38 protein-coding genes and 1 pseudogene (1 of these 39 running past the window's edge) are annotated in these 42,699 nt (G+C 67.7%); 22 read left to right on the forward strand and 17 right to left on the reverse strand.

The features are described 5' to 3' along the window. A protein-coding gene (locus tag ACYVI5_RS18655) for an ABC transporter substrate-binding protein (RefSeq protein WP_460581554.1) crosses the window boundary here: on the reverse strand, positions 1-1,197 show its 5' portion. The gene continues 459 nt to the left of window position 1, outside the view; 1,197 of the gene's 1,656 nt are visible here — the first part of the coding sequence; its start codon is at positions 1,195-1,197; its stop codon lies beyond the left edge, outside the window. Between the two features lie 112 nt (positions 1,198-1,309). Between ACYVI5_RS18655 and ACYVI5_RS18660 the strand changes: the two genes are divergently transcribed. The 7 genes from ACYVI5_RS18660 to ACYVI5_RS18690 all read left to right on the forward strand — a co-directional run bounded on the left by ACYVI5_RS18660 (position 1,310) and on the right by ACYVI5_RS18690 (position 9,934). Next, entirely contained in the window at positions 1,310-3,313 is a 2,004-nt protein-coding gene (locus ACYVI5_RS18660) for a M13 family metallopeptidase (protein ID WP_460581555.1), read from the forward strand. 112 nt (positions 3,314-3,425) lie between these two features. Then, positions 3,426-4,334, forward strand: coding sequence for a serine hydrolase (locus tag ACYVI5_RS18665; protein WP_460581556.1), 909 nt, complete (start codon positions 3,426-3,428; stop codon positions 4,332-4,334). A 210-nt stretch (positions 4,335-4,544) separates the two neighbouring features. After that, complete coding sequence (locus tag ACYVI5_RS18670; protein WP_460535280.1) at positions 4,545-5,765, forward strand: branched-chain amino acid ABC transporter substrate-binding protein; 1,221 nt, start codon at positions 4,545-4,547, stop codon at positions 5,763-5,765. 129 nt (positions 5,766-5,894) lie between these two features. Beyond that, positions 5,895-6,923: a branched-chain amino acid ABC transporter permease gene (locus tag ACYVI5_RS18675; protein WP_460535282.1), complete on the forward strand. Its 1,029-nt coding sequence runs from the start codon at positions 5,895-5,897 to the stop codon at positions 6,921-6,923. Continuing rightward, positions 6,920-8,194 carry a branched-chain amino acid ABC transporter permease gene (locus ACYVI5_RS18680; RefSeq protein ID WP_460581557.1) on the forward strand — a complete coding sequence of 425 codons (1,275 nt, stop codon included), beginning with the start codon at positions 6,920-6,922 and terminating at the stop codon, positions 8,192-8,194. Before ACYVI5_RS18675 ends, ACYVI5_RS18680 begins: the two co-directional genes overlap by 4 nt. After that, a complete protein-coding gene (locus tag ACYVI5_RS18685; RefSeq protein ID WP_460581558.1) occupies positions 8,191-9,234 on the forward strand; it encodes an ABC transporter ATP-binding protein in 1,044 nt (347 codons plus the stop codon). Before ACYVI5_RS18680 ends, ACYVI5_RS18685 begins: the two co-directional genes overlap by 4 nt. Continuing rightward, on the forward strand, positions 9,218-9,934 hold the full coding sequence (locus ACYVI5_RS18690) for an ABC transporter ATP-binding protein (RefSeq protein ID WP_460581559.1): 717 nt from the start codon (positions 9,218-9,220) through the stop codon (positions 9,932-9,934). The genes ACYVI5_RS18685 and ACYVI5_RS18690 overlap by 17 nt, the downstream gene beginning before the upstream one ends. A gap of 121 nt (positions 9,935-10,055) precedes the next feature. On the opposite strand, the gene ACYVI5_RS18695 is transcribed toward ACYVI5_RS18690, so the two are convergent. From ACYVI5_RS18695 to ACYVI5_RS18705, 3 genes are all read right to left on the reverse strand, one after another. After that, a complete protein-coding gene (locus ACYVI5_RS18695) occupies positions 10,056-10,754 on the reverse strand; it encodes a DUF4232 domain-containing protein (protein ID WP_460581560.1) in 699 nt (232 codons plus the stop codon). A gap of 71 nt (positions 10,755-10,825) precedes the next feature. Beyond that, a complete protein-coding gene (locus tag ACYVI5_RS18700; protein WP_460581561.1) occupies positions 10,826-11,455 on the reverse strand; it encodes a GNAT family N-acetyltransferase in 630 nt (209 codons plus the stop codon). Between the two features lie 50 nt (positions 11,456-11,505). Further along, complete coding sequence (locus ACYVI5_RS18705; protein ID WP_460535292.1) at positions 11,506-12,801, reverse strand: glutamyl-tRNA reductase; 1,296 nt, start codon at positions 12,799-12,801, stop codon at positions 11,506-11,508. A 123-nt stretch (positions 12,802-12,924) separates the two neighbouring features. Between ACYVI5_RS18705 and hemE the strand changes: the two genes are divergently transcribed. From hemE to ACYVI5_RS18730, 5 genes are all read left to right on the forward strand, one after another. Further along, positions 12,925-14,082: a uroporphyrinogen decarboxylase gene (hemE, locus tag ACYVI5_RS18710; RefSeq protein WP_460581592.1), complete on the forward strand. Its 1,158-nt coding sequence runs from the start codon at positions 12,925-12,927 to the stop codon at positions 14,080-14,082. Continuing rightward, complete coding sequence (hemG, locus tag ACYVI5_RS18715) at positions 14,079-15,770, forward strand: protoporphyrinogen/coproporphyrinogen oxidase (protein ID WP_460581562.1); 1,692 nt, start codon at positions 14,079-14,081, stop codon at positions 15,768-15,770. Before hemE ends, hemG begins: the two co-directional genes overlap by 4 nt. A 64-nt stretch (positions 15,771-15,834) precedes the next feature. Beyond that, complete coding sequence (locus ACYVI5_RS18720; RefSeq protein ID WP_460581563.1) at positions 15,835-16,197, forward strand: hypothetical protein; 363 nt, start codon at positions 15,835-15,837, stop codon at positions 16,195-16,197. Further along, on the forward strand, positions 16,197-16,673 hold the full coding sequence (locus ACYVI5_RS18725; protein ID WP_460535299.1) for a phage holin family protein: 477 nt from the start codon (positions 16,197-16,199) through the stop codon (positions 16,671-16,673). The genes ACYVI5_RS18720 and ACYVI5_RS18725 overlap by 1 nt, the downstream gene beginning before the upstream one ends. After that, entirely contained in the window at positions 16,663-16,935 is a 273-nt protein-coding gene (locus ACYVI5_RS18730) for a DUF3618 domain-containing protein (protein WP_460581564.1), read from the forward strand. Before ACYVI5_RS18725 ends, ACYVI5_RS18730 begins: the two co-directional genes overlap by 11 nt. Positions 16,936-17,002: 67 nt before the next feature. On the opposite strand, the gene ACYVI5_RS18735 is transcribed toward ACYVI5_RS18730, so the two are convergent. From ACYVI5_RS18735 to ACYVI5_RS18755, 5 genes and pseudogenes are all read right to left on the reverse strand, one after another. After that, a complete protein-coding gene (locus ACYVI5_RS18735; protein WP_460581565.1) occupies positions 17,003-18,388 on the reverse strand; it encodes a sialidase family protein in 1,386 nt (461 codons plus the stop codon). A 171-nt stretch (positions 18,389-18,559) separates the two neighbouring features. Then, on the reverse strand, positions 18,560-19,726 hold the full coding sequence (hpaD, locus tag ACYVI5_RS18740) for a 3,4-dihydroxyphenylacetate 2,3-dioxygenase (RefSeq protein ID WP_460535305.1): 1,167 nt from the start codon (positions 19,724-19,726) through the stop codon (positions 18,560-18,562). A 111-nt stretch (positions 19,727-19,837) separates the two neighbouring features. Then, the gene (gene hpaE, locus ACYVI5_RS18745) at positions 19,838-21,355 is read right to left on the reverse strand and encodes an aldehyde dehydrogenase (protein ID WP_460581566.1); all 1,518 of its coding nucleotides are present in this window, start codon (positions 21,353-21,355) and stop codon (positions 19,838-19,840) included. Further along, positions 21,352-22,098 carry a GntR family transcriptional regulator gene (locus ACYVI5_RS18750; protein ID WP_460581567.1) on the reverse strand — a complete coding sequence of 249 codons (747 nt, stop codon included), beginning with the start codon at positions 22,096-22,098 and terminating at the stop codon, positions 21,352-21,354. Before ACYVI5_RS18750 ends, hpaE begins: the two co-directional genes overlap by 4 nt. Before the next feature lie 44 nt (positions 22,099-22,142). Beyond that, positions 22,143-22,964 (reverse strand): annotated as a pseudogene (locus ACYVI5_RS18755) (fumarylacetoacetate hydrolase family protein); the annotation flags it as partial. 201 nt (positions 22,965-23,165) lie between these two features. Between ACYVI5_RS18755 and ACYVI5_RS18760 the strand changes: the two are divergent. After that, positions 23,166-24,548 carry an MFS transporter gene (locus tag ACYVI5_RS18760; protein WP_460581568.1) on the forward strand — a complete coding sequence of 461 codons (1,383 nt, stop codon included), beginning with the start codon at positions 23,166-23,168 and terminating at the stop codon, positions 24,546-24,548. Positions 24,549-24,585: 37 nt separating this feature from the next. On the opposite strand, the gene ACYVI5_RS18765 is transcribed toward ACYVI5_RS18760, so the two are convergent. Continuing rightward, a complete protein-coding gene (locus ACYVI5_RS18765) occupies positions 24,586-25,335 on the reverse strand; it encodes an IclR family transcriptional regulator (protein WP_460581569.1) in 750 nt (249 codons plus the stop codon). 140 nt (positions 25,336-25,475) lie between these two features. On the opposite strand from ACYVI5_RS18765, the gene ACYVI5_RS18770 reads away from it, so the two are divergent. After that, the gene (locus ACYVI5_RS18770) at positions 25,476-27,449 is read left to right on the forward strand and encodes an FAD-binding monooxygenase (protein WP_460581570.1); all 1,974 of its coding nucleotides are present in this window, start codon (positions 25,476-25,478) and stop codon (positions 27,447-27,449) included. Positions 27,450-27,710: 261 nt separating this feature from the next. On the opposite strand, the gene ACYVI5_RS18775 is transcribed toward ACYVI5_RS18770, so the two are convergent. The 3 genes from ACYVI5_RS18775 to ACYVI5_RS18785 all read right to left on the reverse strand — a co-directional run bounded on the left by ACYVI5_RS18775 (position 27,711) and on the right by ACYVI5_RS18785 (position 30,203). Continuing rightward, a complete protein-coding gene (locus ACYVI5_RS18775; RefSeq protein ID WP_460581571.1) occupies positions 27,711-29,342 on the reverse strand; it encodes an HNH endonuclease signature motif containing protein in 1,632 nt (543 codons plus the stop codon). Between the two features lie 416 nt (positions 29,343-29,758). Next, positions 29,759-30,031, reverse strand: a complete 273-nt coding sequence (locus ACYVI5_RS18780; RefSeq protein ID WP_460581572.1) for a hypothetical protein — start codon at positions 30,029-30,031, stop codon at positions 29,759-29,761. Beyond that, the gene (locus ACYVI5_RS18785) at positions 30,024-30,203 is read right to left on the reverse strand and encodes a hypothetical protein (RefSeq protein ID WP_460581573.1); all 180 of its coding nucleotides are present in this window, start codon (positions 30,201-30,203) and stop codon (positions 30,024-30,026) included. The genes ACYVI5_RS18780 and ACYVI5_RS18785 overlap by 8 nt, the downstream gene beginning before the upstream one ends. An 18-nt stretch (positions 30,204-30,221) precedes the next feature. On the opposite strand from ACYVI5_RS18785, the gene hemQ reads away from it, so the two are divergent. The 5 genes from hemQ to idi all read left to right on the forward strand — a co-directional run bounded on the left by hemQ (position 30,222) and on the right by idi (position 34,639). Then, positions 30,222-31,019 (forward strand): chlorite dismutase family protein, encoded by a 798-nt coding sequence (gene hemQ / locus ACYVI5_RS18790; protein ID WP_460581574.1) that lies wholly within the window; start codon positions 30,222-30,224, stop codon positions 31,017-31,019. Next, on the forward strand, positions 31,016-32,218 hold the full coding sequence (locus tag ACYVI5_RS18795; protein ID WP_460581575.1) for a ferrochelatase: 1,203 nt from the start codon (positions 31,016-31,018) through the stop codon (positions 32,216-32,218). The genes hemQ and ACYVI5_RS18795 overlap by 4 nt, the downstream gene beginning before the upstream one ends. Beyond that, positions 32,215-33,243: a hydroxymethylbilane synthase gene (gene hemC, locus ACYVI5_RS18800; protein ID WP_460581576.1), complete on the forward strand. Its 1,029-nt coding sequence runs from the start codon at positions 32,215-32,217 to the stop codon at positions 33,241-33,243. Before ACYVI5_RS18795 ends, hemC begins: the two co-directional genes overlap by 4 nt. Then, on the forward strand, positions 33,240-34,046 hold the full coding sequence (locus ACYVI5_RS18805; RefSeq protein WP_460581577.1) for a uroporphyrinogen-III synthase: 807 nt from the start codon (positions 33,240-33,242) through the stop codon (positions 34,044-34,046). The genes hemC and ACYVI5_RS18805 overlap by 4 nt, the downstream gene beginning before the upstream one ends. A gap of 65 nt (positions 34,047-34,111) precedes the next feature. Beyond that, the gene (gene idi / locus ACYVI5_RS18810) at positions 34,112-34,639 is read left to right on the forward strand and encodes an isopentenyl-diphosphate Delta-isomerase (protein WP_460581593.1); all 528 of its coding nucleotides are present in this window, start codon (positions 34,112-34,114) and stop codon (positions 34,637-34,639) included. Positions 34,640-34,665: 26 nt separating this feature from the next. Here the strand turns inward: idi and ACYVI5_RS18815 are convergent, their stop codons facing one another. Both ACYVI5_RS18815 and ACYVI5_RS18820 read right to left on the reverse strand, forming a co-directional pair. Next, positions 34,666-35,703, reverse strand: coding sequence for a DUF4037 domain-containing protein (locus tag ACYVI5_RS18815; RefSeq protein WP_460581578.1), 1,038 nt, complete (start codon positions 35,701-35,703; stop codon positions 34,666-34,668). A 53-nt stretch (positions 35,704-35,756) separates the two neighbouring features. Further along, positions 35,757-36,950 (reverse strand): RimK family alpha-L-glutamate ligase, encoded by a 1,194-nt coding sequence (locus tag ACYVI5_RS18820; protein WP_460581579.1) that lies wholly within the window; start codon positions 36,948-36,950, stop codon positions 35,757-35,759. A gap of 63 nt (positions 36,951-37,013) precedes the next feature. Between ACYVI5_RS18820 and ACYVI5_RS18825 the strand changes: the two genes are divergently transcribed. Then, the gene (locus ACYVI5_RS18825) at positions 37,014-37,511 is read left to right on the forward strand and encodes an ATP-dependent zinc protease family protein (RefSeq protein WP_460581594.1); all 498 of its coding nucleotides are present in this window, start codon (positions 37,014-37,016) and stop codon (positions 37,509-37,511) included. Here ACYVI5_RS18825 and ACYVI5_RS18830 read toward each other — a convergent pair. Further along, positions 37,508-38,932, reverse strand: a complete 1,425-nt coding sequence (locus ACYVI5_RS18830) for an MFS transporter (RefSeq protein ID WP_460581580.1) — start codon at positions 38,930-38,932, stop codon at positions 37,508-37,510. The genes ACYVI5_RS18825 and ACYVI5_RS18830 overlap by 4 nt on opposite strands. Before the next feature lie 308 nt (positions 38,933-39,240). On the opposite strand from ACYVI5_RS18830, the gene hemB reads away from it, so the two are divergent. Together hemB and hemL are read left to right on the forward strand one after the other, a co-directional pair. Then, complete coding sequence (gene hemB / locus ACYVI5_RS18835) at positions 39,241-40,215, forward strand: porphobilinogen synthase (RefSeq protein ID WP_460581595.1); 975 nt, start codon at positions 39,241-39,243, stop codon at positions 40,213-40,215. Next, on the forward strand, positions 40,212-41,672 hold the full coding sequence (hemL, locus tag ACYVI5_RS18840) for a glutamate-1-semialdehyde 2,1-aminomutase (RefSeq protein ID WP_460581581.1): 1,461 nt from the start codon (positions 40,212-40,214) through the stop codon (positions 41,670-41,672). The genes hemB and hemL overlap by 4 nt, the downstream gene beginning before the upstream one ends. A gap of 86 nt (positions 41,673-41,758) precedes the next feature. Here the strand turns inward: hemL and ACYVI5_RS18845 are convergent, their stop codons facing one another. After that, a complete protein-coding gene (locus ACYVI5_RS18845; protein WP_460581582.1) occupies positions 41,759-42,508 on the reverse strand; it encodes a helix-turn-helix transcriptional regulator in 750 nt (249 codons plus the stop codon). Positions 42,509-42,699: the final 191 nt, after the last annotated feature.

A 42,699-nucleotide genomic window follows, 5' to 3' on the forward strand; every position in this document is an offset into this window, starting at 1 on the left:
GCTCGACGAGTCGTTCGCCGCCCACAGGGTGAGGTTCAGCCCCGTCGAGTGTCCGGCCTCCTTCAGCAGCTCCTTGGCCTTGGCGACGTTGCCGTCGTCACCCGACGGGTACAGGTTGTAGCTGACGCGCCCGGGGATGCCTGGCGTGATCAGCGTCGTCGCCCGGATGGCGGCCTGGCTGCCGCCCTGCGCGATGATGAAGGCCTTCGGGTCGACCGAGTACTCGATCGCCTGCCGCACCTTGAGGTCGGTGAGCGCCCCGCGCTGCGTGTTCATCGCCAGATAGTTGATCGGGCCGGCCTGCGAGGTGACCAGCCGCTTCTTGGCATCCGGATTCTTGTTCACCAGCGAAAGCTGCGCTGCGCCGAGGTAGTCGGACATGAATGACGTCTTGGCGCTGCCCACGTCGGAGATCAGGCTCTGCGCGCTGGTCGCGAGGTCCTGGCTCTCCTTGAACACGATCTCGTCCGGGCCGCCGGAGCGCACCGGGTCGGTCTTCGCGCTCCAGTACTTGTTGCGCACGAGCGTGAGCTGCGTGCCGTTCTTGTTCGACTGCACCTCGTACGGGCCGGACGCGACGGGCTTCTCGCCGTAGGTCTTCGGGTCGTCCTTCGCCTTCGGCACGGGGGCGAACGCCGGCATCGAGGCGATCCACGGCCAGTCGCCGTATGAGGAGTTGAGGTGGAAGACGATGGTCTTGGAGTCGGGAGTCTGGATCGACGCGAGGTCGCCGCCGGTGTACGGGCCCTTGTAGTCCGCGCCGCCGACGAGGAGCGACTTGTGGTAACTCAAGCCGCCGGAGAGTTCAGGGGCGAACGAGCGCTCGACGCCGTACTTGATGTCCTGAGAGGTGATGGGCGTGCCGTCGGAGAACTTCAGGCCGCTCTTCAGGGTGTACGTCCAGGTCTTGCCGCCGTCGCTGGCGACGCCGGTGTTCGTGGCGAGGTCGGGAACCACCTTCGCCGGTTTGCCCGGCTCGATGTCCCACGTGGTGAGCCGGCGTTCGATGAGCCCGAGAGTCGTGATCGCGAGGTTCTGGCTTTTCGCCGGATCGAGGTTGATCTGCGTCTGCTGCGTGAGGATGGTCAGTGTTCCGCCGGAGCTCGATGCACTGCCCGTGGAACCGGATGCCGTGCATCCGGTGAGCAGGAGCGCTGCGGCGGCCGCGACCGCGACCGCGCCCTTCAGGTGTTTCATTCTTCAACTCTCGTTCTCTAACCGCCTGGCTGTCGAATCGTGTGAACGTGTGTAGCACCCGGTAACTTCCCGTCGGCGCTGAACCCGTCGTTGCTCGCCTAATCTGGAAGACATGAGTGACGCGGCGCAGAAGCCGGCGCAGACGCCGGACGACGGGGCATCCGTTCTTGCCTCCGGCATCCTGATCGATGAGCTGGATGCTGGCATCCGGCCCCAGGACGACCTGTTCCGGCACGTGAACGGCAAGTGGACGACACGCACCGACATTCCCTCTGACAAGGCCAGGTGGGGATCGTTCATGATCCTCGCCGAGCAGTCGGAGAAGGCCGTAAGGGAGATCATCGACGACGCCCAGCACGCCGAGGAGGGCACAGAGGCGCGCAAGTTCGGCGACCTGTTCGCCAGCTTCATGGACACCGAGCGCATCGAGAAGCTCGGTATCTCGCCCGTGGAGTCGCGCCTGGCGCTGGCCGGAAACATCCGCTCCATTCCGCATCTGCTCGAAGCCATCGGACGCCTGGAGAAGAGCGGGCTCAGCGGTTTCTACCAGCTGTTCGTCGACAACGACCCCGGCGATCCGGAGCGCTACCTCGTGTTCGTCGAGCAGGGCGGCATCTCGCTGCCCGACGAGAGCTACTACCGCGAGCCGAAGTTCGCGTCGGTGCGTGCCGCCTTCCTCGCGCACGTGCAGCGCATGTTCGAGCTGGCGGGCGTGCCGGAGGCGCCGCGTCGCGCGCAGAACGTGTTCGACCTCGAGACCGACATCGCCAAGGCGCACTGGGACAACGTCGCCAGCCGCGACAGCGAGAAGACGTACAACCTCTACAACTGGAAGGATGCCGCCTCCCTGGCCAGCGGCGTCGATCTCGGCTCCTGGCTGAAAGCCCTCGGCGCTCCGGACGGCGCCTTCGACGAGGTGGTGCTGCGCCAGCCGAGCTTCACCGCCGGCCTCGGATCGTTGCTGCGCGAGCAGCGCCTGGCGCAGTGGCGAGACTGGCTGCGCTGGCGGGTGCTTCACGATGCGGCTCCGTACCTGAGCGGCGATTTCGTGAACCAGAACTTCGACTTCTACGGGCGCACCCTCACCGGTACGCCGAAGATCCGCGAGCGGTGGAAGCGCGGTGTGTCGCTGGTGGAGGGCGCGATGGGCGAGGCCGTCGGCCGCGTCTACGTCGAGCGCCACTTCCCGCCGGAGTCGAAGCGTCGCATGGACATCCTCGTCGGCAACCTGGTCGATGCGTACCGGCAGTCGATCCGCACGCTGGACTGGATGGGCGAGAAGACCCGAAACCGCGCGCTCGAGAAGCTGTCGAAGTTCACGCCGAAGATCGGCTACCCGGTCAAGTGGCGCGACTACTCCGGCCTGATGATCGATCCCACCGACCTGATGGGCAATGTGCGGCGCGCTGCGGAGTTCGAGTTCCGGCGCGAGCTCGACAAGATCGGCAAGCCGATCGACCGCGACGAGTGGTTCATGACGCCGCAGACGATCAACGCCTACTACAACCCGGGGTTCAACGAGATCGTGTTCCCTGCCGCGATGCTGCAGTACCCGTTCTTCGATCCGAACCGGGATGACGCTGCCAACTACGGAGCGATCGGCGCGGTGATCGGTCACGAGATCGGGCACGGATTCGATGACCAGGGTTCGAAGTTCGACGGCAACGGCAAGCTCGCCGACTGGTGGACGACGGATGACCGCCGTGCGTTCGAGAAGCGCACGCGGGCGCTGATCGCCCAGTACAACGCGCTCGCTCCCGCGCAGGTGCCGCAGTATCACGTGAACGGCGCGCTCACGATCGGCGAGAACATCGGCGATCTCGGCGGCCTCGGCATCGCCTGGAAGGCGTACCTGCTGTCGCTGAACGGTGCCGAACCCCCGGTGATCGACGGGCTGTCGGGCGCTGAGCGGTTCTTCCTCTCCTGGGCGCAGGCCTGGCAGCAGAAGAGCCGTGACGAGGAGGTCATCCGCCTGCTCGCGATCGACCCGCACTCGCCGAACGAGTTCCGGTGCAACCAGATCGTGCGCAACATCGACGCGTTCTACGACGCATTCGATGTGCAGCCGACGGATGCACTATGGCTATCCCCTGAGCACCGCGTGCACATCTGGTGACTCACGGCCCGGGGGGCTCGCGGCGTGGTTTGATGTAAGCACGCCAGGATGCCGCGACGGGGGACGCGGCATCCATTCCAGCAGCACGAAGCTTCGAGGACCGAACAAGACCGTGAGCGCCCCCGTCCAAGGCTCAGAACGCCGATCCAGGCATGGGGGCGGGCGACGTGGCAAACACCGCGGGCGCGAGCCAGGAGACAGCTTCGCCAGGGGCTTCGCGGCTCTCGGGGAGCTTGCGCTCGCCGGAGTGCAGGTATCCGCAAGGGCCATCGATCTCACGACCGGTGCCGTGCTGTTCTCGGTCGACGACCACGTCGTCATGCCTACCGCGTCGATCGGCAAGGTGCTGCTGCTCATCGAGGTGGCCGCGAGGCTCGAGGCGCGCGACACGAGCGCGCTGAGCCTCGTCGACCGGTTGGAGACGGATGCCGTCGGCGACTCCGGAATCTGGCAGCACCTTGTCGCTCCCTCGCTTCCGCTGGCCGATCTGGCGGCACTCGTCGGCGCGGCCAGCGACAACCTCGCCACGAATGTGCTGCTGCGCCGGGTGGGGCTCGAATCGGTGAGCGCGCGCACCGAACAGCTGGGTCTGCGTCAGACCGCGATGCTCGATCTGGTGCGCGACCATCGGGGACCGGATGACGCACCGCAGCTCTCCGTGGGAAGCGCCAAGGAGCTCACCTGGCTGTTCGCGTCGCTCGCCAGGGGCGAGGTCGTGGATGCCGGAACGAGCAAGCGCGTGGTGGGGTGGCTCTCGCTGAACCACGACCTCTCGATGGTGGCGAGCGCTTTCGGGCTCGACCCGCTGGCGCATCGCGGTCCGGACCACGGACTGCTGCTGATGAACAAAACGGGTGCCGACGCCGGTGTGCGCAGCGAGGTCGGCGTGCTGCGTGGTCCGAGGGCGGGCGTCGCGTACGTGGTGTCGACATCCTTCGACGACCGGGAACTGTCTGCACGGCTCGGAGTGCTCGACGGGATGCGCGCCGTCGGCCGCGACCTGCTCGAATACGTCCACTGAATCCTGGGGCGCTCTGGTGAGCGCTGCGATGCCGCTGGCAGGGCCCGACGTGGGAGCAAGGTCGCCTTATGTGTTCACTTTGTAAAGATTTGGCACAACACTGGCCCAATGCGTTGCGGGGGGTCTGAAGACTCGTCTACGGTTCAGGACATTGCAACCGTGCAAAGGGGCACAACCCGCCCCTGGCACAGGACCTGAAAGGCAACCTCCATGGCAACCAAGAGGATCATCGGAGCGCTGGCCGCGGCAGCGGCGGTCGCGCTCCTGACGGCCGGCTGTGTGAACCAGTCGTCGACCGGGGGATCCACCTCCAGCACCAGCAAAGTCGACCTGCCGGTCCAGACGTCGATCGACGTCTCGAAGAACGCCGTGCTTCCCGCGGGCGACGGCAAGGCGAAGTGCGACAGCAACCTGACGATCGGCTACATCGGCGCGGAGACCGGCCCGAACGCGCAGCTCGGCATCAACATCTTCAATGGCGTTCAGCTGGCGATCGACCAGCACAACAAGGCGAACCCGGGCTGCCAGGTGCAGTTCAAGAAGTTCGACACCGAGGGTGATCCCGGCAAGGCTCCCGGCGTCGTGACCCAGGCGGTGAATGAGTCCGACATCATCGGTGTCGTCGGCCTTCCGTTCTCCGGCGAGTCGAAGGCGACCGGCGGAATCTTCGAGCAGGCCGGCCTCGTGCACATCACGCCGTCTGCCACGAACCCGACGCTGACGCAGAACGGCTGGAAGACGTTCTTCCGTGCCCTGGGCAACGACAACGTGCAGGGTCCGGCGGCGGCGACCTTCGCGACCGACAAGCTGAAGGCCAAGAAGGTCTACGTGGTGCAGGATGACTCCGACTACGGCATCGGGCTCTCCACGGCCATCCAGAAGGCGCTCGGCTCCTCGGTCGCCGGAACCGACAAGGTGACCACCGGTCAGAAGGACTTCTCGGCCACGGTCAGCAAGATCATCAACGCGAAGCCCGACGCGGTGTTCTACTCCGGCTACTACGCCGAAGGTGCGCCGTTCGACCAGCAGCTGGTGAACAAGGGATACAAGGGCGTCTTCATCGGCCCCGACGGCGTGAAGGACGACCAGTTCATCAAGCTCGCAGGCAACGCGTCCGAGAACGCCTACTTCACCTGCCCCTGCATCCCGGGCGAGCTCATCAAGAGCTTCTCGGATGCCTACCAGTCGGCGTTCAACATGGCACCGGGAACGTACTCCGTAGAGGGCTACGACTCGGCGACCGTGCTGCTCTCCGGTATCGACAAGGGCAACACCGACCGTTCGAAGCTGCTCAACTGGGTGACGAACTACGACGCGGACGGCCTGAGCAAGCACCTCAAGTGGGACTCCACGGGTGAGCTCGCGAAGTCCGCGGTGTTCGGGTACAAGGTCGACAACGGCAAGATCGTGTCGGTCGGAGCGATCGGCTAGTCGCGCCGTTCACGTGAAGGCCGCGTCGTGGGGCGTTTCCAATCCGCTCCACGACGCGGCCATGCTTGACCCGAAACAGCCGGACCCCCACGACGTGGTCGGGGTTCGACACGGCACCGGAAGAACCACATGCTCGCCACCCTCCTCGCCCTGCCGGCGGCTCTGCCGGCATCCGTCCACGCCGATAACAGCTGGATCAACTTCGACGTCGGCTCCCTCGTTCAGAATTTCTGGCCAGCGACCTTCGACGGTCTCACCTTCGGCGCCATCTACGCGCTGGTGGCTCTCGGCTACACGCTCGTCTACGGCGTTCTGAACCTCATCAACTTCGCGCACTCCGAGGTGTTCATCATGGGGTGCTACGGCGTCGTCGCGACGCTGACCACGCTCGGTTTCGGGCCGAACCCGCCGAACCTCTCGATCTGGGCGATCATCGCGAACCTCCTGCTGGCGATGATCGTCGGCATGGTGTTCTCGGTCGTGACCGCGTTCATCATCGAGCGGGTCGCCTACCGGCCGCTACGGCGGCGCGGCGCGTCGAGGCTGGCGTTCCTGATCACCGCGATCGGCGCATCCTTCTCGATCCAATACATCATCTTCCTGGTGCGCGGGTCGAACGCGGAGCCGGCCGTGACGATGTTCATCCCGACGCCGGTGTTCCAGGTGTTCGGTGCGATCATCGACAGCCAGCAGCTGACGATCATCATCGCCGCCATCGTGATGATGGTCGCGACGGACCAGTACATCCGGCGCTCCCGGGTGGGTCGCGGCATTCGTGCCGTGGCACAGGATCCCGACACGGCGACGCTGATGGGCGTCAACAAGGACCGCATCATCGTCACCACGTTCGTGATCGGCGGCATCCTCGCCGGAGCGGCGGCGCTGTTCTACGTGATGAAGGTGCCGAGCGGCGTCATCTACAACGGCGGTTTCGTGCTCGGCATCAAGGCGTTCGCCGCCGCAGTGCTCGGCGGAATCGGCAACGTGCGGGGCGCCCTGCTGGGCGGACTGCTGATCGGCGTGATCGGCAACTACGGTCAGCTGTTGCTCGGCGACTCGCAGTGGACCGACGTCGTCGCGTTCATCGTGCTGGTGCTCGTGCTGCTGGTGCGTCCGTCCGGCTTGCTCGGGCAGTCCCTTGGAAGGAGCCGCGCATGAGCGCCATCGGAGGCGGCACGCCCATGCCGACCGCTCGCAAGTCGCAGCAGCTGGTTGCGGAGGAGTCGTTCGGCGGCCGCCGGCAGTTCCTCGGCGGCTGGCGTCGCCGGTGGAACCGCATGGCGCGCTGGCAGCAGTGGCTGTTCCTCGCCATCGTGCTGGCCGCGGTCTACTACCTTCCGGTCGCCAACCCGTGGCTGATCACGACGGAGCCCGGGAACGACTTCCCGATCTCGTGCTTCCAGATGGCGGTGTACGCGCTGGTGGCGGTGGGCCTGAACGTCGTGATCGGATTCGCCGGCCTGCTCGACCTCGGATACATCGCGTTCTTCGCGATCGGGTCGTATACGGCGGCGTTCTTCACCTCGCCAGACTCGACGGCGATCCACATCCCGTACCTGTGGACGCTCCCGCTCGCCATCGGCATCGCCATGGTGTTCGGCGTGGCACTCGGCCTGCCCACACTGCGGCTGCGCGGTGACTACCTGGCCATCGTGACGCTGGGGTTCGGTGAGATCATCCGCATTCTGGCCACGATCATCCCCGCCGCTCGCGGGCAGGTCGGGTTCCAGGAGGTCGGGCATCCGCCGGGAACGGATGCCCAGGGTCACGCCGTCTTCTCGGCATCGAACGGCACCCCCTGGTACTGGCTGGCGGTGACGGTCATCGTGATCATCCTCATGTTCGTCGGCAACCTCGAGCGCAGCCGGGTGGGCCGCGCCTGGATCGCCATCCGCGAAGACGAGGACGCCGCCGAGATCATGGGCGTTCCGACGTTCAAGTTCAAGCTGTGGGCGTTCGCGATCGGCGCAGGCATCGGCGGTCTCTCAGGAGCGCTCTTCGCCGGGCAGGTGAGCTTCGTGAACAACCAGAAGTTCGACGTGGCCACCTCGATCCTGTTCGTCGCGGCCGTCGTGCTCGGCGGCTCCGGCAACAAGGTCGGCGCCATCCTGGGCGGCGCGATCGTTGCGTACATCCCGCTGCGGTTCACCGCCATCGCGGACTGGAAGTACCTCATCTTCGGCGTGCTGCTGATCGTCATGATGATCTTCCGTCCGCAAGGCCTGATCGCGGCCAAGTCCCACCTGCTCACCTACTCGCGCCTGGTGGCAGACAAGGTGCGAGAGCTGAAGGAGGCACGCACGAAACCCGGCGGCCGCGCGAACCCCGGCGACGATGGGGAGGCGACAGCCGTGTGGCGTGCTCGCCCCGAGGGTGCTCCCGTCACGGGTGTCGTTCCGACCGACACCAGGGACGGAGGTGCCGAATGAGCGAGAAGAACGACGCGACACGCGACGAGCGGCCGGAACGCGTCCCCGTCGAGCACGATCCGAATCTCGGGGCGCTGCCGGAGCCCGTGCCGAACGCAGGCCCGGACGATGCCGACCTGACCGACGTCGGGCCCGACCCGACGCCGGAGGCCGACGCGGATATTCCAGCCGAGGAGGAGAACGCGGCGACGCTCGCCGAGGCCGGGGTTGATGCGGAGCTCGCCGAAGCAGCGGCGCCGGACCGGGAGATCACCGTCGGGGTCGGTGAGAAGCTCGTAGAGGTCAAGGCGGTCACGGTGAAGTTCGGTGGCCTGACGGCTCTCGACGACGTGACGTTCCACATCAACCGCGGTGAGATCCTCGGGCTGATCGGGCCGAATGGAGCGGGCAAGACGACGGCGTTCAACGCCATGACCGGCGTCTACCGTCCGACCAGCGGCGACGTGCTCATGGAGGGCGCATCGATCAAGGGCAAGAAGCAGCACAAGATCACCAGGGCGGGCCTCGCGCGCACGTTCCAGAACATCCGCCTGTTCGGCGAGATGACGGCACTGGAGAACGTCGTGGTGGGCCTGGATGCCCGCCACCGCACGAGCGTGCCAGGTGCCCTGGTGCGCAGCCCGCGCCACTACCGCGAGGAGAAGTCGTCGGTGGAGCGTGGTCTCGCCCTGCTCGAATTCGTCGGCATCGCGGATTCCGCTGACACCCTGTCGCGTCACCTGCCTTACGGCAGCCAGCGCAGGCTGGAGATCGCGCGGGCGCTGGCGACGGACCCGAAGGTGCTCTGCCTGGACGAGCCGGCCGCCGGCTTCAACCCGGCGGAGAAGGAGCAGCTGATGGAGCTCATCCGCACCATCCGCGCCGACGGCTACACCGTGCTGCTCATCGAGCACGACATGAAACTCGTGATGGGAGTCTGCGACCGCATCGTGGTGCTGGAGTTCGGAAAGAAGATCGCGGACGGATCGCCCGCCGAGGTGCGCAACGACCCTCGCGTGATCTCCGCCTACCTGGGAGAGCCCGATGACGACGCTGCTTGAACTGAACGATGTCGTGGTCTCCTATGGCCGCATCGAGGCGCTGCACGGTCTGTCGTTCACCGTCGAGGAGGGCGAGATCGTCTCGCTCATCGGTGCGAACGGCGCGGGCAAGACCACGACGATGAAGGCGATCTCCGGCCTGCTGAACCTGACCAAGGGGTCCATCCGGTTCGACGGTCAGGACATCACGAGGACGAAGGCGCACATCCGGGTCGCGAACGGCATCTCGCAATCGCCAGAGGGTCGCGGGATCTTTCCCGGGATGACCGTGCTCGAGAACCTGGACATGGGCACGTACGCCCGCAAGGACCGGACGGGTGTCAAGGCCGACTTGGAACGGGTGTTCGCGCTCTTCCCCCGGCTGGAGGAACGCAAGACGCAGACCGGAGGCACCATGTCGGGCGGCGAGCAGCAGATGCTCGCGATCGGACGGGCGCTGATGGGCCGGCCACGGCTCCTGCTGCTCGACGAGCCGTCAATGGGTCTCGCCCCGCAGTTCATCAAGCAGATCTTCCGCATCATCACCGAGATCAACGAGCAGGGCACCACGATCCTGCTCGTCGAGCAGAACGCGAATCAGGCTCTCGCGCGCGCCCACCGCGCGTTCGTGCTGGAGACCGGAACGATCACGCACAGCGGAACGGGCAGGGAGCTGCTGACGAACTCGGCCATCAAGGAGGCCTACCTCGGCGTGGCCTGATACCCGCACCGCCGGTTGGTTTCGTCCAAGTCGCTCAGATGGCCCTGAAGATCCGCCCAAAAGGGGCCATCTGCGCGACTTGAACCGTGGAGTGCGGCGTCTGAGAAGATATCGGCGACTCCTAGTGCGGGGAGACGGGGGAGACCACCGTGAGCAGATGCACCTTGTCGTTCTGACACGCGGTGAGGCTGGCATCTTTCACGAAGACCGACTTCGTGGAGTGCGGTGGGTAGACGCGAAAGCCGTCGGCGGCAAGCGGCTGGCATTGGCTCGAGCTGTAGTTGCCCGCCTGCACGATGCGCAGGTTCGCGGCGACGGCGGAGCCCGGCTGCAGAGTGTTCTGCACGATCGGCTTGGACTGGTCCCAGTCGGCCGCAGCGCCGAGTTGTGTTCCGTTCCCCTTGCCCACGAACGAGACACCGGGGAAGCCATGCAGCTCGCACGGCTTCGACGACGTGTTCGTGAAGACGATCGGCACGTAGTCGCTTCCGGCCGCGCCGCTGAACGAGCCGAGCGTCACGGAGAGGTCGCTCACTGAGCACGTCGCCACCGCACCGGATGTCTGCGTCGGCGTCGGTGTGCTGCTGTGCGTCGGAGTCGGGCTGGATGTCGTCACAGTCGGGCTCGACGTCGGCGTGACCTTGCCGCTCTGGGCGTAGACGAGCGAGGCGACCACGATGATGAGCACCACGACCACGATGGCCAGCACGATGATGGCAACCGTGCGCCCGCGGATGCCCCGGTTCGGTCCATCGGGACCGCCGGACCCACCGCCATCCGCGTCGCCGAACGGCTCGGGGAATCCCTGCTGATCGCTCATCCACCCATGGTGCACGGATGCCGGTCACGACCGGGGCAGGCGCGCGCGAATGTCCCTTCGAGAGCCCGGAGTCAGGCGGTAATGGCCTGCGTTGCCGCGAACTCGCGATCCAGCAGGCCGAAGATGGCGACGTCGCGCCACTCGCCGTCCACATGGTCGCGGTCGCGCAGCAGTGCCTCGCGGGTCATCCCGAGAATCTCGCACAGCCGAGCGGATGCCTCGTTCGCGGCATCCAGCTCCGCGTACACGCGGTGCGCGCCAAGCTCGTCGAACGCCACCTTCAGCAGCGCCGTGGCCGCCTCCGTGGCGAAGCCGCGCCCGTGCACTGCCGGATGGAACACCCAGCCGATCTCGACCTGGGCATCCTTCGCGCTCTTCACGAACAGGCTGACGTCCCCGATCACACGGTGCTCATCGGAGCCATCCGTCGCGCACAACTCGACCGCGAAGATGAGGCCGTCGCCGTCGTGCGCCAGTCGCTGAAGTGCGATGCGCTTCTCGAGGTTCTTCGCCGGCTCGTCGTGGTCGTGTACCTCCCAGCGCAGGTAGCGCACGACATCGGTGCGCTTCTGGTAGTTCGCGCTGCGGCTCTCCAGATCGCTCTTCGTCAGCGGTCGCAGTCGCAACCGCTCGGTGGAGATCTCCCGCGTCTCGAAGGGCAGAGCCAGCAGACCGGCGTCGTTCGTCGTCTCGGAAGTCATGTGTTGTTGAAGTCCCCTCGTCGTCTCTGACGGCATCCGAGTCGCTCGGATCAGGATGCCTGGCCCTCGTCCGCAACGATACGCAGGGTCGGCCGCGCTTCCGAATCGAGCCCGAAGACGGCGTTCACGCCCTCGATGAAAGCGTCCGCGTCGCCGTCGCGCGACAGCTCGCGGGCTCGTACGGACGGCGTGTGCAGCAGAACCCCGACCAGGTGCCGCAGCGCTGCCTCGGTCTGCTCCGCCTGCTCCGGTGAGCCGCTGCGCCGCCTGGCACGTTCGATCTCCGCCTCGAGCAGGCCGAACACGTGCGTGCGCAGGGCGACCACGGCGGGCTCGGCTTCGCGCTCGTCGCCCTTGGCCGCGAACTCCGCCGCGGCGTCACCGACTATCGTTCGGGCGCGGTCGGTCGCGGTGAAGTCCTCGAGCGGCGCGTGCAGACCGATCGTCTCGAGGTCGAGCAGTTCGGTGCCGGTCACCCACGCCACGTCGCGGTCGACATTGCGAGGCAGCCCGAGATCGATCACGAGACGGTGCACCACGGCATCCGGCCGATGACTGGCCTGCTCGACGAGTTCGCGGTCGAGCAGCACGGTCGGGGCGACGCTGCACGTCACCACGAGCTCGGCCGCAGCCACCGCCTCGACGAGTCCGTCGCGCTCCACCGCTTCGATGTCGTGCTTCACGGCGAACGCCTGTGCGCGTCCGGTACGCGACCACACCCGAACGTTCTCGGCGCCGCGGTCGCGGAGCGCTTTCAGGGTCGTGGCCGCGTAGTTGCCTGTGCCGACCAGCAGGATGTTCGCGCTCGCCCAGTCCGCGATCCGGCTCGCGGCGAGCTCCAGGGCGAGTCGCACGATCGACCTACCGGCCGAGCCGACCTTCGTGCCGTTCTTCACCTCGCGCGAGACCCGCGACGCGTTTTGGAACAGCCGCTCCAGGTCGCTCGTCGCGCTGCCGTGCCTGCGCGCCTTCTCGAGCGCCCGGCGCACCTGGCCCGCAATCTCGCCCTCGCCCACGACGAGCGACTCGAGGCCGCTGGCCACGGAGAACAGGTGGTCGGCGACGCCATGGTCGCGGACCACCGTGGTGGATGCCCTCAGCTCTTCGGGCGCGACGCCGGTGGCGTCGCCGATGGTGGCGAGCGCGAGGCGCGCGGCATCGGCAGCGGCGGCATCCGTCACGTCGAGGTAGGCCTCGAACCGGTTGCAGGTGGCCAGCACGACGGACCCCGCGAAGGCATCCGTGCGCGCTCGCAGTGCCGCGTCGACGTCACCCGCGTGCCGTTCGAGCCGCTCGAGCAATTCGAAGTCGGCCGTGCGATGGCTCGCGGTGAAGCAGAGAAGCACGCGTTCGATGGTACGCCGGTGTCTCTGTGTATTCGGACGGCGGGACATCCAGCGACGGATGGGACAATCGAGCGTGTGACGTCACCCGAACCGGCCGCGCCATCCGAGCCGACCGCGCAGCACATGCAGAGCAGGCAGACGACCGAGGATTCGCAGGCACTTGCGGCGGAGCATCCGCTCGTCGCAGGGCTCACGTCCAGGTCGCCGCTCATCACCGCCTACTCGGGCCGTCGTCCCGCCGTGCTGCCCGTGTGGTTCATGCGTCAAGCCGGCCGCTCCCTGCCCGAGTACCGTGAGCTGCGCATCGGGACGAGCATGCTGGATGCCTGCCTCGACCCCGCGCTCGCCAGCGAGATCACGCTGCAGCCGGTGCGCAGGCACCGGGTCGACGCCGGCATCTTCTTCAGCGACATCGTCGTGCCGCTCAAGGCGGCCGGGGTCGACATCGACATTGTGCCTGGCAAGGGGCCGGTGCTCGGCGCCCCCGTGCGGACGGCGGCAGACATCGCTGCGCTGCCGACCCTCGACCCGGATGCTCTCGCCCCCGTGGCGGAGGGCGTGCGGCAGACGGTCAGCGGTCTCGCCGAGCTCGGACACACTCCGCTGATCGGATTCGCCGGCGCACCATTCACGCTCGCTGCATACCTTGTCGAGGGCGGTCCGTCGAAGGATCACATTCGCGCGCGCACGCTCATGCACGCGGATCCGGATGCCTGGCACGCCCTGATGGCCTGGGCCGCCGACGTGACGGGCACGTTCCTCCGCACCCAGGTGCTGGCCGGGGCCAGCGCGGCGCAGCTCTTCGACTCGTGGGCCGGTGCGCTGTCGCTGGAGGATTACACGCGGCATGTCGCACCGGCATCCGCTCGGGCGCTTTCGTACGTGCGCGACCTCTCGTATCCCGATCCGGACGAGCCATCCGACCCGGTGACCGGGATGCTCGTCAGGCGCAACGTGCCGATCGTGCACTTCGGCGTCGGCACCAGCGAGCTGCTGAGGGCCATGCACGACATCGGCACCGACGTCGTCGGCGTCGACTACCGGGTGCCGCTCGACGAGGCGAGCAGGCGGCTGGGCAACATCGTTCCGCTGCAGGGCAACATCGACCCCGCCTACCTGGACGCCCCGTGGCCGATCATCGAGGCGCACGTGCGCGACGTGGTCGAGCGCGGGCGCAGCGCTCCGTCGCATGTCGTCAACCTCGGACACGGTGTGCCGCCCGAGACGGACCCGGCCGTTCTCACCCGCATCGTCGAACTCGTGCACAGGTTGCCGGCATGAGCCCACGGAGCACCCGACGCGCGGGCGGATCCGACCTGGCGTCGCTTTCGCCGGAGCAGGAGCGCAGGGTTCGCGAGGCGCTCGAGCACGCGATCAGCGACGAGCCGACCCGCGTCGTCGTCATCGGCGGAGGCGCAGCGGGGCTGGTGGCCGCACGGGAGACCGCGCGGCCCGGCTTCGAGGTGACCGTGCTGGAGGAACGTCAGGAACTCGGCGGGAGCGTCGCGCGGCACGAGGTCGCAGGCGTCCAGCTGGATGCCGGCGCCGAGAGCTTCGCCACCCGCGGCGGTCACGTGGCCGAGCTGCTCGAGGAGCTCGGGCTCACCGACGACGTGGTGTCCCCGCTGGCCGCGGGTGCCTGGCTTCAACTACCTGGACGAGCAGTGCCGATGCCGAAGGCAGGGCTGCTCGGCATCCCGAGCTCGCCGCTGGCGAGCGACGTTATCGCCGCGATCGGCTGGGGCGGCGCGTTCCGTGCGTACCTCGACCGGCTGATGCCCGTGCTCAAGATCGGCGAGGAGCGCAACCTCGGGGTGCTCGTGCGACGCCGCATGGGGGAGTCCGTGCTGCAGAACCTGGTCGCTCCGGTCACCACGGGCGTGTACTCGGCGTCGCCCGACGAACTCGACGTGGCCGTCGCCGCGCCCGGCCTCAACGCGGCCATCACCCGCACCGGCTCGCTCTCCGGCGGCGTCTCGATTCTGCGGGAGAATGCGAAGGCCGGCTCCGCGGTCGGCGGACTCGTCGGCGGCATGGCCAGGCTCATCGACGTGCTGGCGGCGGATGCCCGTGCCCGCGGCGCCGTGTTGCGCACCGGGTCGAAGGTGGTCGGGTTGCGTCCCGGCGGGGAGGACGAAGCCGACCGATCTGCGGATGCCGGCGGGACGCAGGAGCATGCGTCCCGCGCGGACACCGAGGCGCTCGCCGCATCCGTCGATGCGGCCTTCGGAGACGCACGTGGGGAATCGGTGAGCACCGCGGCGCCAGCACAACCGCCGCCACGGCCGGGCCGGTGGCTGGTACAGCTCGCCGACGGGGAGACGCTCGACGCCGACGTCGTGCTGGTGGCGGCACCAGCGGAGGCGGCGCTGTCGCTGCTGGCACGGGCATCCGATTCGCTGACGTCACTCGCCGAGCTGAATTGGCCGAACCCGTCGACGGTCGACATCGTGACGCTCGTGGTGGACGATTCGCGCCTCGACTCAGCGCCCCGCGGCACCGGGATGCTCGTGGCAGAGACCGTGTCGCAGAGCCAGGTAGCCGCGAAGGCGCTGACGCACGTCACCGCGAAGTGGCAGTGGGTCGCGCAGCAGCTCCCCGCCGGCCGCCATGTGCTCCGGCTGTCGTACGGACGGGCCGGATCGCCCAGCCCGCTGGCGGGAATGGACGAGCAGGGCATCCGCTTGCGCGCTATCGCCGACGCGTCAACCCTCTTGAATATTCCGCTAGCGGAATCTAGTGTCGTCGGATCGGACGCAGTGCGCTGGACGAACGCTCCTCCCGTTGCCGCGCAAGGGCAGCGAGAGCGAATCGACCGGGTGCGCAGCGCGGTAGAAGGGGTGGAAGGACTCGAGGTGACGGGCTCTTGGCTGACGGGAACCGGGCTCGCATCGGTGGTTCCGGATGCCCGCAAGGCCGCCGAACGCATCCGCGCACTACGCTGGAAGACGCTGACCGGCAACGGCTGATCGGGCGATCGGTCGGTGTGAACATCGAGCGTCGTAAGACGAACACTGCAGGGGCGGGGGCACCATGAAAGGCAAGGTTCTCTTCGTCGTCGGGCTGGGAGCCGGGTACGTGCTCGGCACTCGGGCCGGACGGCAGAGGTACGAGCAGATCAAGTCCGCCTGGCTCAAGGTGTGGGACTCGCCGGTCGTGCAGAAGCAGGTGCATTCCGTGCAGGACTACACGGCCGATCGCATCGGTGACCTCGGCACGGTCGTGACCGAGAACATCAAGCGGGCCGTCACGAAGTCGAACGGTTCGGGGTCCAAGTCGAACGGGTCGGCCTCGAAGACGGATGCGCCGACGGACGAGTCGGCAACGACGGCCGCCAGGTCGGGGCAGCGGCGCACGCGGTCCGGAGGCTCAGGATCGGGCGGGCGGGCATCCTGATGTCCGAGAGTGCTCGTCCGTCGGGTTCGCAGAACCCGCAGTCGCCGGGCATGCGGCCGTCCACCATCGGGGACCGTGGGCTGCGGGACAAGCGTTCGCTGATCCAGTTGCTGCGGGATCTTCCCGGCCTCGTGGTCGCGCTGCTCAAGGCGGAGCTCGCACAGCTCAAGGCCGAAATGGTCCGCAAGGCCATCAGCCTGGGGATCGGCATCGGCATGTTCGTCGTGGCCGGTGCACTGCTGTTCTTCATGCTCGGCGTGCTCGTGGCCGCGGCGGTGCTCGGCATCGCGGTCGCCCTGCCGGCCTGGCTCGCCGCACTCATCGTGGCGGCCGGCCTGCTGATCCTGGCCGGGATCTTCGGCTTCGTCGGAATGCTCTCGTTGCGACGAGGCATGCCGCCCGCGCCGACCGAGACGATCGAGAGCGTCAAGCGCGACGTCAATGCGGTGAGGGGGCTGGGCGACTATGACCATTGAGCCTGTGGAATCCGGCACCGTCTCGGAGGGCGCCCGGCGCGATGCGGAGAAGGGCAAGGGCTCCAGCCCTGCCGCCGATGTGGCCGCCGCTCGCGCGGAGCTCGCCGCGACTCTGGATGCCCTCCAAGACAAGCTGAACGTGCCCAAGCGCATCCGCGCCGCCGCTGAGGAGAACCCGCTCGGCCTCGCCGCCGTGGGTGTGGCGCTCGCCGCAGCGGCCGCCGGCGCCGTCTGGCTCGCTGTGCGGGTCTTCCGGCGCTGACGAGCAGCCCAAATGCTGCGGCGCCGGTCCAGCGGGAGGCTCACGCCCACTGGACCGGCGCCGGCGCTTACTGGCCCGAGTGTTGCGCGCGGAAGTTCGCGATCGCGTTCTGCACGAAAGCCTGACGGTTCAGGCTTGGTGAACTCGAGCTGCGGGCCTGCGGACCGCTACCGACGTTTCCGTCGGCAAGCGAGATGATCCCCGCCTCGACACCCCCAGGTTCGCCGTACTGCGCTCCCGTGATGACGAAGACGAGACCGGGGTCCTGCGAATAGAGGGGCTCGTCCAGCGGCATCGTGAACCGGCTGTATCCGGCCGGCATGGGCGAGGAGAGCCGCGTCCATTTGGTGGGGTCACCCAGGTCGCGGTTGATCAAGAAGTCCGCGTCGTCGTTGTCCGTGACGATGATCGTTCCGTTCTCGCCCCCGTATGGTGACCACGACACGACGGGGGCACCGTTGGGTGCGGTGCTCCCTTCCGGCGGAACGAGCGGCGTGTCGGTGGAGAACCGGAACGACTCCGGGTCTTTCGCGATCCGGTAGTGCACGTGGTACGTGTAGTTGTTCTGGTCCGGGTTGGCGGGGTCGTCGGGCTCACCGAACTCGTACGTCATGATCCACAGGTCGCCGCGCAGACGCGCCACGGTCGTCATACCGGGCCGTTCCGCGTACGTCGTGCCGGTGGCGTCATTGACGACCGGGCCCCATGTCTGCAGGTCCGTGCTGGTCTGGTGAGCGAGCTTCTGCCCGTAGTTCGGGTCACGCTGGTCGGAGTAGTAACAGATCAGGTTGTTGTTGTGCAGCAGCAGGAAGGGTTCCCATACCGGCGTGGCACCGTTCGTCGTATTGGGTGGCCCGCCCTGAGCGACAGTGCTCAGGAACCTCCAGCTCGTGCCGCCGTCGGTGCTCGCGTACAGCTGGATGTTGGTGCTCGTGAACCTGAACCCTTGTGAGGTATCGATCGCCCAGTAGTTGCATGCGAAAAGCAGCGTGCCCTTCGGCAGTCCAGCGAAAGCTCTTGGAAGCTCGTACAGGTAGGGCTGCACATAGATCCCGGCGGGCGCGCCGGCGCCGAGGATGCTGCCCTGCTGAGCCCAGGTGTGACCGTCGTCGTTGCTGCGGTAGAGCGGAAACGGCGTGCCGCCGAAGCTCTGGTAGGTGGCCAGCAGCGGACGGGGCTGGGCCGGGCCAGAAGTGCCGAACCGCACCGCACGGGCGTAGGACAGCCCGCCCGTCGTGCTTGGTACGACGTCCACCGGGCCGAACGGGGCCACGTTGTAGCCGTGACCAGAGTCGCTCGGCGCAGCGAACGCCGGCGCCGCCAGACCGAGCGACGACAGTCCAACGACGGAGAGTCCCGCCGCGGCTGCCCCAGCCTGGATGACGGTACGACGCGAAATCTCCGGCGGCCGACTGCCCGAATCAGCCTTGTACGAATCCCGAACCTTGCGCACAACTTCCTCCTCATCGAGAGTCGATGCCGTGGGACGGACGACGGTCCGCTGATCACACGGCGACGACTTCGCCAACATAACGCCGCATTTGTTGGAGCACAAGACAAATGCGGAGAATTTGTTGGCAAGCAGGACGAATACGCCGTCGGACACGAGATATGGAGCCTGCCGCTATACCTGGTGGCCGAGTTTGTACTCGCCCTGTTTCCACTCGGGCATGGACTGCTGGCCCTCGTCGCCGCGGGTGTACGAGAAGCCGTCGGCGCCGATGGTGACGCTCATCTCGCTGGCCTCGGTGCGGGCGAGGACCGGCTGAGGGTTGCCGTCGAGGTCGAGCACGAGTGAGGCATCCGTGTACCAGCTCGGTACGACGGGGTTGCCCCACCAGTCGCGACGCTGGTTGTCGTGCACGTCCCACGTGACGACCGGGTTGTCGGGGTCGCCGGTGTAGTAGTCCTGCGTGTAGATCTCCACGCGGTGGCCGTCGGGGTCGCGGAGGTAGAGGTAGAACGCGTTCGAGACGCCGTGGCGTCCCGGGCCGCGTTCGATGGCGTCCGAGCGGCGGAGTGCGCCGAGCTTGTCGCAGATGGCGAGGATGTTGTGCTTCTCGTGGGTGGCGAACGCGACGTGGTGCATCCGCGGTCCGTCGCCGCCGGTCATGGCGGTGTCGTGCACGGTGGGCTTGCGGCGCATCCAGGCCGCGTACACGGTGCCCTCCTCGTCCTGGATGTCTTCGGTCACCCGGAAGCCGAGGTCTTGCATGAACTTCACCGCACGCGGCACGTCGGGCGTGACCTGGTTGAAGTGATCGAGCCGCACAAGCGAACCCGGCGTGTACAGGTCGTACCGCCAGGCGAGCCGTTCGACGTGCTCGACGTCGTGGAAGAACTCGTACGGGAAGCCGAGCGGGTCGGTGACGCGCACCGAGTCGCCGATGCCCTTGACGTAACCGTCTGTGCGGCGCTCGACGCGGCATCCGAGTTCCGTGTAGAACGCGACAGCCTTGTCGAGGTCTTCAGGAGTGCGCACGCGGTACGAGAACGCGGCGACGGCCGGCACGTCGCCCTGGCGCAGCACGAGGTTGTGGTGGATGAACTCCTCGAGCGAGCGCAGGTAGACGGCGTTCTCGTCCTCCTCGGTCACCGTGAGGCCGAGCACGTCGACGTAGAAGTCGCGGGAGCGCTTCAGATCGCTCACGACGAGTTCCATGTAGGCGCAGCGCAGGATGTCCGGCGGAGTCGCCTGCGGCGTCGGCGTCGGGTCGGCGCACTCGATCGGCGCCTCCTGGGAGACGTAGAAGCCGGACGAGGTCAGCGTCATGTCGTCGCGGTGGGTCATGGTCAGCGTCCTTGCGTGTTGTCTTTCCCGTTCAGGTCGCAGTTTCTGTCGGTAAGCGCGAATGCAAGCGACAAAAAGTGCGACCTGAAGGGGTGGTGTTGAGGTGGTTGGTCAGTTCTTGCCGAAGGTGGGGTTCGGCGTCGGGCCGAGCGTGATGTGCACGGCCTGCTGGTCGGTGTAGAAGTCGATCGAGCGGTATCCGCCCTCATGGCCGAGGCCGGATGCCTTCACCCCGCCGAACGGCGTGCGCAGGTCGCGCACGTTGTTCGAGTTGAGCCACACCATGCCGGCGTCGATGGCCTGCGAGAAGTTGTGGGCGCGCTTCAGATCGTTCGTCCACACGTAGGCGGCGAGGCCGTACTTCACGCCGTTGGCGAGCTCGAGGGCTTCCTCGTCGGTGTCGAACGGCGTGATCGCCACCACCGGACCGAAGATCTCCTCCTGGAAGATGCGGGCGGCCGGCGGAACATCCGCGAACACCGTCGGTGCGATGAAGTTGCCGGTGGGGAAGCCATCCGGTCGTCCGCCGCCGGCCACAAGCCGGCCCTCCTGCTTGCCGAGCTCGACGTAGCTCATCACTTTCGCGTAGTGCTCCGGATGTACGAGAGCACCCACCTCGGTGGTCTTCTCGTGCGGGTAGCCGACGACCACGCGCTTCGCCTGCGCCGCGTAGCGCTCGACGAACTCGTCGTAGACATCCCGTTGCACGAGGATGCGCGAGCCTGCGGTGCAGCGCTCGCCGTTCAGCGAGAAGACGCCGAAGATCGTGGCATCGATGGCGGCGTCGAGGTCCGCGTCGGCGAACACCACGGCGGGGCTCTTGCCGCCGAGCTCCATCGAGAGTCCCTTGAGGAACGGTGCCGCGTTGCCGAAGATGAGCTGCCCGGTGCTCGACTCACCGGTGAACGAGATGAGCGGCACGTCCGGATGCTTGACCAGTGCGTCGCCGGCATCCTCACCGAGTCCGTTCACCAGGTTGAAAACGCCCTTCGGGAGCCCGGCCTCCTCGAAGATGCCTGCCCAGAGGGATGCCGACAGCGGCGTGAACTCCGCCGGCTTCAGCACCACGGTGTTGCCGGTCGCGAGCGCGGGGCCGAGCTTCCACGACTCGAGCATGAACGGCGTGTTCCACGGGGTGATGAGGCCTGCGACGCCGATCGGCTTGCGGTTGACGTAGTTCATCTGGCGGCCGGGAACCTTGAACGCGTCGTCCGCCTGCGCCACGATCAGGTCGGCGAAGAAGCGGAAGTTCTCCGCGGCACGACGCGCCTGGCCGAGCGCCTGGGTGATGGGCAGACCGGTGTCGTAGGTCTCGAGCTCGGCGAGGCGGGCATCCCTGGACTCCACGATGTCGGCAATGCGGTGCAGCACGCGGGACCGCTCGCGAGGGAGCATCCGCGGCCAGGGGCCATCGGTGAACGCGCGGCGGGCGGCGGCGACGGCGCGGTCGATGTCGGCCTTCTTGCCGGCGGCGGCGCGCACGTAGGTCTCGTTCGTGACCGGGTCGAGCACGTCGAACGTGTCGCCGTCGGCCGAGTCGACGAACTCGCCGTCGATGTAGTGCTGGATGTGCTCGGGCAGGTCGTGCGGGATGTGCCGGGCGTCGAGCTCGTCAGCGGTGTCGGTCATGGTTCCTCCGGTGGGTGGAGCGGGGTCGGTGGAGACTGCGTTGCGGCTTCCGGATGCCGCGCGGCGAGGAAGGCGTCGAGGGTGCGCCAGCGGTGGTAGCGGGCTGCGAGTTCGATGTCGAGGCCGTCGGCGCCCTCGCGGATGAGCCGCACGATGTCTTCGTGCTCCGTGACCGAGTGGGTGGCGCGTTGCGGCACGAACGAGAACGTGGAGTCCCGCACGCCGCGCAGCCGTCCCCAGCCTCGGTGCACGAGGTCGAGGATGTGCGGGTTCGGGCACGGCTCGAACAGCACGGAATGGAACTGCTCGTTGAGCCGGGTGAACTCGTGCGGGTCTAGTTCGCCGAGCATCCGGCGCATCCGCTCGTTGATCTCGAGCGCACGGTCGAGGTCGGCGTCGGTGAGCAACGGCGCGGAGAGGGCGGTTGCGGCGCCCTCCACGAGCCCGAGGGTCTGCATCGCGTAGGTGTATTCGCTCTCGTCGGCCAACGCGACCCGCGCGCCGACGTTGTGCTCGAACGTGACGAAGCCCTCGGCCTCCAGCCGCCGGATCGCCTCGCGCACCGGGACGACGCTCATGCCGTTCTCGTCGGCGATGCTTCCGAGCACGAGCCGATAACCGGGGCTGTACCGGTGGTCGACGATGCGCTCGCGGATGTACGCGTACGCCTGCTCCGACTTGCTGCCGGCGGCCGGCTTGCCCACAGGATGCGAGGGACCGGTCGTCACGAGTGCCTCGCTCATCGGTCGCTCTCACCGGCGCGCTCGTTTGCTGCGGCATCCGCTGAGGCGGGCGCGATCGCTGGCTCGGCACCCGCCAGCCCCGCCGCCTCGAGCGATCCCCATGCCTCCGCGCGCTGCGTGTCGTCGACGCCCGGGAGCGATCCGACCTCGGGATCGAAACCGCGCGTGCCCTGCACGACGGTCGTGACGAGGCGACCGGACGACGGATGCTCCGCCGCGCCCGGTGCATCCACCTCCACCTCGACGACGTCGCCGGGCTGCACCACGGATGATCCGGCTGGCGTGCCGGTGAGGATGACATCGCCCGCCTCGAGCGTGAAGTGCTGGGAGAGGTCGGCGACGAACTGCGCCAGCGGGAAGATCAGACCCTCGGTCGTGTCGTCTTGCACGAGGTCGCCGTTCAGCCACGTGCGGAGCCGGAGCGACTGCGGGTCGATCGTTCGCGCGTCGATCAGCCGAGTGCCGATCGGCGTGTACCCGTCGCCGCCCTTGGAGCGCACGTTGGATCCCTTGTCGTTCGCGCGAAGATCGTACAACCCGAAGTCGTTCGCGGCCGTGACCCAGCCGACGTATTGCCAGGCGTCGGCGAGCGAGACGTGCCGGGCATCCGTACCGATGACGAGTGCGATCTCGCCCTCGAAGGCGAGCAGTTCGGCGCCGGTCGGACGCACGACCTCGCCACCGGATGCCTGCACGGAGCTGGAGGGCTTGAAGAAGTAGGAGGGCGCGGCCGGGCGGCGTCCGCGCTGCTGCGCACGCGACGCGTAGCTGAGGTGGACGGCGACGATCTTGCCGGGGCGCGACGGGAGCGCGCCGAATCGTGCGTCTGCCGGAGCCGCATTCGCTGCGGTGGTTTCGCTGGTCATGACCTGCATTCTCCCGTCGGTGCTCTGGCGTTCTGCCAGGCGCGACCCCCTCGACGCGCCGTTGCATTGTATCTCAAATCGTATATGATCGGCGCAGTCTGTGAGAACCGACAGTCCGCGGGACCGCTCACGAGCGTGCTGGGTCAGGCATCCGGCGGAGCGAGTCAAGCCACCACTATCCATGACAAGGGAGTCAGTTGCATGAGCACATCAGCCGCATCGGGGTTCACCCCGACAGGCACCATCCGGGCAGCCGTCGATCGGCGCCGCGTGGTCGTCGCGACCGTCGTCGGAACGACGGTCGAGTGGTACGACTTCTTCATCTACGCGTTCGCGGCCGGAGTCGTGTTCGCGAACCTCTTCTTCGAGCCGATGGGGCCGGACTTCGCCCAGATCGTCTCGTTCTTCAGCGTCGGCGTGAGCTTTCTGTTCCGTCCGCTTGGCGCGTTCCTCGCCGGCCACTTCGGCGACAAGATCGGCCGGCGTCCCATGCTGGTCATCACGCTCCTGCTGATGGGCATCGCGACGACGCTCGTCGGGCTGCTGCCCACCCACGCGGTCATCGGCGTGTGGGCGCCCGCCCTGCTCATCCTGCTCCGCGTCGTCCAGGGCATCTCGGCAGGAGGGGAGTGGGGCGGTGCCGTGCTGATGGCGGTCGAGCACGCGCCCAGGAAGCGGCGCGGAGTCTTCGGCGCGTCTCCGCAGATCGGCGTGCCGATCGGGCTGCTGCTGGCATCCATCGTGCTGGCGCTCATGGCTCTCATCGCACCGGGCGACGCGTTCCTCGTGTGGGGCTGGCGGGTGCCGTTCCTGCTGTCGATCGTGCTGATCGGGGTCGGGTACTGGGTGCGTCGTCGTGTCGACGAGAGCCCGGTGTTCCGCGAGATCGCTGAGCGCAAGGAAGAGACGCGGATGCCCATAGCGCAGCTGTTCCGCAGGCATCTGCTGGTGGTGATCATCGCCGCGCTCGTGTTCGCGGGCAACAATGCCGTCGGATACATGACCACAGGTGGATACGTGCAGCACTACGCGACGGACCCGAAGGGCGCCATCCGGCTCGATCCCGGCCCCGTGTTCTGGGTCGTCGCCGCCTCAGGAGTGACGTGGCTGGTCGCGACGTGGGTTGCCGGATGGCTGTCGGACAAGCTCGGCCGCCGCAACACGTACATCCTGGGCTGGGTGCTTCAACTGATCGGCGTGTTTCTGCTGTTCCCGCTCACCAACCTGGGCACCGTCTGGTCGCTCTTCGTTGCACTGGCGAGTCTCACGATCGGACTAGGACTCACCTACGGACCACAAGCGGCGATGTATGCCGAGCTCTTTCCCGCCTCGATCCGGTTCTCCGGGGTCTCCATCTCCTACGCGATCGGCGCGATCGTGGGAGGTGCGTTCTCGCCGATGATCGCGCAGGCGATCTTCCAGTCCACCCACTCGACGGTCGGGATCACCTGGTACCTCGCCGGGATGACGCTCGTAGGACTCGCCGCCACGCTGCTGCTGCGCGACCGCACGGGCATCCCGCTGGGTCCCGAGCATGAGGCTGAGCAGAACGCGAGTGCGGTCTACGGGTTGTCGAAGGCCTAGCGGGCCGGCGCTGCTGCGGGCTACTCGAGCATCGGCGCTATTCGCCCAGAGCGTCGCGGATGGCGTCGGCCGCGTCGCGCAGTCGGCGGGCGATCCGCTCCGGCGCGGTCGCCTCGCCGACGTAGACCACGGCGATGGCGGCCCGCCGGCGTCCGCGAAGTCGCAACGGGACCGAGACGGACTTCAACGTCGGAATGACTTCGTCATGGCTCGTCGCCCAGCCACGCTCCCGCGCCTCGGCGACATCCTGTGCGACATGAGGGGGAACGGCGGTCGGCCACTCACTCTCCTGCATGATCGAGAGCAACGCCTTTCCCGGCGCGCCCGCCCACACCGGATGCCTGGCTCCTGGACGCTGCGCCACGGACGCCACGGCGTGCCGGGGTTCGACGCTGGCGAGTGTGACGCACTCCTCGTGATCGAGCACGGCGAGAAAGCAGGTCATGCCCAGGTCGTCGGCCGCCGCGTTCAGCTCGGGAACGCTCGCCGCCTGCAGATCCGGCACTGCCGCCATCGCGAGAGCCGCGAGACGCGCGCCGAGTGCATAGCGTCCGTCGGTCTCGCGCATGACGAGACCATGGTCATCGAGCGTGCGCAGCAATCGGTAGGCGATCGAGCGATGCACGTCGAGCCGCCGTGCGAGATCGTCGACGGTGAGCGGCACGCGGGCATCCGCGAGCTCCTCGAGAATGCGGATGCCTCGACTCAGGGTCTGCGACGCCGGTGCAGTCGTCGCGGCAGTCGCGAGAGCGGTTGCGGCGGGGGTCGGGGTCCCGGTGTCGGTCACGTGGTCGTTCCCTCCGCCCGGTTGCGTCGCAATCATCCGAATTCTATGATTTGTTCAATAGTAGAACGCGCCGTTCGAATATAGAACAAGGCCAGGTTCGCCGCAACCTCGACATCGATGTCCGAGGAAGGATCCACTCCATGCAGTTCCACCATCACGGATACGTCTCGGGCGACCCGACCGTCCTGCCAGCCGCGGGCACTGGAATCGACCGGCCCGAGGAGATCCCCGACGAGGTCGACGTTCTGATCGTCGGATCGGGCCCCGCCGGCATGCTGCTGGCTGCGCAGCTGTCGCAGTTCCCGGATGCCACGACGCGGCTCATCGAGCAGCGCCCCGGGCGGCTCGTGCTCGGACAGGCCGACGGCATCCAGCCACGCAGCGTCGAGACGTTCCAGGCGTTCGGCTTCGCTGAGCGCATCATCGCCGAGGCCTACAACATCGCCTACATGAACTTCTGGGGACCCGACCCCGAGAACCCGGCCAACATCATCCGCACGTCCCGCACAGAGGACTACGCCAAGCACATCGGCGAGTTCCCGCACCTGATCGTGAACCAGGCGCGCGTGCTCGACTACTTCGCCGAGGCTGCGGCGCACGGGCCAGGACGCATTCTGCCGGACTACGGCGTCGAGTTCCTCGGGCTCACCGTGCACGAAAGCGGCGAGTATCCGGTCGAGGTGCGCATCCGCTACGGTGCAGGCGAGCGGGAGGGCGAGGAGCGCGCCGTGCACGCGAAGTACGTCGCCGGTGGCGACGGCGCACGAAGCAGGGTGCGCGACGCGATCGGGCGCAAGCACCTCGGTGAGTTCGCGCGGCATGCGTGGGGCGTGATGGATGTCACGGTCAACACCGACTTCCCCGACTGGCGCATCAAGTGCGCGATCAATGCCGAGGCGGGCAACATCCTGCACATTCCGCGAGAAGGCGGTTACCTCTGCCGCATGTACATCGATCTCGGCGCGGTGGCCGATGACGACAACCACCAGGTTCGGAACACGCCGATCGAGGCGATCATCGCGAAGGCGAACGAGATCCTGCATCCGTATTCGATCGACGTGAAGCAGGTCGCGTGGAGCAGTGTGTACGAGGTCGGGCACCGCGTCACAGACAAGTTCGACGACGTGCCGGAGGGGTCGGATCGCACCCCGCGCGTCTTTCTGATGGGGGACGCGTGCCACACGCACAGCGCCAAGGCCGGCCAGGGCATGAACGTGTCAATGCAGGACGGCTTCAACCTGGGCTGGAAGCTCGGCAACGTGCTCTCCGGCAGCAGCCCCGAGTCGCTGCTGGCGACATACTCCGCCGAGCGGCAGCCTGTCGCGCAGGAGCTCATCGACTTCGACCGCGAGTGGTCGAGCCTGATGGCGCGCAAGCCGGAGGAGTTCGCGGATCCGCAGGAGCTTGCGGACTTCTACGTGCGCACTTCGGACTTCCCGTCCGGGTTCCTCACCCAGTACAAGCCGTCGATGATCACCGGCGAGTCGACGCACCAGGAGCTCGCCGCCGGGTTCCCGATCGGCAAGCGCTTCAAGTCGGCGGAGGTGGTGCGGGTGTGCGACGGGAACATCCAGCACCTTGGCCACCATGCTCGTGCCGATGGACGGTGGCGCATATACGCGTTCGCGGATGCCGCGGCCGCTGGGGAACCGTCGGCTCTTACCGACTGGGCGGAATGGCTGCTGGATGCCCCGGACTCGCCGCTTCGGCGGTTCACTCCGTCGGATTCCGACATTGATTCGGTATTCGATGTGAAGGCGATCTACCAGCAGAACTACGACGAGGTGGACACCGCGAAGGTGCCTGCCGTCTTCAGGCCGCAGACCGGTCCGTTCGGTCTGACCGACTGGGAGAAGGTGTACGCGGCCGGTCCGGGAGAGGACATCTTCGACTCACGTGAGCTTTCTCGAGACGGTGTCGTCGTTGTGGTGCGTCCGGACCAGTACGTCGCGCACGCTCTGCCCCTCACAGCGACCGACGAACTCGGGTCGTTCTTCGAGGGCGTGATGCTGGAACAGTCATCGGTTGTGCGCGGTTGTGGCGCCGTAGGCGTTTTGCCCGCGGCAGGTCGCGTGCGGGAGGTCGCGCGCGGGAGGTCGCGCACCGGGTCGTGACGCGGCGCTCGCGTGCGGGACGTCGCGCGCGGGAGGTCGCGCGGCGGGTCGTGACGCGGCGCTCGCGTGCGGGAGGTCGCGCCCGGCGGGTCGGGACGCGGGGATCGCCGGCGCGCGATAGATGGTTCGTTCCCGGTAGCGGCCCCGTAGGCGGCGCCTTCAGGTCGTCGCGCCACAGGTTGCGGCTGCAGTTGATCGTGCGGCAGATGCTTGCACCGCCAGCGGTTGGCGGCTACTTCACGCTGCCGGTAAGGCCGGCGGCTACTTCACGCCACCCGTAAGGACGCCTCGCGCGAACGTTGTCGCTCGTTCGCCTGGCGGCCGCCGCTTCGCGAGCCTTCGATGATGAGCCCAGCCAGATGACTTGGTGCTGAGTGCGATCGGGGTTTGTGACGGGTCGACGCTCTTCGGGGGCTTCAGGAAGCACTGGGCGCCGTCTCTGCCGATCTTCCAGCCGTTGTTGTGGAGCAGAAGATGGTGAAAACGACACAGCAAGACTCCGTCGGCGATGTCGGTCTTGCCGTGATCGGCGTACCATTCCTCGCTGTGGTGGGCCTCGGTGCTCCATGGTGGTCGATCGCATCCCGGCCATACGCATCCTCCGTCACGTACCTTGAGAACGGTGCGCTGTCGGCCGTTGAACAGGCGGCTCTCACGACCGAGATCGAGCACATTCCCGCCCCGGTCGGTGTGAATCTCGACGGTGCCGGCGTCGCAGAGGTGCGTCTCGACAACGGAAAGCGGAACAGCGTCGACGCTCCCCTCGAGGTGCCCGATGCCGAAGGCGACTCCCTGGGGAGCGTCGTCATCGCGGGTGACCATGACGCGGACAGCGGGTCGGTGCGTGCGCAGCGTGCTCGATGCATCCACCTCGGCGCCGCTGCGCAAGACATCCATGACCGTGTCGAGCGCCAACTGCTCATTGCTGCGCGGATCGGTCGTGAGCTCGTTCGACCAGCGGCGATCATCTTCTGAGACGAATCGAGGACCGCCCCTCCGTGGGCTCAAGGCCAGATCGAGGAGCTCTGTCACGAACACGCCGGACTCGTCGTCGAAAACAGCGTGAGCTGTCAACTGGCCGTCCTGATTGCGGCGCATGGTCCAGGAACGATTGTCATATCGGCGCTGCCACCGTTCACGCACGCCCTGCGGGTCGATCTCGTCGCGCTTGCGCCGCGCGAGGCCGAAGATCTCATCGACGTGCGCTGACTTCGCCTCCTCGACGAGCTCGCCCGCCGCGAGCCGCATGGCCTCGCCGTCGCAGGTCGAACTCGGCTCACCGAGACCTCGCGCGAGCGCATCGCCGGCGGCAGGCGAAAGGATGCCCGCACTCACCGCAGCGACGATCGGGTGATTCCACGGCAACGGAACGGGGCTCGAGGCTGAGCCTTCACGATGGTCACCGGCGTCCCCCTGCGGTCCGTCACCGGCCGGTCCGTCACTCTCGACGCCAAGGACGCCTTCCGACCCCTCGGCCGTTCGCAATGCTCGTTCGGCGGCATCCACCTCACCCATCGCTCCGCCCAGCCGCACCTGACGGGACGCCTCGCCCCGGCTAGCGCCGGTAAGTGACTGCACAAATCGCACTGCGTTCTGGTGGCCGTTCCGTTGCGCGAGCCCGGCATGCCCCAGCACTCTCTCGGATCGCTTCGCTGCGACTCCGGCCGCCGCAGTTAATACGGTGTCGAATTCCGCGCGGGCGCGGGAGGCATCCGTGATGAGCCGAGCCAGCACCTCATCGGCGAGCAGATCGATCGACTCGATCAGGGTGGGCTCTTCGGTGTTCGCCTGTGTCGTATCGCGGTCCTCACCTGAGGAATCGGTGCTGCCGCACGTCAAAGCCGCACAGACACGAGAGGTCGTGTCCCTGAGCCGTTCGACGTTGGCGAGCATGCTTCCAATTTACCGCACACTGTCGAACGTAGCAACGACGAATGATGCCCAGTTGTGCGAAAGTACGGGCAAATACCAGCTGGGGACGGAGAGTCGGATCCGACTATTGATCGAAGGTATCTTCGGTCGCGGATCGCCGTAATCGACGGCCCGGAGCGGGTGGCCGAAACGCGACCGACCCACGCCTGCGCCGTACCGTCCACCACTCCTCTGCGCGGTCACTCCTCTGCGCGGTCGCCGTCGGTCCCGCGGTCAGCGGGCAGTGGCGCAGGCCTATCTCGCCGAGGCGAGCAGGCATCGAACCATCAGGCACCCTCGCGTACAGCCTTATGACCCACTTCGGACCGAGGATGCCGTCATGGCTCGGCTAGCCGTAGGCGTCACGCGACCCGTAGGCGTCACGCGACCCGTAGGCGTCACGCGACGCGGCGTGCCCGGTTCTTCCAGGAGAGGATCAAAGCCTCGAGCTGCCCGTTCGGGAGGTCGCGCGGGTGGTGCGCGAGCTCGTCCGCGAACTGCTGCTGCTCGAGGTACGACAGGTTCTGCGCCCACGGGAACGCAGAGATCACCTTGGCGCGGGCATCCATGATCGGCTTCGCCTTGGCGCGGCTCGGGCGCTTACGGCGAGGGGTCGTGCTCGTGGAGGACTGCTCCGCGATACGGCTGGAGTTCTTCAACGATTCAGACATTTGTATCTATCAACACCACGAGGAGCAGTTTTATTCGGTTCATCCCAGTGATTTCGTCAGGTTTGTTCAGCATGCGTCCAAACGTGTTGAAGGCCAAGGGCTTGACTGCGCCGCCACTGCTCGTCGTGCGCAGGAGTGCGCCCCACCACTGCTTTTGCTGCTCAGCGGACAACGGGGGAGACTGGATGCCATGACACACCCGGCGGCTGCCGATGCGGCGTCCGATTCCCCCAGCACGAACAGCACCCCCGAAGCATCCGACCACCCGACGGATGCCGTCCCGAAGCCCGAAGAGCACGGGTCGACGGCCGAGCAGCCCGATGGGTTCACACTCTGGGCGGTGCTGCGACGAGACCCGCTGCGCCCGTTCGACCTTGAAGAGCCGAACGTGGAATGGGCGACCGCAGAACTCGAGTCCGCGGTCACCGAGATCGAAGCAGGCGGCGTCACCGTTCGCGGCTTCTACGACGTCTCCGGGCTGAAGGCGGATGCCGACATCATGGTCTGGCTGCACGGCCCGGTGGCCGAGCAGATTCAGGCTGCGCTGCGGCGCCTCAAGCGCACGAAGCTGTTGAGCGACCTCCTCCCCACGTGGAACGCCATGGGCGTGCATCGCGGGGCCGAGTTCAACAAGGCCCACGTGCCCGCGTTCCTCAAGGGCATCGAGCCGCGGGAGTGGCTGACGGTCTATCCGTTCGTCCGCAGCTACGAGTGGTACCTTCTCCCCGACGCCGAGCGCAGTCGCATGCTCTCCGACCATGGTCGGAAGGGTGCGGCGTTCCGCTCGGTCCTGGCCAACACGGTCGCCGCTTTCGCACTCGGTGACTACGAATGGCTACTGCCGATGGAGTCAGACAATCTCGTCGATCTCGTCGACATGATGCGCGATCTCCGCGCGACGGATGCCCGCAGGCACGTGCGCAAAGAGGTCCCCTTCTACACGGGTCGGCGCATTCCTGTGACAGACATTCCCGAGGTCTTGCAATGACGAAATACGACGCGATCCTGCTCTCCAGCTTCGGCGGCCCGGAGGGTCAGGATGACGTCATCCCGTTCCTGCGCAATGTGACGCGCGGGCGGGGCATTCCGGACGAGCGGCTCGAAGAGGTCGCCCATCACTACCGTCACCACGGCGGCGTGAGCCCCATCAACGAGCAGAACCGCCAGCTGAAGGCGGCGCTCGAGGCAGAGCTCGCCCGCCGAGGCATCGACCTGCCGATCCACTGGGGCAACCGCAACTGGAAGCCGTACTTCACGGACGCGGTGCGCGAGGCCCATGAAGCAGGTCACGACCGCCTGCTCGCCCTGGTGACCAGCGCCTACACGTCGTACTCCGGCGTCGGCCAGTACCGTGAGGACTTCGAGCGCGCGCTCGCCGAGAACGGGTTGACCGACACGATGTCGATCGACCGCATCCGCGAGTACTTCGACCACCCCGGATTCGTCACGCCCCTCATCGAGGGCGTCGAGTCCGCCGTCGCCGAGCTCACGACGGACACCGCAGACGGCGTAACGGATGCCGTCGCAAGAGACGACGTCCACATCCTGTTCGTGACGCACTCGATCCCGTCGGCCGCGGCCGAGGCATCCGGACCGCAGTTCGGCAAGGGCGGCGCATACGTCGCGCAGCACTGCGCCGTGGCGCACGCGATCTCGGATGCCGAGGCGCGTCATGCAGCAGTGCGTGCGGCCGAGCGTTCCGCGCAAGCGATCGGCGACGCCGTGCAGTCGGATGCGGGCCGGGCGGTCGCAGACATCCCCTGGTCGCTTGTGTACCAGTCGCGCTCCGGCGACCCTCGCACGCCGTGGCTCGAACCCGACATCAACGACGCCATCGCCGACCTCGCCGTCGACGGGCACACGAAGGCCGTCGTCATCGTGCCGTTCGGATTCGTCAGCGACCACATGGAAGTGATGTGGGACCTCGACAACGAGGCTGTCACGACTGCGGCCGAGAGCGGGTTGCGGGCCGCGCGCGTTCCGACGCCGGGGACGCACCCCGCCTTCGTCTCCGGCCTCGTCGACCTGATCGAGGAGCGATTGAACGACGTTCCGCCCGAGCAACGTGCGCACGTGACCGAGCTCGGTCCGTGGCCCGACCACGAGCCGGTCGGGGGGCCGCTCGAATCGGTCCACCCTCACCACGAGCCGGTAGGCGCCCGCGGAGAGAAGGTCGCAGCGCGATGACGGCCCTGCGGGTCGGAACACGTGGCAGCGCGCTCGCTCTGGCGCAGACGCGCCAGGTCGCCGACTCGCTGGCGAAGGCATCCGGCCTCGAGGTCGAGCTCGTCACGATCACCACGCACGGGGACACGACGACCGAGTCGCTCTCGCAGCTCGGCGGCACCGGCGTCTTCACGTCCGCCCTTCGGGATGCCCTGCTGCGGGGCGAGATCGATGTCGCCGTGCACTCACTGAAAGACCTGCCGACCGCGGAGCATCCGGATATCGCGCTGGCAGCGGTGCCCAAGCGAGCGGACGCCCGCGATGTGCTCTGCGCCCGTGACGGGCTCACGCTCCAGACCCTGCCGGAGGGAGCGCGGGTGGGAACCGGATCGCCCCGGCGTATCGCGCAGCTGAAGGCGCTGCGTCCGGATCTCGATGTCGTCGACATCCGTGGCAACATCGACACGCGGCTGGGCCGCGTCTTCGGTGAGGCCGAGGGTGATCGGCGGCTCGACGCGATCGTGCTCGCGGCCGCCGGTCTCGGCCGACTCGGGCGAGCGGATGCCGCGACCGAGTACCTCGAACTCGCGGACTGGCCCACTGCTCCCGGTCAAGGCGCGCTCGCGCTCGAGACGCGCCGAGAGAAGAATGCCTCGCCAGAGGGCCGAGCGCTCGCCAAGGCGCTCGCCGCCGTGAACCACGCGACGACGCGGGCGAACGTCGACGCAGAGCGCGGCGTTCTCGCGGGTCTCGAAGCCGGATGCGCTGCCCCGCTCGGCACCACCGCACTCGTCGAGGACGGCCTGCTGTTCCTCACGGCAACGGTCTACAAACCGGACGGCACGCGGCGGCTCACGTCGTCGCACGCGACCAGCCTCGAGGGGAACGGCCCGGCTGCGCTCCTGGAAGCGGCAAAGGATGCCTCGCAGCGCGTCGTCGACGAACTCCTGGCCAATGGTGCTGCCGAACTGGCCCCGCTGGGCGGGGACGTGCCGGTGCAGAACCCGCGAACCGGCGATGGAACGCGAGGCGGTGACGTCCGATGACGGTGGGCGCCACCGGCCCCATACCCACGCAAGGCCCGAAACCCCTGGCCGGCTGGCGTGTGCTCGTGCCACGCGGCGGTCCCTGGGGGGACTCGGTGGCTGCGGACATCCGCTCCCACGGCGGCACACCCGTCGTCGCCCCGATGATCAACTTCGCCCCCACCTCCGACGCCGAGGCCCTGGAGCGTGCGCTGACCGGGCTCGCCGCGGGCGACTTCGACTGGGTCACGGTGACCAGTGCGACGACGGTCGACGTGCTGTCGGCGCATCAGGCGCGCATCCACCAGAACACCCGCATAGCTGCCGTCGGTGAGACGACGGCCGCAGCACTGCTCGCAGCGGGCTACCGGGCCGATTTCGTGCCGGCCGACGACAGTTCGGCCGCTGCCATGCTCGAGGAGTGGCCTGCCGTGACGCGCGGGGTGGTTCCGCTGCGCGTGCTCACCCTGCGCAGCGAGATCGCGAAGACCACACTCACCGACGGCCTCACCGCGATGGGACATCAGGTGCAATCGGTGGTCGCGTACCGCACCGTGGGCATCCCAGTGCCGGAGCAGGTCGTGGCGGATGTGGCATCCGGCCGCATCACAGCCATCCTGGTCACCTCGGGCAGCGTGGCCGAGCAGGTGCAGCAGCAGCTCGGTCCCGTTCCTGAAGGCACGCTGGTCGCCGCAATCGGGCCGCGTACTGCGCGGGATGCCCGCCACTACGGTCTGCGCGTGGATGTCGTCGCATCCGATCGCACCGCAGAATCGCTCGTCGACGTGGTCGCGCAGGCAGCGGCGCGGCGGGTCTCGTCGTGACGATCGTCGACGGGCAGCACGCCGAACCCGTCGATTCCGGCACGAGTACTGGCAGACTCGACCTCGTGAGCGTCGACCCGGCCCGTGTCGTGCTGCTCGATGACCATGGCAACCCGACCGGGACGGCCGAGAAGGTCTCTGTGCACGGCGCCGACACACCCCTGCACCTCGGCTTCTCGTGTCACGTGCTGCTGGACGACGGACGCGTGCTCGTCACGCGACGAGCGCTTTCGAAGCTGACGTTCCCCGGCGTGTGGACGAACGCGTTCTGCGGGCATCCCGCGCCGGATGAGTCGGTCCCGGATGCCGTGAGCAGGCACGCTCGCGACGAGCTGGGCATCCGCCTGGCCGACCTCGAGCTGGTGCTTCCGGACTTTCGCTACCGCGCTGTCGATGCCGGCGGGGTGGTCGAGTACGAGATCTGCCCGGTCTATGTTGCGCGCGCGGTCGGGGAACCGGTGCTCAATCCGGCCGAGGTGGCCGAGGTCGCCGCGGTGCGTCCGGCCGAGCTTGGCGCGGCTCTGCGCAGCACTCCGTGGGCGTTCAGCGCCTGGCTCGTGGAGCAGGCCAACCTGATGCCGCTGTACGCCTGACGGGCGATGAGCCGACGCGATCGAGCTCAGTCCGCCTCGACGATCCGGCGCCGCGCCCGAGGGTCCATGAGCAGGTCGACGTTGTCGGTGCGCTGCTCCGCGGATCCGCGCCCGAGCGGCAGCGCGGCGACGGCGGAGTCGCGGATGCCTGACAGCAGTTCGACGACGATGTCCGGGTGGAGGTGCAGGTAGGGGCGGTCCCAGAACGACTCGGTGGCATCGCTCGCGGAGGTCAGCCCGAGAGCGTTCTGCAGCTCGAGCAGCGTTCGCAGTGCGGCGGCGATGGCCGACTGCCGATCGCCCCAATCCTCGGCGAGAAGTGAACGATCGAGGGATGCTCCGACCTCGGCGGAGCACTCGAGCCGGCCGAACATCGTGCCGAACCACTTCGCATAGGGCGGCCAGCGTCGCTCCAGCAGGAAGGCGAGGTGCATCGCGACGTGCGCCAGCCGTGCGCACACGATGCGGGACCCGCGATCGTCGCCGACGTCACCGGCCCTGCTCATCAGAGGGAGCTCCTGTTCGAGCCGAGCCCAGTCGCACGCCAGCACATACCGCCAGAGGTCGTCGGGGTACCACGCGATGGCGCGCCGGACTCGACCGAGGTCGCCCGTGTCGTCGGCGAAGACGGGCCCCGCCACGACCTCGAGCACGGCCTGGCCGGTGAGCGAGAGCCAGTCGTCGGCTCCGATGCCGTCGCGCGGGTCGAAGCCGAGGCGGGCATCCAGAAACGATCCGAGCGTGCTCACGTCGATGCGGTGCCTGGCCTCGGCGGTGCCGCTGAACGCGAAACGCGTTGGCAGGCCGGCGAAGCTCGTGGGAAGCGCGCGCTCGAGCTCTGCGTCGACGGCGAGCACGGCATCCGCCGGCACGAACAGGGTCAGCCGTAGCCCCCAGTCGTGGTCGCGCGACATCGCGTCGTCGAGCCCGAGCACGTCGGATCCGGCGCCGAGCCGGCCCGCCGAATGCGGCATGCCGGGGAATCGCTCGCGAAGCAGCGGTCGCACGAGCTCGGTGTAGTACGCGCGGGAGAGCCGGATGCCCGATGAATCGCTGGACGCCATCTCTCCATATTGCCGTCGCTCGTCACCACGCCGTGGAGCGTAGTGCGGTGAGGTCAGGCTTCGAGCTGAAGCGCATCCTTCGGCAGCTTGCGCACCTTCGTGCGTCGCCGCCTGCGCGCCGGGATCATCGACCGCATCTCCTCGAGCTTTCCGAAGCACAGCAGGCGGTCGCCCGCCTCGAGCTCCGTGTTGCCGCGCGGGTTCGGGATGACGGCAGCACCGCGATGCAGGGTGAGCACCGTGATGTCGCGCTCGTCGAGTCCGGAGTCGCGGAGTCGCTTGCCGACGAGGTCGGCATCCGCTCCGACGGCGAGTTCGGCGACGCCGTAACCGGTCGAGACGGTGAGGCGCTGGCGCACGTCGATCTCGGGGAAGGCGACCTGGTTGTCGATGTAGTCGACGATGGCACCGGCCACGTCCAGTCCGGTCGCGGTCTCGATGCCCTGCAGGCCCGGCGACGAGTTGACCTCCATCACGAGCGGTCCGTCGTTGCTCTCCAGCATGTCCACACCGGCGACGCGCAAGCCCATGATCTGCGCCGATCGCACGGCTGCCTGCTCGTACTCCGGAGGCAGGTCGATCCGTTGCACGGAGCCACCCCTGTGCACATTCGACCGGAACTCGTCTCCGCTCGCGACCCGTCGCATCGCGGCGACGACACGATCTCCGACGACGAGAGCACGAACATCCCGCCCCCTGCTCTCGGCGATGAACGACTGCACGAGCACGTTCTGCTTTGTCGAGTGCAGAGTCTCGATGATCGCCTCGGCGATCTTCGCCTCCGGCGCGAGGATGACGCCGATGCCCTGCGTGCCCTCGAGGAGCTTGATCACCACAGGGGCCCCGCCCACCGACTCGATCGCGGTGCGCACGTCGGCGCGGCTGTGCACGAACGCGGTCGCGGGCATCCCGATGTTGTGCCGGGAGAGAATCTGGTTCGCACGCAGTTTGTCGCGCGAGTTGGTGATGCCGTTGGCGGTGTTCGGCGTGTAGACATCCATCTGCTCGAACTGCCGCACGACGGCGGTACCGAAGTAGGTGATGGAGTTGCCGATGCGGGGGAGGATGGCGTCGTAGTCCGACAGCAGCTTGCCGCGGTATTGCAGGTCGGGCTCGTCGCCGGAGAGGTCGATCGAGAACCGCAGCGTGTCGAGCACCTTCACTCGGTGCCCGCGATCCGTTGCGGCCGCGCGGAGCCGCTGCGTGGAGTACGACTGAGGGGCGCGCGAGAGGATGGCCAACTTCACCGTGGCGGCTCCTGGAAAGATGGGGGAATGGGGAGAGCGAGCGAACCGGGGCCGTCGACGCCGATGCACCGGGTGCGCTCGACAGCGGATGCGCCAGTCCATTCAAGCACCGTCCTCGGGTGGCGCGAGTGGGTTGCCCTGCCGGCGATCGGTGTGCCATGGGTGAAGGCGAAGCTCGACACCGGCGCGCGCAGCTCGGCGCTTCACGCGTTCGACATCGAGGAGCTCGACGGCGGCGACCGTGTGCGGTTCCGGCTGCGCCCCTGGCAGGACTCCGACCGCGACGCCGTGGTCGTCGAATGCCCCGCCTACGACCGCCGGCTCGTGCGCAGTTCGTCCGGCCACGTGCAGCACCGGTACGTGGTGCTGATCGAGTTGGAGCTCGGCGGCCACCGTGTTCAGGCGGAGACCACGCTCACCAACCGCGACGAGATGGGGTTCCGGATGCTCGTGGGCCGGCAGGCCCTCCGGCAGGGCGGTTTCGTGGTCGACCCCGGACGGTCGTTCGTGGGCGGCAAGGCACCCCGGCCGGTGCGCCGCCGCAACCGCGGGAAGGCCTAGGGGGCTTCCGGCGCCTGTTCCTGGTAGCTGCGTGGATGCCACGTTGCCAGCAGCACCGCGTGCACGATGGCCAGCCCCGTCGCGATCGCGACGATCGTGAGCCACTGCGGTACGGCATCCGGTCCCGATCCGTTCACGAAGATGGCGCCGAGCACCGTCGTGGCAAGGATCGCCCCGACGTAGCGCGACGTCTGGAGGATGCCGGCGGCGACGCCGACATCCTTCGGCGAAGCGGATGCATAGAGCGCCTGGCTCATCGCGATGCTCACCACGCAGTACGGCGCGCCCATCGCGGCGGTGATGAGCAGGATGGCGATAGGTGTCTGCGTGGCCCCGGCGATCGCGAGCAGTGCCGCGCCGGCGATGAGTCCGAGGCCGCCGACGATCAGGGTGAAGCGCAGGCCGCGCGACTCGATCCAGCGGGCGCCGAGCGGTGTCAGGCCGATGGTCACGGCAGCGAGCGGGAACATCAGCAGCCCGGTGATTCCGGCGTTGTAGCCGCCGTGCTCCTGCAGCAACTGCGGCAGCCCGAAGAACGCCGAGTAGTACACGAGGTTGAAGACCGCGAAGCACAGGTACACCATCATCAGCGACCGGTTGGCGGCGAGCAGCCGCAGATCGATGAAGGGAACGGATGCCGTCAGCTCCCGCCACACGAACCCCGCGCCCGCCAGCACGGCGACGGCGAGCAGCCACCAATCCGGCGACGACTGCAGGCCGAGCAGGAACACGAGGAGGGCCACGAGCATCCCGATGAAGAGGGCGACGCCCGGAATGTCGGACTGGGCGAGCAGGCTGCGGAACCGCTGCGCCTTGCGGGGAGCGTCCGCGGGGGCGAGCATCCTGGTGCCGATCAGGGCCAGCGCCGCCAGCGGAACGTTCACCGCGAAGATGGCCGGCCAGCCGAGCGTGCTCACCAGCAGCCCACCGAGCACGGGGCCCACCGCGGCGCCTGCGGTGTTGGCGATCTGGATGCGCCCCAGCAGCCGGGGAGACGACACCCCGGATTGCGCGCTGAGCGGCCGCACCATGGCCACGGCCGACGGGAACGCGGTGGCCGTTCCGATCGCAAGACCGACGCGGCCGACGCAGACGAGCGCGAACGACGGCGCGAACGGTGTCAGGGCGCTGACCACGATGACGACGCACATGCCGAAGATGAACAGGCGGCGCGGTCCGAACCGGTCGCCGAGACGCCCCATCAACGGTTGCCCGGCAGCCGACGCGAGGTAGAACGCGGTGATCACCCAGGTCGCCTCGGCGATGCCGAGCGCGAACGTCTTCTGCAGGTCGACGAGCGCGACCGCGATCATCGAGGAGTTCAGCGGGTTGAGCGTGGTGCCGAGGCTGAGGCTCGCAACGGCGAGGCCGGTGCGGCGACGTGAGCCGGGTGCGGGTTCTGGGTCGGATGCCTCGCTCACGATCCCGTACCCACGTCTTCGATCGTAACCACGGCGACCTGAGTCGTTCTGCGCGGGACGCTGCACCCTCGAAGTGATACTAGGTGTATGCGCCGAGACCTGGCGCTGTGCGCCTAGCGTCGTCGCGTACGCCTAGTCCCACCGGTGGGACGTGCCGCGCTGCCGGCGTCGGCGCGGACGCCGGCTCCGCATGCCGGTCCGCCGCCGGCTCCGCACGCCGGTCCGCCGACGGCTCCGCACGCCGGCCCGCCAACGGCGCCCCGAGCGAGCACACAGGGCGCACCACCTAACCTTGAACGGTGAACGACGTGCTGCATCCGACTGTTCGCCCCCGACGTCTCCGCACCACAGCCGCGATGCGGCGCCTCACCGCCGAGACGCGGCTGCACCCCGCCGAGCTGATCCTGCCGGTCTTCGTGCGGGAGGGCATCCGCGAGCCGCAACCCATCGCATCCATGCCCGGGGTCGTTCAGCACACGCTCGACAGCCTGAAGGCCGCGGTGAACGAGGCGGCTGAGGCGGGCATCGGCGGCGTCATGCTGTTCGGCGTGCCCGAGACGCGGGATGCCGTGGGCAGCGGCGCTACCGACGCCGACGGCATCCTCAACGTGGCGACGAGGGTCGCGGTCGCCGAGGCGGGCGACGCGCTCGTGGTGCAGACCGACCTCTGCCTCGACGAGTTCACCGACCATGGGCATTGCGGGGTTCTGGATGCCGCGGGTCGCGTCGACAACGACGCCACGCTCGAGCGCTACCGCGACATGGCGCTGGCGCAGGCGGACGCGGGCTCGCAGATCCTGGGGCTCAGCGGCATGATGGACGGCCAGGTCGCCGCGGTGCGCGACGCGCTCGACGCCGAGGGGTTCACCGACACCGCCGTTCTCGCATACGCGGCGAAGTATGCGTCGAGCTTCTACGGTCCGTTCCGGGAAGCGGTGGACTCCCAGTTGCAGGGCGACCGTCGCAGCTACCAGCAGGATCCGTCGAACCGGCGCGAGGGTCTGCGCGAGGCGCGGCTCGATCTCGAAGAGGGCGCGGACATCCTCATGGTGAAGCCGGCGATGTCGTACCTGGACGTGCTCAGCGACGTCGCTGTGATCAGTGATATTCCGGTGTGGGCATATCAGGTCAGCGGAGAGTATTCGATGATCGAGGCGGCCGCCGCGAACGGATGGATCGATCGCGACCGTGCTGTGCTCGAGACGCTCACGAGCATCCGCCGCGCCGGCGCGGGCGCGGTGCTGACCTACTGGGCGGTCGAGGTCGCGGAATGGGTGAGATGAGCGGGACGGAGACGGCCTCAGTGACCAGCGACGACGGTTCCGCAACGGTAGACGCCAACGAACGCGAGTTCGCCCGCGCCCAGCGAGTTATCCCCGGAGGCGTGAACTCGCCGGTGCGGGCGTTCCGTTCGGTGGGTGGCGCACCTCGGTTCCTGGTGTCGGCTCAGGGACCGTATGTGACCGACGTCGACGGCCGCCAGTACGTCGATCTGGTGGCGTCGTGGGGCCCGGCGATTCTCGGCCATGCGCATCCGGATGTTGTGGCAGCGGTGCAGGATGCCGCCGCTCGCGGCCTGAGCTTCGGCGCGTCGACGCCGGCCGAGTCGGACCTCGCCGAGCTCGTGATCGATCGCCTCTCGGTCACCCCCGGCTCCGAGCTGCTGCCCGGTCGCTCGCTCGTGAAGACGCGACTCATCGACGAACTGCGCCTCGTCTCGACCGGCACCGAGGCGACCATGACGGCCATCCGGCTGGCCCGCGGTTTCACGGGCCGCGACCTGGTCGTCAAGTTCTCCGGCCTCTATCACGGCCACTCCGATGGCCTGCTGGCGGATGCCGGCAGCGGCTTGGCCACGCTCGCCCTTCCCGCGTCGGCCGGCGTTCCGGCAGCGATCGCCGCGCAGACCGTGGTGATCCCATACAACGACCGCGACGCCGTGCGCGAGGTCTTTGCGCAGCACGGCGATCGCATCGCCGCGATCATCGCCGAGGCCGCACCGGCCAACATGGGTGTCGTGGCGCCTGCGCCCGGGTTCAACCAGTTCCTCGCCGATACGGCACATCAGCACGGCGCGCTGCTCATCCTCGACGAGGTGCTCACCGGCTTCCGTGTCGGCCCGGCCGGCTACTGGGCGCTCGACGCGTTCGCCATCCGCGAGGAGGATGACGGCAGCCGCGCCCTCGTCTCGCCCACCTACCTGCCCGACATCGTGACGTTCGGCAAGGTCATCGGCGGCGGGATGCCGCTAGCGGCCCTCGGAGCCCGCCGCGAGATCATGGAGCGGCTCGCACCCGTGGGCCCGGTCTACCAGGCAGGCACGCTCTCCGGAAACCCGGTCGCGGTGGCGGCCGGCCTCGCCACACTGCGCCTCGCGGATGCGGATGTCTACGCGCGCCTCGACCACGTCGCCGCGGTCATATCCGAGGCGGTTGAGGACGCGCTGACGGCATCCGGTGTGCCGCACTTCGTCTCGCGCGCCGGCAACCTGTTCAGCATCCAGTTCCGTGACACTCCGGCGGTCGACTACGCCGGCGTGCAGGCACAGGATGCTTACCGCTACGGCCCGTTCTTCCACGCGATGCTCGACGCCGGCGTCTCGCTCCCGCCCAGTGTCTTCGAGGCGTGGTTCGTCACCGCGGCCCACGACGACGCCGCGGTGAACCGCGTGCTCGACGCGCTCCCCGCGGCCGCTCGTGCCGCGGCGTCGGCGCACCCGTACACTGAAGCTGCGGGATGAGCTTGGGCCCCAACGCCGGTTCCGGCGCGTCGCGTAGCGACGTGGCGGCCGAGCGTTAGGGAGCGAAACCCCGATGGTGAAGCCGCTTAGTTCCCGGTCAATGCGTTCAACGCGGTGATGGTGCCGCTCGCAGCTAACGGTGCCGCGACTAGGATGCCGAGTTCCCTGGCTCTTCTCAGCACCTCGACGCGTCCCCGAGCGCCGAGCTTGCGGCCGATGTGGCTGATGTGATGCTTGACGGTGACCTTCGTGATGCCCAGCCGGAAGGCGATGTCCTCGGTGGCAACCTTGTCCACAAGAAGCAGGAAGACCGTTGCTTCGCGCTTGCTCAGCGTGGCGTGGAGTAGCGAGCCGTCCACGATCTCCGCCACCAGACTTTCCCGTTGTACCGACACGCCCGCGGAGTCGAGCACAAGGGCTATACCGAAGAGCAAGTGCTGTGCGAGGGAGATCGCGATCTCGACGTTCCGACCGGGAAACGCGAGATCGAGGCGCTTCAGTGCCGTCTCGAACAGTAGGGCAGCTCCTGCCAGTGCGACACCAGGTCGGATTCCGCTGTCGGCCAGTTCGACGACGACGCCGCGCGTATCGAGCGCTGGTGATTCGCCGACCGGTCCATTCAATGCCATGAGCACCGCGCGAACAACGCTCCGGGCATAGTCGGCGCGCTCGGTGGTCAGCTCGTTCGTGGCAATGAGCGGGCTGCCCGCGAGGTGCAACTCTTCCACGTAATTCAACGCGATCGCTTCGACCAGGGCTTCTCGATCATCAGTTGTAGCGGTTACAGCGGGAGACGCTACTTCAGCCGGTGTTGCGATCAGTGTCTCGATGGTCATGCGGTAGTTCCTGGTACTGACGACTGTATGGTTTCGTCACTATACCGCCGTCTTTGGTTGCTGCTATGCATCCTCAATTCCTTCCCTTGAAGCAGGGGCGATGACGGCGCGGCGGTAGAAAGCGTAAACGCTGCGGATATTGGCACCCCGAGTGCTATGTCCCCTGGACGGGTTCATGCTCTAGCGTCGGC

The organism is Humibacter ginsengisoli, from assembly GCF_054780095.1.

Excerpts from the sequence above, each read along its gene's own strand:
- ACYVI5_RS18660 (WP_460581555.1), top strand. The coding sequence starts at position 1,310 with ATGAGTGACGCGGCGCAGAAGCCGGCGCAGACGCCGGACGACGGGGCA.
- ACYVI5_RS18670 (WP_460535280.1), top strand. The coding sequence starts at position 4,545 with ATGGCAACCAAGAGGATCATCGGAGCGCTGGCCGCGGCAGCGGCGGTC.
- ACYVI5_RS18675 (WP_460535282.1), top strand. The coding sequence starts at position 5,895 with ATGCTCGCCACCCTCCTCGCCCTGCCGGCGGCTCTGCCGGCATCCGTC.
- ACYVI5_RS18680 (WP_460581557.1), top strand. The coding sequence starts at position 6,920 with ATGAGCGCCATCGGAGGCGGCACGCCCATGCCGACCGCTCGCAAGTCG.
- ACYVI5_RS18685 (WP_460581558.1), top strand. The coding sequence starts at position 8,191 with ATGAGCGAGAAGAACGACGCGACACGCGACGAGCGGCCGGAACGCGTC.
- ACYVI5_RS18690 (WP_460581559.1), top strand. The coding sequence starts at position 9,218 with ATGACGACGCTGCTTGAACTGAACGATGTCGTGGTCTCCTATGGCCGC.
- ACYVI5_RS18695 (WP_460581560.1), bottom strand. The coding sequence starts at position 10,754 with ATGAGCGATCAGCAGGGATTCCCCGAGCCGTTCGGCGACGCGGATGGC.
- ACYVI5_RS18700 (WP_460581561.1), bottom strand. The coding sequence starts at position 11,455 with ATGACTTCCGAGACGACGAACGACGCCGGTCTGCTGGCTCTGCCCTTC.
- hemE (WP_460581592.1), top strand. The coding sequence starts at position 12,925 with ATGCAGAGCAGGCAGACGACCGAGGATTCGCAGGCACTTGCGGCGGAG.
- hemG (WP_460581562.1), top strand. The coding sequence starts at position 14,079 with ATGAGCCCACGGAGCACCCGACGCGCGGGCGGATCCGACCTGGCGTCG.
- ACYVI5_RS18720 (WP_460581563.1), top strand. The coding sequence starts at position 15,835 with ATGAAAGGCAAGGTTCTCTTCGTCGTCGGGCTGGGAGCCGGGTACGTG.
- ACYVI5_RS18725 (WP_460535299.1), top strand. The coding sequence starts at position 16,197 with ATGTCCGAGAGTGCTCGTCCGTCGGGTTCGCAGAACCCGCAGTCGCCG.
- ACYVI5_RS18730 (WP_460581564.1), top strand. The coding sequence starts at position 16,663 with ATGACCATTGAGCCTGTGGAATCCGGCACCGTCTCGGAGGGCGCCCGG.
- hpaD (WP_460535305.1), bottom strand. The coding sequence starts at position 19,726 with ATGACCCACCGCGACGACATGACGCTGACCTCGTCCGGCTTCTACGTC.
- hpaE (WP_460581566.1), bottom strand. The coding sequence starts at position 21,355 with ATGACCGACACCGCTGACGAGCTCGACGCCCGGCACATCCCGCACGAC.
- ACYVI5_RS18750 (WP_460581567.1), bottom strand. The coding sequence starts at position 22,098 with ATGAGCGAGGCACTCGTGACGACCGGTCCCTCGCATCCTGTGGGCAAG.
- ACYVI5_RS18760 (WP_460581568.1), top strand. The coding sequence starts at position 23,166 with ATGAGCACATCAGCCGCATCGGGGTTCACCCCGACAGGCACCATCCGG.
- ACYVI5_RS18770 (WP_460581570.1), top strand. The coding sequence starts at position 25,476 with ATGCAGTTCCACCATCACGGATACGTCTCGGGCGACCCGACCGTCCTG.
- ACYVI5_RS18775 (WP_460581571.1), bottom strand. The coding sequence starts at position 29,342 with ATGCTCGCCAACGTCGAACGGCTCAGGGACACGACCTCTCGTGTCTGT.
- ACYVI5_RS18780 (WP_460581572.1), bottom strand. The coding sequence starts at position 30,031 with ATGTCTGAATCGTTGAAGAACTCCAGCCGTATCGCGGAGCAGTCCTCC.
- hemQ (WP_460581574.1), top strand. The coding sequence starts at position 30,222 with ATGACACACCCGGCGGCTGCCGATGCGGCGTCCGATTCCCCCAGCACG.
- ACYVI5_RS18795 (WP_460581575.1), top strand. The coding sequence starts at position 31,016 with ATGACGAAATACGACGCGATCCTGCTCTCCAGCTTCGGCGGCCCGGAG.
- hemC (WP_460581576.1), top strand. The coding sequence starts at position 32,215 with ATGACGGCCCTGCGGGTCGGAACACGTGGCAGCGCGCTCGCTCTGGCG.
- ACYVI5_RS18805 (WP_460581577.1), top strand. The coding sequence starts at position 33,240 with ATGACGGTGGGCGCCACCGGCCCCATACCCACGCAAGGCCCGAAACCC.
- ACYVI5_RS18815 (WP_460581578.1), bottom strand. The coding sequence starts at position 35,703 with ATGGCGTCCAGCGATTCATCGGGCATCCGGCTCTCCCGCGCGTACTAC.
- ACYVI5_RS18825 (WP_460581594.1), top strand. The coding sequence starts at position 37,014 with ATGCACCGGGTGCGCTCGACAGCGGATGCGCCAGTCCATTCAAGCACC.
- hemL (WP_460581581.1), top strand. The coding sequence starts at position 40,212 with ATGAGCGGGACGGAGACGGCCTCAGTGACCAGCGACGACGGTTCCGCA.
- ACYVI5_RS18845 (WP_460581582.1), bottom strand. The coding sequence starts at position 42,508 with ATGACCATCGAGACACTGATCGCAACACCGGCTGAAGTAGCGTCTCCC.